Source organism: Yersinia aldovae ATCC 35236 (assembly GCF_000173735.1).
GTDB lineage: Bacteria > Pseudomonadota > Gammaproteobacteria > Enterobacterales > Enterobacteriaceae > Yersinia > Yersinia aldovae.
Genome location: NZ_ACCB01000004.1, coordinates 57,672 through 115,342, shown reverse-complemented (window position 1 = coordinate 115,342; position 57,671 = coordinate 57,672). Strand labels below are relative to the sequence as shown.

The window sequence follows — 57,671 nt, the reverse complement described above, 5'->3', positions numbered from 1 at the left end:
AACTGGAATAGCTCACTGCTGCCTGGCAAAGTGCGAGTGATTCAACATATCGCTGGCCGCACCTTAGCAAAAGAGCTGAATGCGCCGCTGATTGAAGCCATCAAACATGCCAATCTGCCACACGAACGTTACCAAACAACGACAATCGTCAATACTGACGACGCCATCATCGGGACAGCGGTGTTCGTGCGAAACAGTATTGAAAGCAGCAAACGTGAATTCCCGTGGTCGCAGTTTGTGGTCGACAGCGACGGTAACGTGAAAAAAGCGTGGGGTTTAGCCGAGAAAGGCTCTGCCATTGTGGTTCTGGACCCACAGGGAAAGGTTAAATTTGTCAAAGAGGGTGCGCTGACGGCCACAGAGGTGCAGCAGGTCATCGACCAACTGCACCAACTTGTAACACCGTAGGGCCGCTAGAATAAGGAAACTCTAAAACCGGGGTTCAGGAAAGATTCACGCGGGGTATAATCCAGCGGCTTTCCCTGCCAGTCGTGAACATGAGCCCCGGCAGCAATGGCGACGGCATGTCCTGCCGCAGTATCCCAGACATTTGTCGGTCCGAAACGGGGATATAATTGTGCCTTCCCCTCGGCTACCAGACAAAACTTAAGTGATGACCCCACCGACACCGTCTGATGCTCACCCAGTTGCGACAGATAATCTTCCAGTTCAGCATCGCTGTGGGAGCGGCTCACCACCACCAGCGGCGGGAGTGCATCGCGTACCTGAATCTGCATCCGCCGGCCACACTCTTCTTTCCACGCCTGGCCACCTTGCGCGCTATACATCACTTCAGTCACTGGGGTATACACTACCCCCAGCACCGGAACACCTTGCTCGATCAGCGCAATGTTAACGGTAAACTCACCGTTGCGGTTGAGAAACTCTTTCGTACCATCAAGCGGATCAACCAACCAGTAACGCTGCCAGTGCTGACGTACCGCCCATACTGGCGGATCTTCTTCAGATAACAGCGGAATATCAGGTGTTAATGCCGCTAATCCGGCTTTGATAATATGATGCGCGGCAAGATCAGCCGCCGTCACCGGTGAGTCATCCTTTTTATGCGCTATATCAAGAGGTTGCTCCCCCTGATAGACCGCCATAATCGCCACGCCTGCCTCGCGGGCGAGTTGGCAAATTTGCTCTAACATTATCCACCCCTTGGTATTATGTGCCATGTCGACTATTGATCGTGGTTGTTTAACTCGCTAATGATTGTATTACTCGTTCTATATACAGTTTAGAACGCAAACCAAAATAAAATTTAATCATCTCGACGTTAAACCCTGTTTGGCAGACTAATAAGTTTCATCATGAATAGCCACCGCAGTATCATAACTTTCAATTAAATCAGCGAGATTGACCGGTGCTAACTGTGAGCCTCTGCGCGTTATCACATTGGATTTTCTGCCACACTTCACACTTTGTTGCAGCAACTAATTAATATTACATATTCTTTTGCGATACATCTCGAATCGCTTTTATCAGATGGAGAAAGCCATGATCACGCGTCCGCTAACGTTATCCCTTCTTGCCAGCCTGATTGCTGCCGCGACCTCAACCGCGCAGGCCGCGACTGTTGATTTGCGCGTACTGGAAACCACCGACCTGCACAGCAATATGATGGACTTTGATTACTACAAGGATAAGCCCACCGAGAAGTTCGGCTTAGTCCGCACCGCAAGTCTGATTGACGCGGCTCGCCAGCAAGCCACTAACAGCGTGTTGGTGGATAATGGCGACCTGATTCAAGGCAGTCCGTTGGGTGACTATATGGCCGCCAAAGGGCTAAAAGCCGGTGAGATTCACCCAGTCTATAAGGCGATGAATACACTAGATTATACGGTCGGAAACATCGGTAATCATGAGTTTAACTATGGTTTGGATTATCTGAAGACATCACTGGCCGGTGCAAAGTTCCCCTATGTGAACGCCAACGTGATCGATGTCAAAACCGGTAAACCGTTGTTTCAGCCCTATTTGATTGTCGATACACCGGTGAAAGATCGCGACGGAAAACCCCATAACCTGCGCATTGGTTACATCGGTTTTGTCCCGCCACAAGTGATGATATGGGATAAAGCCAACTTGAGCGGCAAAGTGACGGTTAACGATATCACCGAAACCGCCAAAAAGTGGGTACCGGAGATGCGCAAACAAGGGGCTGACCTGGTTGTCGCCATTCCGCACTCCGGCCTTTCCAGTGACCCTTATAAAACGATGGCGGAAAACTCGGTTTATTACCTCAGCCAAGTGCCAGGTATTGATGCCATCATGTTCGGCCACGCTCACGCCGTCTTTCCCAGCAAAGATTTTGCCACCATTAAAGGTGCAGATATCGCTCAGGGCACATTAAACGGCATTCCGGCCGTGATGCCAGGCCAGTGGGGTGACCATTTGGGTGTGGTGGATTTTGTGCTGAATAATGATAAAGGCGCATGGCAGGTGACTCAGGCTAAAGCCGAGGCGCGCCCAATCTTTGATAAAATCACCCAAAAGTCACTGGCAGCCGAGAATGCAGATTTAGTAAAAGTGCTGGCGGCAGATCACCAAGGTACTCGTGATTTTGTCAGCCAACCGATCGGCAAAGCATCGGATAATATGTACAGTTATCTGGCGCTGATCCAAGATGATCCCACCGTGCAGATCGTCAATAACGCACAGCGCTCCTATACCGAACACTTTATTCAGGGCGATCCTGACTTGGCCGATTTACCGGTACTTTCTGCCGCTGCACCATTTAAAGCTGGTGGTCGTAAAAATGATCCTGCCAGTTTTGTCGAAGTGGAAAAAGGTGAACTGACCTTCCGTAACGCCGCTGATCTGTACCTTTACCCCAATACCTTGGTGGTGGTGAAAGCCAGTGGCGCGGATGTTAAACAGTGGCTGGAATGCTCCGCCGCACAATTTAATCAAATTGATGTGAACAGCAGCAAACCGCAATCGCTGATTAACTGGGACGGTTTCCGCACTTATAATTTTGATGTCATTGATGGTGTGAAATATGAAATTGATGTCAGCCAACCGGCCCGTTATGACGGCGAGTGCGCGCTGATTAATGATAAAGCCGAACGTATTAAAAACCTGACCTTCAACGGCAAACCAATTGATCCGAAAGCCACCTTCCTGATTGCCACCAATAACTACCGCGCTTATAGCGGTAAATTCGCTGGCACCGGTGATAGCCATATCGCCTTCGCTTCACCGGATGAAAACCGAGCGGTGCTGTCTGCTTATATCAGTGCTGAAACCAAGAAACACGGGCAGGTCACTCCGCAGGCTGACAATAATTGGCGTCTGGCGGCTGTCAGCAGCAAACACCCGTTGGATATCCGTTTTGAAACCTCACCAAGTGCCAAAGCCACTGAATTTATTCAGCAAAAAGCACAATATCCGATGAAGGCAATGGGTACTGATGAGATAGGTTTCAAAGTGTATCAAATTGATTTACAGAAGAAATAACCTCTGGCAACAGCGCTACGCTGTTGCTGCTGACAAAGTTAAATGAAGGGGAATCGTGCCGTTGGGGTCGTAGTGGCGTGAGCCACCGGAGTGCCCCAGGTGCGGTAAACCCTTCACTCACTGAGCTATCAGCAGCTTTGTTATTAACCTCTGGCAACAGCGCTTCAACGAGCGCTGTCATCATTCACCTACCTCTTTAGAGCTATATCGCAAACCATAACATGCATTTAATATGCATCTTATTGGAATTTCAATTACTCAATGAGGTGTCAGCATGGATTACCGCAATCAGTCTCTGGGGGCTTTGGCTATCGCTATTCCACGGGCAACAAAATTATTTCGCCATCACCAGTTGGATTTCTGCTGTGGTGGCAAGCAAACGCTGTTACGGGCAGCCACTAAGCTGAATCTGGATATTGATACGCTGGAGGCACAACTGAGTGCATTACAAACCGAGCCGCTACCCTCTGAAGATTGGCAACAACAACCGCTGGCAAATATCATCGATTTTATTATCAGCCGCTATCACAACCGCCACCGTGAACAGCTACCAGAATTGATTCTAATGGCGGAAAAGGTTGAACGCGTTCATGGCGAGAAAGCCGCATGTCCCCGTGGATTGGCAGCCGAACTGACGGCAATTTTAGAAGAACTAACCCAGCATATGTACAAAGAAGAGCAGATTCTGTTCCCGATGATCAAACGCGGTATGGGGTCACAGGCCAGTGGGCCAATATTTGTGATGGAAGCTGAGCACGATGCGGTCGGGCAACAATTGGAAGTGGTTAAACACCTAACACAAAATATGACGCCGCCAGAGGGTGCCTGTAATACCTGGCGAGCACTTTACACCGGTATCAATGAATTCATCACTGACCTGATGGAACATATTCATCTAGAGAATAACTTGCTGTTTCCCCGCGCACTGGATGGTGAATAACTTAATCGTGGATTATTTACCAGCTCAATAAAGACCAAAGGGCGACATGATATCGCCCTTTTTTATGTCATTGCGCTCAGAAATTACAGAATTTCCAGCAGTTCCACTTCAAACATCAATGCACTGAATGGTGGGATAGTTGCACCCGCACCACGCTCGCCGTAGGCCAGGTTGTGCGGGATGCACAACTTCCATTTAGAACCCACTGGCATCATAGCCAGCGCTTCAATCCAGCCCGGAATAACACCGCTGACCGGGAATTCAGCCGGCTGACCACGTTCAACCGAGCTATCAAACACCGTGCCATCAACCAGACGACCAGTGTAATGCACGCGCACACGATCCTGACGGGACGGGATCGGGCCATCACCCGCCTGCAATACAGAGAACTGCAAGCCAGACTCAGTGGTCGTCACGTCATCGCGCTTGGCATTCTCTTCCAGGAAGGTTTTCCCTTCTTCTACCAACGCCTGCTGGCGCTCAACACGGACTTTATCTGCCTTTTCGTGGACTTCTTGCAGCGCACGATGTATCACATCAACAGGGACAGTCGGTGTATTCCCTTCCATCGCGTCACGCAAACCTGCCAACAGTGCTTCTGGCAATAAACCTTCCAGACCGGATTCTTGTAATTGCTGCCCGATCTGTAAACCAATCCCGTAGCTCGCTTGCGCTTCAACGCTATCAAAAGAAGGGGTTGTCATGGATTTTCCTTTAGTCATTCATCAAATCGAAGTTGCAAGCATAACAGCAGCAGGGGAGCGTGGTAAAATCTTGCATCGTGAATGATGACTTTTGTCGAAGAAAAAGAAACAATGGCAGCAAGCGAACAGTAAATTGGCCAAAAGCAGATTGGAACGCGGCCAACACAACGACCGTTTGAAAGATGACGGCGATAAAGGTATATACTTAGAAGCCTATAGGGTTCACCACCCATCTTATTGTTTATGTTGTTTTACGTAGTTGAAGAGAGGTCATCATGGGCAGAATCGCGCCCAGGAGAAGAAAGAACAACCGGATTTATCAGCCATTGCTCCATACCTGGCTGACTATCAGGCAGAAGGTCTTGCCAGATGCGAAAAACAGTGATGATCAAAATCTGATATCCGACGTCAGCGCCTCTGAACATCTTGCAGCCCCTGACGATGTAGCAGAAACTGTCGCCACACCGGTGCAGGAAAAAGCAATCAACAAGTTGCTGCTGAAAATCTGGCATCTGCCGGACAGTTTTCAGTGGATGGAGCCATTGCCCCTCTTCCATCGCCGCTGGGTGATTATCGCCACGACAGTCTTGTTGCTGGCACTGCTGTGGCCCGCTTCCCGCGATAACACCGACCTTTCCTTCCCGGTTAACGCACAACCTACCAGCGTACCGTTACAGGCCCAATTACAGGGTAATACTGATGCTCCGCCACCGCCAACGGTGGTAAGGCCAGTAATACCCGAGACACCGCCTTCATCTGCACAAAGCAACTGGCAGAGCTATCAAGTTCAGTCTGGGAAGACATTGGCACAACTGTTCCGTGACAACAACCTGCCAGTTAATGAAGTCTTTGCGATGGCTCAGGTTGAAGGCAGCGATAAACCACTGAGTAATCTGCAAGCTGGGCAAGAAGTTAAAATCATGCTGGATGCTCAAGGCGGGGTTGCCGCATTAGCGATTGAAACGACCAGCCGTGCAGAAGTGCTGTTTACCCGGCAGAGTGATGGCAGCTACCGTCGAGAGCACTAACCACAGTCCGTTGTCGCCATTCCTATCTACCTCCTTATTTTCTTTGATATTGTCGCGTTCTCTCTGCCGCACTAGGTTGGTTTCGGGGATTAACACCGTCCCCCTATAGCCACATACATAAACAGAGGGAATAGTTATGACGTATAAATTACCTTTCTTGCTGCTCTTCACGTCATTTGGCACTGTAGCTCAGTTGCACTGCCCGGCGGTTAATACCATTAAACAGGTTGGTGGTGTCTATACCGCACCCGCGGCGGGCAATGAAGAGTGGATTGGCACGCTGCAAGGAGTGGTTCCATCAAACGGTTCAATTAAAAATTTTAGTGAAGCGCTGATAATCATCGATAGTGAAAAAAATAACGTCGTTGGGCAAGGCATGTTTCAGAAGTGTACCTATAACTTGCAGGCGCAAGGTAAGCAGATAGATATGTTCTACGGTAATAAGACCTGGCGGGTATCAATCAGCGAACAACCACTTTGGGTCTACCAACAAAATCCCTTTCTTGAAATCTATCAGTGTTCTGGCGTAGCTGCCGAGGAATGTAGATTTGATATTTTAGCACCAGATTAAACCGACAGATGGCCGCATTGCCAATCATTAAAAAGCAAAACGCCAGCACGAGGCTGGCGTTTTAGCAGGTTACAGCTACGTAACTTACGCTTCTGGAACCACTACTACGTTCAGTTGCGCAAACACGTCGCTGTGTACCTGGAAGTGAACTTCATGCTCACCTGTAGTACGCAGAACGCCATTCGGCAGACGAACTTCGCTCTTGGCCACGTCAACGCCAGCTGCAGTAACTGCATCAGCGATGTCGCGAGTACCGATAGAGCCGAACAGTTTGCCTTCATCGCCTGCTTTAGAAGCGATAGTGACACTGACCAGTTCGTTAATTTTGGTTGCACGAGCTTGTGCAGCAGCCAGAACGCCAACTAATTTGGCTTCTAATTCTGCACGGCGTGCTTCAAAGAACTCAACGTTTTTCTTTGTTGCCGGAACAGCTTTACCCTGTGGAACCAAGAAGTTACGAGCGTAGCCCGCTTTAACATTCACTTGGTCACCCAGGCTGCCCAGGTTTGCTACTTTATCAAGCAGAATAACTTGCATTACCTTATCCTCTCAAAGTCGTTAATGGACAGTGGCCGATTACTGATGACGATCAGTGTACGGCAACAAAGACAGGTAGCGTGCGCGCTTGATACAACGGGCGAGCTGACGCTGGTATTTTGCGCGAGTACCGGTAATACGGCTCGGGACAATTTTACCACTTTCGGTAACATAGTTTTTCAGCGTAGCGATATCTTTATAATCAATCTCTACAACGCCTTCCGCGGTAAAACGGCAGAACTTGCGACGACGGAAATAACGTGCCATTTGGCTAGTCTCCAGAATCTATAAATTCAATCTGCTCGGCATGCAGAACCAATTTGTTCAGCCCATTGCGGCCTTGATGGCAGCTAATGAAGCCTTCAACGGTTAACTGACTGCCGACCGTTATACTGTGAGTTAATGCTTGTGACTTTTGCCCGCTAACAACGATGGGCATTCTGCACCATGTTTGTCGGCTAAATCCGGCTTCCTGCTGTGTTGATCGGTGCTCAAGCACAAATTGACAATGCGGAATACCAGAAGGACTTACTTTTCGAACCGGTGTCTTGCACACTGTGCCAGAGAGTACCAGACGATTAGTGGTCACCACGGCAATTACTCTTCAGAATCCCCAGCTTCAGAATCATCATTGGCTTCTGACGCGAAGTCGTGACGCTCACGGCGTTCGTCTTTCGCTTTAACCATTGGTGATGCTTCAGTTACCGCGTGCTTAACGCGCATAACCATGCTACGGATAACGGCGTCGTTGAAGCGGAAGTTTGTTTCCAGCTCATCGATCGCTTCCTGCGGAGCTTCAACGTTCAACAGAACGTAGTGGGCTTTGTGCAGTTTGTTGATCGGGTAAGCCAGTTGACGGCGGCCCCAGTCTTCCAGACGGTGGATCGTACCAGCAGCATTAGTGATAGTTGCACTATAGCGCTCGATCATGCCCGGAACCTGTTCGCTTTGGTCAGGATGGACCATAAAAACGATTTCGTAATGACGCATCGATTATTGCTCCTTACGGATTATTCAGCCTCCTGATAGGGTCAACCGCGGCCCATGGAGGCAAGGAACGTGTTTGTGTGCGGCTGAAAAATGACGCGTAACTATACTTGCGGGCGCATTTAAACTCAAGGACTGCGGGGGATTTATTCTTGTTCTAACCATTACTTTGCTAAAACCGCACTTTTTGTTCATTAAATAACCAATGGATGTAGATCCATTAGTCCGATAAATCTTTCAATGAAATCATTAACTCCACTGTTATTTCGTTCATTTTTTTTGATAAAGTGAATCAATTATCACCTGTTTTTAAATTAACAAAATCGACTAGAATTATTTACATCCACCGCATATCACTAATAGATTTCAAGATGTAGCAAGGCAGCCAACACGGCACAGCGGCATTCCACATGACCCAGAGGCATGAGTCGGGTAATGACTCAATCCGAGTAAACGCAGAGAGTGACCGTTAGACCCAACAGTCAAAAACCAGCACCAGTGAATACGACGACCCAAAACTAAAAAAGCTATTTGATATACCCTTGCCCCCAGATAACTGGGGGCTTTTTTATTCTCAGTGGCTCATAAGTGTTTGGTGAAAAATGTCACTCCAGCCTTTAATGCGCTTGGCGTAATTTTATGACCAATCCCCGCTTCGGTAATATAAGTCAGGTGATTATCACGCTCGCTTGCCCTGAGTTCTTGTACCAACCGCGCACTCTCTGTCGCCGGAACGACGTCATCCGCTTCACCATGCCAGACCAATAATGGCCGCCCAGTAACAGCGCCTAACTGATGAGTGAGATCATAATCTGCCAACGGCGCTAAACGACGTGCAAACTCGGTTGCACTGATGCTAACCCCGGCCTCTAACGGTGGAAATAGTGAATGTGCCAACGAGGTAAAATAACCCGACCCCATAAAATCTGCGGCAGCACGCACCCACGGATAGCGGGCTAATGCCCCTAACGTGGTCATGCCGCCCATTGATGCGCCCGCCACACCAATGCGCTCATCATCAATCAATCCGGCCTGCTGATAATGCTGCTTCAGGGCGGGTAACTCATCAATATTCGATTTCAGGATTTCCCAGAAATGAGAGCGTCGCTCCGTTTCATTACCGTCAAAACGCGCACCATGTCTATCCGCATCTGGCGCTATAGTACGAAAACCAGCCTGAGCAAAGGCATAAGCAAAGTAGGAATAGACCTCTTTTGACGAAGTGTAGCCGTGGTAAAAGAAAATGGTCGGTAATGGCTGCTGGCGCTGACCCGCCGGGGCGGCATGGATAACCTCAATACCGTTAATATTTTCCAGCGACATCTCAATCATGATGAGAATCCTTTATTGAAAGGGCAATAAGCAGGCTTATAGCAGATAGATTCAGTTTGCCAAAACAAGGGGATAAAGTCTTAAATCAATTTCTTCCAAGATAGATCCCCTTTGCGCCTGAGGTAGCCGTGATACTGGCGGATTGCGCATATTGAGCGTTACACTTGTTAGATAACTGGCTTGCAGAGACAGATAAGCCACTGACAAAGAGGCAATTATGAATATAAGACGCACAATGGTGGTTTTATTGCTGGCTCTCGGGTTATCAGCTTGCAGTGTTTTTCAGGTGACTCCCGCGCCGCCCCCGCCAATAAAGCCCTACGCGCAGGAAATCAACCGCGCTCAGAGTCTCAACCTGCAAAAAGTAGGCACTGTTTCGGCTCAGGTATTTGGTAGCCCGACGGATGTTGAAGCTGAAATTCAGCGCAGAGCCAATGCCAGCGGCGCGCCCTATTATTTGATTATCATGCTGTCAGACAGCATCTACCCTGGCATCTGGTATGCCAATGCGTTGTTATATAAGTAAATTACCCATATGGCTAGCGTCTGCCGGATGCACGGTTCAGCAGTAATGAACAAACTGCCTCCGGCAACGTATATTGATCCCGGTGATCCAGCGTCATGCTGCACCAGGCATCAGCACATGCCAGGCCGGATGAAATCGCACCTGATCCAAGCGCTGTCCGGCAGTATCATAACGCAGTAACTCTGGTGGATTAGCGTTAGCCAGCCACCCTAATTCAAGTGACTCCATTGAGCCTAGCTGTAATCCTATCTGAGACAGCGTTTCCGCATCCCAACCCGCATGTTCCCGCGTGATAGCGTCCTGCAAAGCCATATCAGATAGAAATAAGTTGCTGTTTGATAATGGCTCAGGTTGATTGAAAACCAAGTGTGTCTGCCACTCCATACCGTCCTCCATTTCACGACGATACACTTGGTACGTGAAGCCGTAGGGGGTCAGCGACGTTCACTCACCTGAATCACTTGCCGCCGACCTGCACCTTCAATAACTTTGGGTATAAATGCGCAATCGGCATTCATAAATTATGGATTTGATAAATTAGCGTTAAGTATGGTGCAGGCGAGGATATTTGCTGACAAGCTCATCACAAACAGGGACTAAACCCCTATTTATCACCAATGACTGATACCATCTCATGATAATAAGAACAAAAAAGCCAACATATGCGAATGTTGGCTTTTGGAATTCAATGATTAATGAAACAAATATCAGGCTTTTAATGCACGCTGGCGTACAACTTCAAATAGACACACACCGGTGGCCACTGACACGTTCAGGGAAGACACACTGCCCGCCATCGGGATGCTGATCAACTCATCGCAATGCTCGCGCGTCAGACGACGCATCCCCTCACCTTCAGCGCCCATTACCAGCGCCATCGGGCCGGTCATTTTGCTCTGATACAACGTATGGTCAGCTTCACCGGCAGTACCCACAATCCACACATTATGTTCTTGCAACACCCGCAGCGTGCGCGCCAGATTAGTCACTTTAATCAATGGCACGTTTTCAGCCGCACCGCTGGCGACTTTCTTGGCAATGGCATTAAGCTGCGCCGAGCGATCCCGTGGCACGATAACTGCGTGGACACCCGCCGCATCCGCACTGCGCAAGCACGCACCCAAATTGTGGGGATCGGTTACGCCATCAAGCACCAACAGGAAAGGGGTTTCCACACTTTCCAGCAATGCGGGTAAGTCATTTTCCTGATACTGACGCCCTTCCCGTACCCGCGCCACGATACCCTGATGGGCACCGTCTTCAACCTGCGAATCCAGCCACTTCCGGCTGGCCACTTGAATCACCAAACCGGTAGCTTCCAGTTCTACAATCAAGGATTGTAGACGACGATCGTCACGACCTTTCAGAATAAAAACTTCCAGAAAACGTTGTGGATCATTGTCTAACAAGGCTTTGATGGAGTGAATACCGTAAATAATTTCGCTCATGATGCTCTTTTACATGTGTCAGCAGATAAAAAATTTGCCTGCCAATAATTAAATTAATGCGGGCGACCAAAGCCGCCCGACAAACTACAGCGATGACTCGTCGCTGCCAGGTTTCTTCTTCGCACGCTTGGCTTTAGTGGCAGCGGCAATTTTCTTGGTTTTCGCTGACACTCTTTTCGCCTTCGCCTTGGCTTTCTTCTCAGCCAGCGCTTTGTCATCTAACTTCGCGGCAGCATCTGCTGGGCGGAAAGCACTGTCCGGCTCAAAATTCACCGGTTTTTTAGCGCGACGTGGCCGCTTCTGTCCCCCTGCTGCTGGCGCGCTATCACGGCGCGGAGCGCCCGATGAAGCACCACGCCCACCACGGCTAGAGGTATCACGCATCGTACGCTGCCCATCGGTTTTTTTCGCCTTATCACGGGCGGTTTTACCTTCACCGCGCGGCTTGCGGGTACTGGAAACTAATGCAAAATCAATTTTTCGCTCATCCATATGTACCGCTTCGACCCGGATTTCCACGGTATCGCCCAAGCGATAAACCTGACCCGAAGATTCACCAATCAGACGCTGACCGATGTTGTCGTAACGGTAATAATCATTATCCAGGCTGGAAACATGCACCAAACCATCAATAAACAGATCATCCAGACGCACGAAGAAGCCAAAACCGGTAACACTGGCAATGATCCCGGTGAAGACTTTACCGACCTGATCCTGCATAAAGTCACACTTAAGCCAATCCGCGACGTTACGGGTCGCTTCATCAGCGCGGCGCTCGGTCATTGAGCAGTGTTCGCCCAATTGCAGCATCTCGTCGTATTCGCTGTGCCAGCCACCGGTTGGTGTCCAGCGCTCTTTCACATTGCCCTGCTCTTTGGCGAGCTGATACTTGATGGCTCGGTGCATCGCAAGATCGGGATAACGGCGAATGGGTGAGGTGAAATGGCCATAAGAAGCCAGTGCCAAACCAAAGTGACCACGGTTTTCCGGATCGTAAATCGCCTGTTTCATCGAACGCAGCAACATAGTTTGCAGCATTTCATGATCCGGACGATCGGCAACTTCATCCATCAGCACCGCATAATCTTTAGGTTCCGGTTTCAAACCACCGCCGAGTGTCAGACTCAGCTCACCAAGCACACTACGCAGTGCGGAGATATGGTCGTCACTTGGGCGGTCGTGCACACGGAACAGCGCTGGCTCATTGTGTTTTTCGACAAAGCGCGCGGCGGCAATGTTGGCCAAAATCATGCATTCTTCAATCAACTTATGCGCATCATTACGCACGGTCGATTCAATGCGTTCAATGCGCCGTTCAGCATTAAAGATAAACTTGGCTTCTTCGGTTTCAAACGCGATACCACCACGTTCAGCCCGCGCCTGATCCAGCACTTTGTACATGGAGTGTAGTTCTAACAGGTGCGGAACCAGTGGCTTATACTGTTCACGCAGCGACTCTTCGCCATCAATGATTCGCCACACTTTAGTATACGTCAGGCGTGCATGAGAACTCATCACCGCTTCGTAGAACTTATAAGACGACAGCTTGCCTTGTGAGGAGATAGTCATCTCACACACCATACACAGGCGGTCTACCTGCGGATTGAGCGAACAAAGGCCGTTTGACAGCACTTCTGGCAGCATCGGAACCACCTGCGATGGGAAGTAGACCGAGTTACCCCGGCTACGAGCCTCATCATCCAACGCGGTACGCGGGCGCACATAATAGCTAACATCAGCAATGGCAACCCACAAACGCCAACCGCCGCCACGTTTTTTCTCACAATGCACCGCATCATCAAAGTCACGGGCATCTTCACCATCGATGGTGACCAGCGGCAGATTGCGTAAATCGACGCGCCCTTTTTTCGCCTCTTCCGGTACTTGTTCTTTTAAGTCAGCGACTTGCTTTTCAACTTGCGGCGGCCAGGTATGCGGAATCTCATGAGTGCGCAGCGCGATATCTACCGCCATGCTGGTCCCCATGTTTTCGCCGAGCACTTCAACAATCTTACCGACCGCTTTACTCCGACGGGTTGGGCGCTGAGTCAACTCGACCACCACCACAAAGCCCATGCGCGCACCGTTGATAGCATCCGGTGGGATCAAGATATCAAAACTCAAACGACCATCATCCGGCACCACAAAGCCGGTACCGGCGTCAGTGAAATAACGACCGACGATCTGGCTGGTTTTCGGCACCAATACGCGCACAATACGCGCTTCACGGCGACCTTTGCGGTCTGCGCCAACTGCTTGGGCCAATACCACATCACCATGAATGGCGGTTTTCATCTGTTCGGCAGAGAGATACAGATCGTCTTTACTGCCCTCAACGCGTAAAAAGCCAAAACCATCACGGTGACCAATAACAGTACCGCGCAGTAGGTCCAGACGCTCCGGTAAGGCGTAGCACTGGCGACGGGTGAAGACCAGTTGCCCGTCACGCTCCATCGCGCGCAAGCGGCGGCGCAGCGCCTCTAAAGGCTCTTCACCGCTTAAATTGAGTTCATTAGCCAGCTCTTCACGGCTGGCAGGTGTTTCGCGCTTCGCGAGATGAGCCAAAATGAATTCCCGGCTAGGGATGGGTGACTCATACTTCTCTGCTTCTCGTTCCAAGAATGGATCTTGTGACATTGCGGTTCCTCCGTTGCCATCAGCAGGTCTTATACCCTGCGTACTTGAAGCCGCAGGGGTGTTAGCTGCGCGCTCTCACCCGAATCACTTACCAGTGTAAGCTCATCGGGATTCGTTTACTGGCTGCCTACCTGCGACTCCAAGTTCTTTGGGTATATATATCTTTGATTAAGCAAAAACCTACTCAACAAGTAATAATTTGTAGAGCGGGGAATTATCTTTGACCATGTCAGCCAAAGTATAGTTATCCAGCTCGTTAAGGAAACTCTGTACTGCCTGATTGAGCACTTGCTTCAAACGGCAAGCGGGCGTGATGTGGCAAAAATCACTGCTGCAATTGACCAGGGAAAGTGGCTCCAATTCGCGCACAACGTCACCGATACGAATCTGCGCAGCGGGTTTACCCAGCCGTATGCCCCCATTTTTGCCCCGCACAGCAGTAACCAAACCGACGCGGCTCAACTGATTGATTATTTTAACCATATGATTGCGAGACACGCCATAGACATCAGTCACCTGAGAAATGCTGGTCATTTGGCCTTCAGGCAGTGAGGCCATATAAGTAAGCGCTCGCAAACCATAATCAGTAAAACTTGTTAACTGCACATATACCCCTGAGTATCAATTTACCCGGCTTAAACCCATCTAAGATGACACATGTTGGATAAGTTATAAGTGCGATTCTAAATGCTATTTAGAAATTTATATCCTAAATAACTCGAGTTACAGGAAGACGGCAACTCAGCGCCCCCCAAGAGCTTACATCAGTAAGTGATTGGTGTGAACGAAGGCAGCCAACACACATGCAACCTGTAGTATGACGGATATATACTTCAAATGATAAACCAGCCATAAAGCTTGCGACTAATCATTTAGATAAAGGACGGGTGTTTTGATGTAAAACGGCTTATCCGAGGTCACTTCTGCATACAGTTATAGCCAAAAGTAATAGATTGCGGCTAATAAAGCAGCAACATCAAGTTAGAAAGGGATATACCCTAAATAATTCAAGTTGCCGGAAAACGGCAAGTGCTCACCTGCGGGCTTATATCAGTAAGTGATTCGGGTGACAAATCTGCCAGGAGCAGATTTGAACGCTGCTCGCAGCGGCCTCAACGAGGCGAGGCACATAAATGGGCCGAATAACAAACATAGCCAACGCACATGCAGCTTAAAGTATGACGAGTATAACAATGAACCGGGCATAAGCCCGGTTCATTGGAATCTGAATTCTGATTATTTGGCTATCAGCCGCTTAATCATGCATCAAATGGGTCGCGCAGGATCATGGTTTCTTCACGATCCGGGCCGGTCGAGATGATATCAACCGGAACACCGGTCAGCTCTTCTACACGTTGGATGTAGTTCAGGGCTGCCTGTGGCAACTTGCTGTGTTCTTTCACGCCAAAGGTCACTTCTGACCAGCCTGGCATGGTTTCGTAGATTGGCTCGATACCTTCCCAGCCCTCAGCAGCCAGTGGGGTGGTATCCACTTCGCGGCCATCTGGCATACGGTAGCCCACACACAGTTTCACTTCTTTCAGGCCGTCTAACACGTCCAATTTGGTCATGCAGAAGCCAGACAGGGAGTTGATCTGCACTGCGCGACGCACAGCAACAATATCCAACCAACCGGTACGACGGCTACGGCCTGTCGTTGCGCCATATTCGTTACCTTGCTTACGCAGGAACTCGCCGGTTTCATCGTTCAGTTCAGTCGGGAATGGACCGGCACCAACACGAGTAGAATACGCTTTCACGATACCCAGCACGTAATCGACATAACGTGGGCCAAGACCAGAACCTGTCGCTACGCCACCTGCGGTAGTGTTAGATGACGTGACATACGGATAAGTACCGTGGTCGATGTCCAGTAAGGTGCCTTGTGCGCCTTCGAACATCATGAAATCGCCACGCTTACGCGCGCTGTCCAGCAGTTCGGACACATCAACCACCATTGCGGTCAGAATATCGGCGATAGCCAACACATCATCCAGCACTTTCTGGTAGTCAACAGCATCGACTTTGTAGTAATGCACCAACTGGAAGTTGTGATAATCCACAATTTCTTTCAGCTTGGTAGCAAAGGTTTCTTTGTTGAACAAATCACCCACACGCAGACCGCGGCGAGCAACTTTATCTTCATAGGCAGGGCCGATACCACGACCGGTAGTACCAATCGCTTTTGCACCACGTGCTTTTTCACGCGCATTATCCAAAGCCACATGATACGGCAAGATTAATGGACATGCTTCGGAGAGTAACAGTCGCTCACGAACAGGGATACCGCGCGCTTCAAGTTCTGTCATCTCTTTCATTAAAGCGTCAGGTGCCAGTACAACACCGTTGCCGATGATGCTGGTTACGTTTTCACGCAGAATACCTGAGGGAATTAAATGAAGAACGGTTTTCTCACCGTTGATAACCAAAGTGTGGCCAGCGTTGTGACCACCTTGATAGCGCACAACATATTTAGCCCGTTCAGTCAGCAGGTCAACGACCTTGCCCTTACCTTCGTCACCCCATTGGGTGCCCAGTACGACGACGTTCTTACCCATCTCAAAAATCACCAGGTTGCTTAAAAAAGGATTCTAACATCTCACTCGGCTGCTTTCAGTACTTTTTAACACATAACTGAACAATTTTTGTGCTTACATTTAGCCACCCATGCGGCTACGCAACATGTAGTAGATAACGCAGCCTGCAACCACTAATCCGCCACCAAAACGACGTAAAGTGGCATCCGGTAGTTGGGTCATTGCCAGAATCATTTTGCGCCAGGCTTTGGGATAAAGCATCGGGCCAAGCCCTTCCAACACCAAAACCAAACCCAATGCTAATAAGATGGTTGAATTCATTATCTGTCTCAATCAAATGGAAGCGGCGGCTTCAAATAGAAAAGGCCCGCGTGAACGGGCCTTGCTGTTACAGTCAAAAACGGGCTGTTATGGACGTTTGCTGGAGTTATCCGGCGATTTCATATAGCGGAAGAAATCACTCTCCGGGCTAAGTACCATCACATCATTACCGCTACTGAAGCTGTTTTCATACGCGCGCAAGCTACGAATGAAGGCATAGAAGTCAGGGTCTTTACTGAATGCATCGGCAAACAGACGGGCCGCTTCGGCATCACCGCCACCACGCGTAATACGCGCCTGACGCTCGGCTTCAGCCAGAGTACGTGTCACTTCATAGTCGGCGGTTGCACGCAACTTCTCGGCTTCTTCCTGACCTTGTGAACGGTGACGACGGGCAACCGCCTCACGTTCAGCACGCATACGCTGGAAGATAGCGTCAGAGACTTCAGCCGGTAAGTTGATTTGCTTGATTCGCACGTCAACCACTTCGATACCCAGTGCCGCCATACTGTTCGGGTTAACCGCAGGCTGTTTGCCGCGAGTCTCCTGTTCAACACGGGCTGCCACAGAGGCAATCGCATCATCGGCTTCCGTGGTAACGGCTTCGTCACCCACACTACCGGTATTCAGCGCATCACGAACATCAGACGTCAGACGACCGCGTGAGTCGGTTACGATGTCGCGCACATTCAAACGACCAATTTCAGAACGCAAACGGTCACTGAACTTACGTTTCAACAGCACTTCAGCCTGAGACACATCACCACCACCGGTAGCAAGATAGTAACGGCTGAAATCACTGATACGCCATTTCAAGTATGAGTCAACAATCAGGTCTTTCTTCTCGTTGGTCACGAAACGGTCGGCCTGGTTGTCCATTGTTTGAATACGGGCATCCAACCTCTTCACTGTTTCGATAAACGGTATCTTGAAGTGCAGGCCCGGTGCGTACACCAGCGGCTTGTTATCACTATCACGTAATACCTTACCAAAGCGCAGTACGATCCCGCGTTGGCCTTCTTGTACCACAAACAGCGAAGCGTAGAGTGCGACTAACACCACAACGACGATAAGTAAAAAAGACTTACGCATTGGTTATTCTCTCCCTACGCGAGTGGAAGTATCACGCTGAGCATTTGCCCGGCGCTGATCCATGATAGAACCACTGGTTGAACTGGTGCTTGTGTTGCTGGCACCAGCCCCTTGGCTGCTATTAGCAGAGGAAGGCGGATTCAAACGAATCAGACTTGTGTCTTTGTTGCCATCCGCTTTATCTGCACCTTGACCGCGCAGCAGTTGATCCAGTGGCAGCACCATCAAGCTATTACCTTTGTCACTTGCCAGCACTTTGCGGGTATGACCGAGGACTTTTTCCATGGTTTCGATATACAGACGCTCGCGGGTAATTTCCGGTGCTGCCTTATACTCAGGCAACAACTTGGCAAACCCGGCGACTTCACCTTGCGCTTCCAATACTTTACGTGCGGCATAAGCACGCGCATCTTCTAACAGACGCTGCGCCTGACCGTTTGCACGCGGCTGGACTTCGTTGGTGTAAGCTTCTGCTTCACGAATATACTGTTGTTCGTTTTCACGAGCAGCAATCGCATCATCAAATGCCGCTTTAACTTCTTCCGGCGGACGCGCTGCCTGGAAGTTAACGTCCAGCAGCGTGATACCCATGTTGTATGGACGAATAGTTTCTTCCAGTACACGCTGAGTATCGCTACGAACGATGGTGCGGCCTTCGGTGAGGATTTTATCCATGGTGTATTTACCGATAACACCACGCACTGCGCTGTCAGTTGCCTGACGCAGGCTGTCATCCGGATTGGTCACGCTAAACAGATAAGCGGCCGGATCGGTTACGCGGTATTGCACGTTCATTTCGATGCGAACCACGTTTTCATCGGAGGTCAACATGACACCAGATGCCGCCAATTCACGTACAGATTCGACGTTAACCGGGGTTACTTCGTCAATAAAGGTCGGTTTCCAGTTCAAACCAGGCTGCACAATGTGGCTTAATTTACCCAAGCGCGTAACAACACCACGCTCAGCTTCTTTAATTGTATAGAAACCACTTGCCGCCCAGATAACCACAACCGCAACCACAGCGATACCGGCAATTCGACCACTGAAACCAGGGCCTTTTGACGCACCGTTGTTGTCACTACCGCTGCCGCCACCTTTACCACCGAGGCTACTCAGTTTTTTGCTCAGTTTCCGGAAGATATCATCCAGATCGGGCGGCCCTTGATCACGGCCACCTTTATTATTGTTATTTCCGCCAGAGTTGCCGCCATTATTATTGCTGCTCCCCCACGGATCGCGGTCCTGTCCGTTATTACCGGGCTGATTCCACGCCATGTTTTAGCTCCATTCTTCTATGATTGGTTTTCTTCAGGCCAAGAGCACACGCCAAACAAGCTGGCTCTTAATCTCACAAAATCAATCAGCATAATCAATTAATTAGCCGTGCTTGGCTCATTAATAATATAGCTGACCAGATCTTGCTCTTGTTTACAGAGACGACGCCAATCAACGATAGGCACTCTTACCACCATACCGACGTTCCCGTCCTCGTCTATCCACTCTTTTTCAATTGCCTGAAGCTGGTAAAAACGGCTACGCAGACGGCCGGCCTGAGGCGGTAAACGCAATTCAAAGTGTGCGATCTCACCTGAAAGACGCTCCGTCAACGCTTGAAAGAGCAACGGGATCCCTGCGCCGGTTTGGGCTGAAAGCCAAACTCTGACTGGCAGATTGTCTTCGTTGCGATCGATTCGCGGGACAAAATCATCCAACAAATCAATTTTATTCATTACTAATAATGTAGGAATTTCATCTGCTTCAATTTCCGCCAATACAGAATCGACTGCGGCCATATTCTCGGCTACCCGAGGATCTGCTGCATCAATAATGTGTAACAGTAATGAGGCCTGCCGCGTCTCCTGTAGCGTTGCTTTAAAAGCAGCCACCAAGTCATGCGGCAAGTGCCGGATAAAGCCTACGGTATCCGCCAATACTGTATCGCCCACATCCGCCACATTGATACGGCGTAAGGTAGGGTCCAGCGTGGCAAATAATTGGTCAGCCGCATAAACATCAGCTGCCGTAATTTTGTTAAACAGGCTGGATTTACCGGCGTTGGTATATCCCACCAAAGATACGGTCGGAATATCAGCACGGGTGCGCGAACGTCGCCCTTGCTCACGCTGCTTTGCTACCCGATCCAAACGGCTCAAAATCAAGCTGATGCGGTCGCGTAACAAACGGCGGTCAGTCTCCAACTGAGTCTCACCCGGCCCTCTCAGGCCAATCCCACCTTTTTGACGTTCAAGATGCGTCCAGCCGCGTACCAAACGGGTCGCAATATGGCGCAATTGCGCTAATTCGACCTGTAATTTACCTTCGTGAGTACGGGCCCGTTGGGCAAAAATATCTAAAATCAGTCCAGTTCGATCAATAACCCGGCACTCACACAAACGCTCAAGATTTCGCTCTTGCGCTGCGGAAAGGGCATGATCAAACAAGACAACAGACGCGCCACTGGCTTTCACGGCATCAGCAATTTCTTCTGCCTTTCCTTCACCAACAAAGTATTTAGGGTGTGGGGCTTTGCGACTACCCGTTACAATTTGCAAAGCTTCTACGCCCGCAGAAGACACCAGCGCTTCGAACTCACGCAGATCCTCTGAGTTTTTGTCTTGCGAGAAATAAATATGAACCAGTACGGCCTGCTCACCGCCTTCATAACGGTCAAACAAACGTGCAACCTCTCAAACGGATCAAAACCGCTAGTGCGGAGAACATAAGCCCGAATCCGTTGCTTATGTTCTCCGTCATGGTCGACCAGCAATGCGCTTTATTCAGCGTCATCGCTATCCTGCTGCGGCTGTTGCGGCGCAGACGGATTACTACCATGATAATTATTGGTGCTACCACTCGGATTATTGCTGTGATGCGAAACCGGGCGAGAAGGCACAACAGTAGAGATGGCGTGCTTATAAACCATCTGGCTAACTGTGTTTTTTAACAGAATGACAAACTGATCAAAAGACTCAACTTGGCCCTGCAGTTTAATGCCATTCACTAAATAAATAGAAACCGGAACCCGTTCACGACGCAATGCGTTCAGGAACGGATCTTGCAAAGATTGCCCCTTAGCCATTCTATATTTTCCTTATTTGCTTGTTGTTTTTAACTAAGAACCTATCGGCTCGAAAATAAACTGCGTAAAAAAAATCTGCGCGTTGAGTACTAATCAATTGTACACAATCATTCAACCTATGCACTAACAACCTGTATTACAGAGTCTAAAGCCTCTCCCGGCTTATCACTGTCGAGCCATTGTACTGAACTCCAGCCTCGCAACCAGGTCATTTGGCGCTTTGCCAGTTGACGTGTCGCACAAACTCCGCGGTAAACCATTTCGTTGTAATCAATCTCACCCGACAGATAAGACCACATTTGTCGGTATCCCACACAACGAACAGCTGGCAAATCCGTATGCAAATCACCACGGTCAAAAAGCGCCCTAGCCTCTTGTTCAAACCCAGCATCCAGCATCTGATGAAAACGTAATTCAATCCGCCGGTGCAAGAGTTCCCGGCTAACAGGCGCAATCGCAAATTGGTGAACCCGATAAGGTAAGGTTTCACCCGAAATTTTAGTCAGTTCCGTTAAAGTTTTACCTGAAATATAAAAAACTTCCAGTGCTCTGGAGAGCCTTTGGGGATCATTAGGGTGAATTCGCGCCGCAGCAACCGGGTCTATCTCGGCCAACTGCTGATGCAACGCCTCCCAACCCTGCTCTGCTGCCTGCTGTTCTATACGCTGGCGCACTGGCAAGTCTGCGGAGGGTAACGGAGATAACCCCTCCAACAAGGCTTTAAAGTACAACATGGTCCCCCCCACCAACAGCGGAATTCGCCCGGCTGCGGTGATGTCGGCCATCTCTTTTAATGCATCTTTACGGAAATCGGCGGCAGAGTATGATTCTGCTGGATCGCGGATATCAATCAACCGGTGTGGTGCCAACGCTAACTCTGCTGCGCCAGGCTTGGCTGTGCCGATATCCATACCACGATAGATCAAAGCAGAGTCAACGCTGATTAACTCTACAGGGAGCCGCTGCCGCAGCGCGATGGAAAGCGCTGTTTTACCCGACGCGGTTGGCCCCATGATAAAAATTGCCGGTGGCCGAGTTAGATTTTCCATATTATTCATGTGTCAGGGTTGCCAATGCAGCCTTTATATCAATAGGTTGTAATAGCCCAGCAGGAGGGGACTGCACCAACTGCGGGCAAAGACGCTCAACATCCGTCAATAACTGTATCGCTTGAGACACATTCCAAACCTCATGTTCACTGCCAAGATGGCGAGCAATCCATGTGGCGAGAGCATCTGGCGATATCTCTTCATGCTGCGACAGATAGCCTAACAGTTCCGGTATCAGTTTTTGTAAATTTTGTTGGCGTAATGGTAAAGATACCGCACGCAAGGTCGCTCTTGAGTGTTCAACTGCCAGTTCTATTCCCATAGTAACCAATAAGTTCTGATGACGCAGACCTGCCGCCGCCTCGTGCTTATCTAATGTCAGTTTCAACGGAATTAATAAGGGTTGCGGGCGTAGCCCCTGCGGGGGCGGAGTCAGTTGTGCCTGTTTTAAGCCACGCTCGGCCACCGGCAGGGCCAATAATGCCACACTTTGCTGATATTCGATCAGCGCATAGCAAGAGGCGATGATGGTTAATACCCGACCAAAGCTGTAGCTATCGCCCTGAAGCGGTTCGTCTGCGGGTAAGCGGTGTCTGGGTGCGGTGATAACATCAATCGGTGTATCCACTGCCGCGGGCTGCACCAGTTGGCGATATAATTCGCCTTGTTGCTTCTGATACGGCTGCCCTGCGTGATAGGCAGGAGTGACGTGCTCACGGGCTGCCCGTGGTGAGCCAGTTGTTCGCTCTGATGACTCCGCTCGCGCGGCTGGCACGACATATTCTGCCGGATTAGCTTTAACGGGTTCTGGTTGGGCATATTTATTCACCCCAGCCGCGATGCGGTTTTCCGGCTGCCAGCGTGGAGCCTCGATCTCTTCGCCATCGTCATTAATGCTCAGCACCGGCGTGGCGGTTTGTTGTAAAACCGTGGTCACCGCCTGATAAATAAAATCATGCACCAGCCGCGCCTGATGGAAACGCACTTCATGCTTCGCCGGATGGACGTTGACATCCACCTGATGCGGGTCAATATCCAGATACAGCACATACGCTGGCTGCTGATCGTCTTTGAGCAGATCCTGATAAGCCTGACGAATGGCGTGATTGATCAACCGGTCGCGCATCATGCGGTTATTGACGTAGCAATATTGCATTTCAGTGAGTGTACGGCTTGCGGCAGGGTCTGCCACCCAGCCACGAATAGTCAAATCACCGTGTTGCCAGGAAATGGCCAGTGCATGCTGCAAAAACGCCGGGCCACAGATGCTGGCCAAACGCCGTTCATGCTGAGAAGGGTCTGGTGCTGCGCGGTATTGGCGCACTAACTTACCGTTATGGCTCAAATTAATTGCTACATCAAAACGCGCCAGCGCAATGCGCCGCACCACTTCATCAATATGACCAAATTCGGTTTTTTCAGTGCGCATAAATTTGCGCCGCGCGGGTGTGTTATAAAATAGATCCAACACTTCAAGCGTACTGCCCACCGGATGCGCCGCCGGTTTGATGGTCACCGCCATGTCACGCCCTTCAGCATACGCTTGCCAGGCTTCATTCTGATCGGCGGTACGTGAAGTCAGGATCAAGCGGGAGACTGAGCTGATACTGGCTAATGCCTCGCCGCGAAACCCCATACTGAGGATGGCTTCCAAATCTTCCAGCGAACTTATCTTACTGGTGGCATGACGCGCCAGTGCCAGGGATAAATCCGCTTTACTGATCCCACAACCGTTATCACGGATACGAATCAGCTTCGCGCCACCCCGTTCGATATCGATATCAATCCGTGTCGCCCCAGCATCCAGGCTGTTTTCCACCAACTCTTTCACTACCGATGCAGGCCGCTCTACCACTTCACCGGCGGCAATTTGGTTGGCAAGCTGTGGTGGTAGAATCTGAATCGGCATAGCAGTTCCTTTCGCTTACGATTGTGGGATAGTGAGCGTTTGACCGAGCTGTACGTTACCTGACTTTATCTTGTTCGCTCGCTCAATCTCACTCATCGACACGCCGTATCTGGCCGCAATGGCAGAGAGTGTATCGCCGCGCTTCACCTGATGTCTTATTGTTTTATTTTTGGCTATTACTTTAGCTTTCGGTGCAACCGCCGCCGCACTGCTGCCCGTGGCAGGCACTTTCAAACGCTGCCCTACCCACACCACATCATTTTTCAGCGTATTGTTTTGCCGCAACACCGCCATGCTGACGCCGTACTGACTGGCAATACCGGATAAAGTTTCGCCACGTTGTACTTTATGAATCTGGCTTCTATTTTTCGTAACGGTATCTGTCGCTACAGGCTTGGCGGCAGATAACCTGCCGCTGCTCGCGATGCTGCTGACCACCGGCTCTGGCTGGCTAACACCTGAACGTTGTGAAGATGAATCAACCGCCGCCGTTTCAATTAGCGGGCGGTTTTCGACCTTTGGGTCGGCTTGTAGCGGATGCGCGAGGAAATAACTGCGCAGGCCTTTATAAATGGCTCGAGCAATTTTCTCCTGATACGCGCTACTGCCAAGCAGCCGCTCCTCCGTACTATTACTGATAAAACCGGTTTCCACGAGTAACGACGGAATATCCGGTGAACGTAATACACCAAGGCTGGCATGTTCAGGCCGGCGCTTATGGATATTACCCACAGTTTGCAGTTCGTTCAGTACCTTGGTGGCAACGTCGTAACCCACACGCTGCGAGTGACCAAATTGCAAATCCAGTACCGCCTGACTTAAATAGGGATCAGAGGCGGTATTGGCCAGCACATCACCTGCCCCACCCAGCAGCTCAGATTGCTTCTCATGCTGCTCCAGCCAGTTACCCATTTCACTGTTGGCGCGGCGGTTCGACAATACCCAAACCGAGGCTCCGGTCGCGCTGCGATTAGGTGCCGCATCCGCATGGATGGACACCAGCACGTTGGCACTCTGTTTACGTGCCACATCAGAGCGGCCCATCACCGAAATAAAATAGTCGCCATTTCGAGTTAGCACCGGTTTAAACATCGGGTCACTGTCAAGCATGGCTTCAAGCCGGCGGGCAATGGCAATAGTGACATTCTTCTCTTTCAGGCCATTTTGCCCAATCGCACCAGGGTCTTGACCACCATGTCCGGCATCAATCGCCACCACAACACGGGAGCTGTTGGTAACACTGGCTTTTTTAATCGGACGAGCGGTATTGGTCGTGATTTCACTGCTGCTCATCACGATGGTTGGCTGATTGTTAAATGGATTTTTCGCCGGCGTTGTCGGCGTCGTCACCCGTGGCGCGGTGGTGCTCGAACTCGCCGTCAAACGACCGGCATTGGGGCTAGGTGTATTGGTTTGACTTAGCGGAGGATTATTCGGGCTTAACGTGGTTTGCGCCTGACGTGCGGGTGCGGCGGCCGTCATAGTAATGACGACGGTGTAATTGCTGCCCGACTGCTGTGTTACCGCGCGCGTTTTCACTTTCTGCGTCAATTCCAGCACCAAACGGGTACTTTGCGCATCTTTCGGGGTGCTGGAGCGAATTCTTTTCAGTAGATTCTGCCCGCTAAATTCCAGCGGTAAACCGGATAAGTTGCCACTTTGGCGCACATCCAACACCACCCGCTCTGGCGAGCTTAATGAGAAAAAGGCGTAAATCGGCTTGCCGTCAAAGCTGAGCGTAACCTTACTTTCACTCGCCCCATTGGTTACTTTGATGTCAGTTAGCTTCATGGCGAATGCCGATGGCAGAGTTAAAAAACTCAAAACGACCAGCATTATGGCAGTGAAATAGCGTTTCCAGCGTGCTATTTTCTTTAAACAATTCAGTGGCATCGCGCTATGCATCATCGTCACATTATCCTTGCACAGCAGCTAAACGGCGCAACACAGCGGCACCAGCATCAGAGATAGCGACCAAGCGGGCTTCACGCCCTTCATCCTGATACGCCAAATGCAGTTCTACATCGGCTTGAGGCAGGAACCCAGCCCCTTGTTGTGGCCACTCCACCAGGCAGATAGCCTGCTTATCGAAATAATCGCGAATCCCCATAAACTCCAGCTCCTCGGGGTCAGCCAGACGATACAGGTCAAAATGGTAAACCGGCCTCGGATTCAGGGCATAAGGTTCGACCAACGTATAAGTGGGACTTTTTACATGCCCATTGTGGCCCAGTGACTGAAGAAAGCCACGGCTGAATGTCGTTTTGCCGGCACCTAAATCGCCGAACAGGTATATAACGCTGGCTCCATTGAAGGCGTGGGCCAAAGCGGCCCCCAATGCAACGGTCGCTGCCTCATCAGGCAAAGGTAAAACGAGTTCTTTCATTCTGTGATATCTATCTTGCTAACTCAGGATTAACGTACTTCGGAATAACCGGCAATAGATCTGTGGCCAGTAAACCCCGAGTGCCTTGAACTTCAGCCAGTGTATCTGCGGCAGCGCCGTGCACAACACACCCCGCGCAGGCAGCATCATACAACACCAGCTTTTGTGCTATCAAACTCCCAATAATACCGGACAGAATATCCCCCATACCCCCGGAGGCCATACCAGCATTACCCACATCAGCAATCGCCATCTCGCCTTGTTCACTGGCAATAAGCGTACCAGCCCCTTTCAAGATCACCACCCCACCATATTGTTTAACGATGTTACGGGCGGAAAGTAAGCGGTCACTTTCAATATCAGCGACGCGGCAACCAAGCAGACGAGCGGCTTCGCCAGGGTGCGGTGTCAATACCCGATTCTGACGCCTCTGCGGATTTAATGCCAGCAAGTTGAGAGCATCTGCGTCCCATAATGCTGGTTTATCACTCTGTTGCAATATATTCAGAGCATTCCGGCTCCAATCAGATTGCCCTAACCCCGGCCCGACTACCAATACATCAGCCCAGCGTATACCTTGTTCAAGCGTTTCATCACTTAATTCCTGCACCATCAACTCTGGGCGCGCGGCCAGAATCGGTGCCACATGCTCAATGTGAGTAAGTACTCGCACTAGCCCGGCACCACTCCGCAGCGCGGCTTCCCCTGCCATGCGAATCGCCCCTCCCAACCCTTTATCCCCACCCACCAGCAGTAACCGCCCATGCTCACCTTTATGAGCACAAGGGCGACGGGGTTTCAGCCATTGCAACAGATTGTCAGCCGTCATTCGTTCAATGTGTACCGGTTGAGCCGCTAGCCATTGCGTCAATCCCAGATCATGACAGTGCAAATGCCCCACCCAGTCGCGGGCTTGGCCGGTAAGCAAGCCGGGCTTCAATGCAACAAACGTCAGGGTGTGGTCGGCACGCATGACTGAACCGGGTGCCGCACCACTATCGGCGCTCAGCCCAGAGGGAATATCCAGAGCAACTTTTGCCGCCCGATGGCGGTTTGCGGTGTCAATTAGCGTAGCATAAGCCCCTTGCGGTGCGGCCCGCAGACCAATGCCGAGTAAACCATCAATAATCAGATCCACATGTTGCGGCCAGGGGATGTCAGGTTGATTAATGGAACCGCCGTCGGCCAACCAGAGTGATTGCGCTTGATGCGCCTCTGCTGGCAGTGGACGGTTACCCGGACAAGCAATCAGTGTGACATTAAAACCCGCCGCCATTGCACGATGAGCAACGATGTAACCATCACCACCGTTATTGCCGTGCCCACATAAAATGAGCCAATGGCGCGCCGCCGGGTACTGCTTGCGGGCCAATTCAAAAGCAGCATCCCCGGCTCGGGTCATCAGGTCAAACAAGCTCAGGGAGAAGTGTGCCGCTGCGATAGCTTCATTCTGGCGCACCCAGTCCGCAGAAAAAACAGAGTGTGGTAAACTAACACTGATTTGTTTCTTACTATGGTCCGTCATGGCACACCCCCTCGATTTGAATCAATTAGCCCAACATATCAAGCAATGGGGCCAATCGCTAGGTTTCCAGCAAGTGGGTATCTGCGACACAGATTTGTCTGCGGAAGAACCACGCCTACAGGCCTGGCTTGATAAGCAATACCATGGCGAAATGGACTGGATGGCCCGCCACGGTATGCTGCGCGCACGCCCTCATGAATTGCTGCCCGGAACCTTGCGGGTGATTAGCGTGCGGATGAATTATCTGCCCGCCAAGGCCGCATTTGCCAGCACCTTGAATAATCCTGCACTGGGCTATGTCAGCCGTTATGCCCTGGGTCGTGATTATCATAAATTGCTGCGCCAGCGCCTGAAGAAATTGGGCGATATGATTCAGAACTACTGTCTGGAGCAGGCTGGCGGTGATGTTAATTTCCGCCCGTTTGTGGATTCTGCGCCAATTATGGAGCGCTCGCTGGCAGCCAAAGCCGGTATTGGCTGGGTTGGTAAGCACTCACTGATTTTAAATCGTGATGCGGGTTCGTGGTTCTTTCTCGGCGAGTTGCTGATTGACCTGCCACTACCGGTCGATAAAGTGCAGGAAGAACAATGCGGGCGCTGTGTTGCCTGCATCACCACCTGCCCGACTGGGGCCATTGTCGCCCCTTATACCGTGGATGCACGCCGTTGTATCTCTTATCTGACCATCGAGCTGGAAGGGGCTATTCCGGAAGAGTTTCGCCCACTGATGGGCAATCGCATTTATGGCTGTGATGATTGCCAGTTGATCTGCCCGTGGAACCGCTTCTCGCAACTCACCGATGAAGCCGATTTCAGCCCGCGCACCGTACTGCACACACCACAACTGCTGGATTTATTCGCCTGGAATGAAGAGAAGTTCCTGCGGGTCACCGAGGGGTCAGCGATTCGTCGTATCGGCCATCTACGCTGGCTGCGCAACATCTCAGTAGCACTTGGCAACGCCCCTTATCTCGATAGCATCGTACTGGCACTGGAAGCACGCCTTGGACTTAATCCAATGCTAGATGAACATATTCTTTGGTCAATTTCACAACAATTAGAAAGACGGTCTACACTGATTGGGGACGTACAATCGCCACAGAAAAAACGACTGATTAGAGCTATAGAAAAGGGTCTGCCACGAGATGCTTGATAGCTCCCCCTAATCTATTTCTTTAATGAATGAGATCGGAGTTTTCCTGTGCATAAAAATAAAAATGCCTTGGCAATCAAGTGCAAAAAAAAGCACAAGTGATCGGCATAACGTTTTCACATAAAAATATATGTCTTTAAATCAGATAGATACAAAAGAGGAAATAAAATCGATTAAAATATCCACTGAATAGAAAAAGAACAGAATCTGTGGATAACTCTGTTGAAGAAGTTAATACATTGTATGTATGTTGTGGCGTAGCGCAGCACGCAGCTGTGGATAAATAGAATGAATTTGATTGGAAAGATTGGAGCGGGAAACGAGACTCGAACTCGCGACCCCGACCTTGGCAAGGTCGTGCTCTACCAACTGAGCTATTCCCGCATTGAGATGCTGATGCACCCTGCTGTATGTGACAGCATTTGGTATTGACTGCTTATTCAGAAATAAAAATTTGGAGCGGGAAACGAGACTCGAACTCGCGACCCCGACCTTGGCAAGGTCGTGCTCTACCAACTGAGCTATTCCCGCGTCGTAGAGATGACAACAACGCTTCACTTTTACTTTTTACGCCTGAAAAATTTTTTGATACTGCCGGTCACTTATCTTTATTGCTAAAGATTGGAGCGGGAAACGAGACTCGAACTCGCGACCCCGACCTTGGCAAGGTCGTGCTCTACCAACTGAGCTATTCCCGCTTGGTGCCGTTTTTCATTCTAAACTCGTACTAAATCTGTCTTCGCTTGTTAGCAAAATCTTCATCGGTACGGGGTGCGCATTATACGAGAAATCCGTTTTGCCGCAACCCCCTGAAAGCAAAAAAATCATTTTTCGATTCAAGTGCCGATTAAATCAGCAATGTGGCGTTTTAATCGGCACAGGGCTGAGTATATACCCAAAATCATTGGAGTTGCACAGCTAACACCCCCGCAACGTCAAGCTCGAAGGGAAACCCCAAAGTCATTGGGGCTGCGGGTAGGCTGCCAGCAAACGCACCCCGATGAGCTTACATAAGTAAGTGATTCGGGTAAGTGAGCACAGCTAACACCCCCGCAACTTCAAGCTCGAAGGGAAACCCCAAAGTCATTGGGGCTGCGGGTAGGCTGCCAGCAAACGCACCCCGATGAGCTTACATAAGTAAGTGATTCGGGTAAGTGAGCGCAGCTAACACCCCCGCAGCGTCAAGGACGAAGGGGGGGTTAAGATTGAATAAAATGCTCGCGGTAATAGGCAAGCTCGGCCACTGACTCACGGATATCATCCAGTGCCTGATGGGTATTTTGCTTTTTAAAGCCTGGCAGGATTTCAGGTTTCCAGCGGCGTGCCAGCTCTTTTAAGGTGCTGACATCCAAATAACGGTAGTGGAAATAGGCTTCAAGTTCTGGCATATAACGGAACAGGAAACGGCGGTCCTGGCCCACACTGTTACCACAAATAGGCGATATCCCTGCGGGCACCCATTGTTTCAAAAATTCAATGGTTTGCAGTTCAGCATCGTGGTCACTAAATGGGCTGGCTTTAACCCGCTCGACCAAACCACTGCCGGTATGAGTGCGCACATTCCACTCATCCATTAGCCCAAGCTGTTCATCAGACTGGTGAACCGCCAGAACCGGGCCTTCTGCCAGGATATTAAGGTTAGCATCGGTGACCAAAGTGGCAATCTCGATGATCCGATCCCTTTCAGGATCGAGACCCGTCATTTCCAGATCGATCCAGATCAGATTATTTTGGTTTTCTGCCATGATTTTTCCTGCCTGTTAGCGGAGGGGAACAACCGAACAAACGGTTAATTGATAAAATAATGTGTATCATAGCCCTTTTGGTCGCAACCAGCGATATATGCGAATTCAAGTGAGGCACAGTGAGCAAAAATAAACTGTCCAAAGGTCAACAACGCCGTGTACAGGCTAATCATCAGCGTCGGCTACGCACTGATAGAAAACCTGAGTTAGATGACTCTCAGCTTGGCGATGCGCAAGAAGGTATCGTAATCAGTCGTTTCGGTCAGCACGCCGATGTTGAAGCCGTCGATGGTGTTCAGCACCGTTGTAATATCCGCCGTACCATCAAATCACTGGTTACCGGTGATCGCGTGGTCTGGCGTCCTGGCCTGCAAGCGCAGGAAGGTGTGCGGGTTAAAGGGATTGTCGAAGCAGTGCATGAGCGGACATCCGTACTGACGCGCCCTGATCTTTATGATGGCGTGAAACCGATCGCCGCAAATATCGATCAGATCGTGATCGTTTCGGCGATCTTACCCGAACTTTCACTCAATATTATCGATCGTTATCTGGTGGCTTGTGAAACACTGGAAGTCGAACCATTAATTGTACTGAATAAAGTCGATTTACTGGATGCCGATGGCCGTAAATTCGTTGATGGCATGATGGATATCTATCGTCGTATTGGCTACAACGTACTGGAAGTCTCCAGCCAGACCCGTGAAGGGATGGAAGCCTTTGAACAGGCGCTGGCCGGGCGTATCAGTATCTTCGCCGGTCAATCCGGTGTGGGCAAATCCAGCTTGCTGAATGCCCTGTTACCGCCAACGGATAACGAAATTCTGGTGAATACTGTTTCGGGTAACTCAGGTTTGGGTCAGCACACCACAACAGCCGCCCGTTTGTACCATTTCCAACAAGGCGGTGATGTGATTGACTCACCGGGGGTACGTGAGTTCGGTCTCTGGCATCTGGCTGCGGAACAAATCACTCAGGGATTTGTCGAATTCCGTGATTATCTCGGTCATTGCAAATTCCGCGATTGCAGCCATACCACCGATCCCGGTTGCGCGCTGCGCGAAGCGGTAGAACAAGGCAAAATCGCTGAAGAACGCTTTGATAATTACCATCGGATTCTGGAAAGTATGGAACAGGCGAAACCCCGTAAAACGTCAGATAGCGACGAAAAATGATGTTTAAATAGCGGTTATCAAATTCCATAGATAACATTCGATTAACGAAATTGTGGGTGCAGCACTGTCATGATGTGCCCCTTAATTTTACCGTTTATCCAAGAGGTCTACGTGCTGGATAGTCTCAAGATCAGATTGCAGTATTTACTGCCAAAACACGGCCTGACCCGTCTGGCAGGCTGGGGGGCCGATAAGCAAGGCGGCTGGCTAACCCAACTGGTTATCAAAGCCTTCGCCCGTTTTTACAACGTTGATATGAAAGAAGCGCAGGACTCAGAGTTCTCTGCTTATCGTTCTTTCAATGAATTCTTCGTGCGCCCGCTACGGGCTGGCGTGCGCCCGGTTGCGGCGGAAGAAAACCTGTTGGTACAACCGGCTGACGGTGCAATCAGCCAGTTAGGTGCTATTCATAACGATCAAATATTGCAGGCTAAAGGCCACAATTACACGCTGGAAGCCCTGTTGGCCGGCAACTATATGCTGGCAGCCGAATTCCAGAATGGTCTGTTTGTTACCACTTATCTGGCACCGCGTGACTATCACCGCGTGCATATGCCCTGTGCTGGCGTATTGCGTGAAATGATTTATGTGCCAGGTGATTTGTTCTCAGTCAATCCATTGACCGCAGCTAATGTCCCCAATCTTTTTGCCCGTAACGAGCGCGTAATTTGTATCTTCGATACCGCCTTTGGCCCGATGGCACAAATCCTGGTCGGTGCCACTATTGTCGGTAGCATAGAAACCGTGTGGGCAGGCACGATTACCCCGCCACGGGAAGGGGTTATCCGCCGCTGGACCTATCCACAGGCAGGCTGCGAAGGTGCAATAGCGCTGGAGAAAGGGCAAGAAATGGGCCGCTTCAAGTTAGGCTCCACCGTAATTAACCTGTTCGCTGAAGGCAAAGTGTATCTGGCCCCTCAGCTAAACAGTGGTTCGGTTACCCGTATGGGCGAAGTATTAGCCGAAGCCGTCCCTGAATAAGCTTGCACTGTTATACCCTAAATAATTCGAGTTGCAGGAAGGCGGTAATTGAGTGACAAATTGGTTGTAAACCATTTTGAACAGCATTTATGCTAGCTCGCAGCGGCCTCGTAGAAGCGAGGACGATGGACGGGCCGAGTAACAAACATAGCCAACGCACATGCAGCTTGAAGTATGACGGGTATAGATGTAATTGATGTTAAGGAACCTTTACGTGCGCCTAATAATTTCATGGTTTTCTGCGATGTTACTGTCGTGGGTAATGTTGTTTTCCCTGCCACTACAGGCGGCAGCTCAGCCGAGCGAAGATCAGCTCAGGCAAGAGCTAAAGCAAGCTGAAGCCAATAAGGGAATGACAAATCAGGCCGAAATTATTCAGGCGCTGCAAGCGGCTCTAAGCTGGCTGGCGGATGCGAAAGAATCCGATATCCGCGCCCAGCAATATCAAAAAGCCATTGATGATTTTCCTAAACTGACGCGTGAGCTACGTCAGCAATTGGCGCAGGAAGGCGATAAACCGCTGCCGGTGCCGGGTAACATGTCCACCTCTGAACTTGAGCAGCAAGTGTTGCAAATCAGCAGCCAGTTGCTGGAGTTATCCCGCCTGTCGCAACAAGAACAGGACCGTGCGCGGGAAATCAGTGATTCACTCGGTCAATTACCGCAACAACAATCAGAAGCTCGACGAATTCTGGCAGAAATCGGCCCGCGCGTTCAGGCGCAAAGCAATGCGACCACTCCCGCAGCGCAGGCCCAGCTTGCGCTATTGCAGGCGGAAGCCATTGCACGTAAAGCTAAAGTCAATGAGCTGGAGCTTTCCCAGCTCTCAGCCAACAACCGGCAGGAGTTGTCTCGGCTACGAGCTGAGTTATACAAAAAACGTCAGGAGCGGGTTGATACCCAGCTCCAGACCTTACGCAATAATCTGAATAATCAACGGCAACAGGCAGCAGAGCAAGCCCTTGAACGTACCGAATTGCTGGCTGAGCAAGGCGGTGATTTACCTGAATCGATTATCCAGCAGTTGCAAATTAACCGCGACCTGTCTCAGGCTTTGAATCAACAGGCGCAGCGCATTGATCTTATCTCCTCACAACAACGTCAGGCCGCAGCGCAAACTCAGCAGGTACGTCAGGCACTCAGTACTATTCGTGAGCAAGCGCAATGGCTGGGCGTTTCCACGGTATTGGGGGAAACACTGCGGGCGCAAGTCGCTCGGTTACCTGACGTGCCAAAATCTCAGCAACTGGATCGTGACATGGCCCAGTTGCGGGTACAACGCTTGCAATATGAAGATATGCTGGAGAAGTTACAACAGCAAAATATCAAATTAAAACAGAATGATGGCTCGCCTCTGACCACTGAACAGCAGCGAATTCTGGATGCCCAGTGGCGCACCCAACGAGAATTGCTAAACTCTCTGCTTTCCGGTTATGACACACAAATTCTTGAATTGACCAAACTAAAAGTCGCCAATAGCCAGTTGGTTGATGCACTGAGCGAAGTGCGTGAAGCGACTCACCGCTACCTGTTCTGGGTAGCGGATGTCAGCCCGATTTCACTTTCTTATCCGATTAATGTCGCCCATGACCTGACCCGCCTGCTGTCGCTGGATACCTTCGCACAGCTGAGTGGCGCGTTCGTGATGATGATGACCAGCCAGGATACGCTGCTGCCTATCATCGGTGCGCTACTATTTGTTGGTTTCAGCTTCAGCTCACGCCGCCACTATCATGCCTTCCTTGAGCGAGCCAATAGCCGGATAGGTAAGGTTAACCAAGACCATTTCTCACTGACCTTACGCACCGTGTTCTGGTCTATTCTCGTGGCATTGCCATTACCGGTATTATGGGCTGCACTGGGATATGGCTTGCAAAATGCCTGGTCCTATCCGATGGCTATCGCCATTGGCAATGCGGTCACTGCCACCGTGCCGGTGCTGTGGGTGTTTATGATCAGTGCCTCATTTGCTCACCCTCATGGCCTGTTTATCGCTCACTTCCGTTGGTCACCGACACAAGTCGCGCGCGCAATGCGTTTCTACCGCATGTCGGTGTGGTTGATTATCCCATTGATGATGGCGCTAATTACCTTCGAGAATTATAACGACCGTGAATTCGCCGGTACGCTGGGCCGGTTGTGCTTTATTTTGCTGTGTATCGCATTGAGTTTGGTCACCAACAGCCTGAAACGCGCCGGTATCCCGCTGTATCTGGATAAAAAGGGGTCGGGTGAAAATATTGTCAACGTGGCGCTATGGGGGCTACTGCTGTCAGCACCATTAATAGCTGCACTGGCCTCAGTGTTGGGCTATCTCACCACGTCACAAGCTCTGTTGGCACGCCTGGAAACCTCGGTCGCCATCTGGTTCTTCCTGTTGGTGATTTATCATATTATCCGCCGCTGGATGCTAATTCAGCGCCGCCGCATTGCCTTTGACCGGGCCAAGCAACGTCGTGCCGATATTCTGGCGCAACGCGCCCGTGGTGAAGAAGACACGCCACACAATAATAGCAATGAAGGGTCGATCGATGTGGAAGAGCCGGTGATCGACCTGGACGTGATCAGCGCCCAGTCCCTGCGGCTGGTGCGATCAATCCTGACGATGATCGCGCTGGTTTCAGTGATCGCGCTGTGGTCTGAAATTCATTCCGCTTTTGGTTTCCTGGAAAATATTCGTTTATGGGATGTATCGTCCACCATTAACGGCATTGAGTCAGTACAGGCGATCACGATGGGATCACTGTTGATCGCCATTCTGGTGATGATCGTCACCACTCAGTTGGTACGTAATCTGCCAGCCCTGCTGGAGCTGGCTATTTTGCAGCATTTAGACCTGACACCAGGTACCGGTTATGCCATTTCGACTATCACCAAATACCTGTTGATTCTGTTCGGCAGCTTGCTCGGTTTCTCTATGCTTGGGATCGAATGGGCAAAATTCCAATGGCTGGTGGCCGCTCTCGGTTTGGGGTTAGGCTTTGGTTTGCAGGAGATTTTCGCCAACTTCGTATCCGGTTTGATCATTTTGTTCGAAAAACCGGTTCGTATTGGCGATACCGTGACTATCCGTGATCTCACCGGGAGCGTGACCAAAATCAATACGCGCGCCACCACAATCTCCGACTGGGACCGCAAAGAAATTATCGTGCCAAATAAGGCTTTTATCACCGAGCAGTTTATTAACTGGTCGCTATCAGATGCAATTACCCGTGTGGTTCTGACCGTGCCTGCGCCGGCTGAAACTAACAGTGAAGAAGTCACTGAAGTGCTGCTGACTGCCGCTCGCCGCTGTACTCTGGTATTGGACACGCCACCGCCAGAGGTCTATCTGGTTGATCTTCAACAAGGTATTCAGATCTTCGAATTGCGTATTTACGCCGCTGAAATGGGCCACCGGATGCCACTGCGCCACGAAATCCACCAACTGATTCTGGCCGGTTACCGTGAACACGGCATCACCCTGCCATTCCCACCGTTCCAGGCCCGTTTGGAGACGCTGGGGCGTGGTGCTGGCCGCACGGTTACCTCTGGTCGCGGCCGCACACCGGGCAGCTTGTAAGATCAGTGAGTGAGTAAGAAACAAAAATGCCCTGAACCTTCACAGATCAGGGCATTTCTTTTAACACCGCAGCGGCACCAAGGGCACCAGATATTCACCAAAGTCATTGGTGTTACAGTAAAGTAACGCATCCCGGTAATGCTTACTGTAGTAAGTGATTCGGGTGAGCGAGTGCAGCGAACACCGCTGCGACGCCAAGGACGAAGAGGAATTAGGCAATATTGACAGGGAAGGCAATCACATCACTCAGCCTTTCCGCGCCCAATGCCAGCATCACCAAGCGGTCAATGCCTAGTGCGACGCCAGAACAATCAGGTAATCCTTGCTTAAGGGCAGCAATCAGATTCATATCAATTGGGTTCTGTGGCAACCCGCGTTTAGCACGGATACGATTATCTTGTTCAAAACGCTTCATTTGTTCATCAGCATCGGTCAGTTCATGGAAACCATTCGCTAGCTCAATACCTTTGAAGTAAACCTCAAAACGCTCCGCCACGCGGTGATCTTCGGTGCTTATCTCCGCCAAAGATGCCTGTGACGCGGGGAAATGATAAACAAACGCCGGTTTTTCGCGGCCAATATGTGGCTCGACACCAACGGTAAACAGCAATTGCAGCAAGGTATCGCGGTCTTCTTCCGTATCGGCAATGTTACTCAAATCCAGTTTAGCCGCCGCTTCACGTAACTGCGCTTTGTCTGCCGATAAAGGGTCAATATCCAAATGGCGCAGGAACGCCTGCTGATAAGACAACGTTTCCGCACTGTTGCAATCCAGAATTTGCTGTAGCAGGTCATCGACTTCATTCATCAGGCGGTACATATCATAATGCGGGCGATACCATTCCAGCATGGTGAATTCAGGATTGTGATGACGGCCGGCTTCTTCATTGCGGAAGCTGCGCCCCAATTGATAGATAGAACCACTGCCCGCCGCCAGAAGGCGCTTCATGTGATATTCCGGACTGGTCATCATGTACAGCGTCAAACCATCGGCAGCGCCCGGGCCAACAAACCGGGTTTCGAATGGGACTAAATGAACGTCCGTCACTGTCGCTTGGCTCATGGTCGGCGTTTCAACTTCTAATACACCACGATCGGCAAAAAAACGCCGGATCTCTGCCATTATTGCTGCGCGCTTCAACAAATTGGCGATGGGTGCACTTGGCTGCCAGCTTGCCGTTTCGCTCATGGTGGTTAACTCCGAAATCAAACAGGGGGTGCAGTCTACCCGCATCTACTCACTCAAACAAATCTGTCGCTCTCTACCGCAATCTCTGGCCCTAATTCAGCATTTCACTCTGTGAAAAATGCTTTACCCCAGCAGATCCTGTTTGGGATCACGTTTTTGTTAGTAATGCCTTTAACAGGGTTCAAATAAAACAAAACAATCGATCACATCAAATTTATGCCACTTAGCATTAGGTATAATTATCTCCATACAAAAAGTAAGAAATAGCTATTCTTAATATCATCATGCTGATGGCTCACTAATTAGTTAGCGGGATAACAATTTTAAAAATACATATAGATTTTAATTTTATATACCAAGAATAATTCGAGTTGCAGGAAGGCGGCAATCGAGCGACAAATGGGTGGTAAACCATTTTGAACAGCGCCTGCGCTGGCCCGTTGGGTGAGCCTCAGCCACTAACTCAAGTAAGTGGCTGAGGTGAATGAAAACAGCCAACGCACATGCAGCTTGGAGTATGACGGGTATTTCACTTGAACAATGGAGAAGCGCAGTGCAAACCTTTAACGCCGATCTTGCCATTATCGGGGCCGGGGGAGCTGGTTTACGTGCAGCAATAGCCGCAGCGGAAGCCAACCCTCAGCTGAAGATTGCTCTGATCTCGAAAGTATACCCAATGCGTAGCCATACTGTGGCTGCCGAAGGGGGATCAGCTGCTGTCACACAGGACCACGATACCTTTGACTACCATTTCCACGATACCGTAGCCGGTGGCGACTGGTTATGCGAACAAGATGTTGTTGACCATTTCGTCCACAGTTGCCCACAAGAGATGGCGCAGTTAGAAATCTGGGGCTGCCCGTGGAGCCGCAAACCAGATGGTTCTGTTAACGTTCGCCGTTTTGGTGGGATGAAAATTGAGCGCACCTGGTTTGCCGCGGATAAAACCGGCTTCCATATGCTGCACACCTTGTTCCAAACTTCTCTAAAATACCCGCAAATTCAACGTTTTGATGAGCATTTTGTACTGGATATTCTGGTCGATGAAGGTCAGGCGCGCGGCGTGGTTGCCATGAATATGATGGAAGGCACCCGTGTACAAATTCGTGCTAACGCGGTGATCATGGCGACTGGCGGTGCTGGCCGAGTTTATCGTTATAACACCAACGGCGGTATTGTTACCGGTGATGGTATGGGGATGGCATTCCACCACGGCGTGCCGCTGCGGGATATGGAATTTGTGCAATATCACCCAACCGGTCTGCCAGGTTCTGGCATCCTGATGACCGAAGGCTGCCGTGGTGAAGGCGGTATTCTGGTCAATAAAGACGGCTATCGTTATTTGCAGGATTACGGTATGGGGCCAGAAACCCCGCTCGGCGAGCCAAAAAACAAATACATGGAATTAGGCCCACGCGATAAAGTGTCGCAAGCCTTCTGGCATGAATGGCGTGCTGGCCGCACTATTGCTACCCCGCGTGGCGATGTGGTTTATCTGGACTTGCGTCATCTGGGTGAGAAAAAACTGCTCGAACGCCTGCCGTTCATTTGCGAACTGGCAAAAGCTTATGTCGGCGTTGATCCAGTCAAAGAGCCTATTCCGGTACGCCCAACGGCGCATTACACTATGGGCGGCATCGAAACTAACCAGCAGTGCGAAACCCGTATTAAAGGGCTATTCGCGGTGGGTGAATGTTCTTCTGTTGGCTTGCACGGTGCGAACCGCCTGGGTTCAAACTCACTGGCAGAGCTGGTGGTGTTTGGCCGTGTTGCCGGTGAACAAGCGGCCATTCGGGCGATGGAAAGCGGCCCGGCCAATGGTAGCGCACTGGACGCCCAGGCCCGTGATGTAGAAACCCGTCTGAGCAACCTGATGAAGCAGGAAGGGACTGAAAACTGGTCTAAAATCCGCGATGAGATGGGTCTGTCAATGGAAGAAGGTTGTGGTATTTACCGCACACCAGAACTGATGCAGAAAACGGTGGATAAACTGGCTGAGCTGAAAGAGCGCTTCAAACGGGTGAAAATCACCGATAACTCCAGTGTTTTCAATACCGACCTGCTGTATACCATCGAGCTGGGTTATGGTTTGGATGTCGCAGAATGTATGGCCCACTCAGCACTGAATCGTAGAGAATCCCGTGGCGCGCATCAGCGTCTTGATGAGGGCTGTACCGAGCGTGATGACGTCAACTTCCTCAAACACACGTTAGCCTTCCATACGCCGGGTGGCGCACCACGCCTTGAATACAGCGACGTCAAAATCACCAAGCTGGCACCGGCAAAACGTGTTTATGGTGGTGAAGCTACCGCCCAAGATGCAAAAGATGCAAAAGACGCCAAAGATTTAAAAGATAAGGAGCAGGCGAATGACTGATATGAAACTCCTGAAAATGGAGGTCATGCGCTATAACCCGGAACGTGATAGCGAACCCCACTTCGAAACCTTTGAAGTGCCTTACGATGAGCAGACCTCTTTGCTGGATGCTCTGGGTTATATCAAAGATAACCTGGCACCGGATCTCTCTTATCGCTGGTCTTGCCGGATGGCCATTTGTGGCTCGTGCGGCATGATGGTTAACAAAGTGCCAAAACTCGCCTGTAAGACCTTCCTGCGCGAGTATACCGGCGGCATGAAGGTTGAAGCGCTGGGTAACTTCCCGATTGAACGTGATTTAGTGGTTGATATGACTCACTTTATCGAAAGTCTGGAAGCTATCAAACCTTACATTATTGGTAACGAGCGCAAACCGCAAGACGGCCCGAACAAGCAGACTCCAGCTCAGATGGCGAAATACCATCAGTTCTCCGGCTGCATTAACTGTGGCCTGTGTTATGCCGCTTGCCCGCAGTTTGGTTTGAATCCGGAGTTTATCGGCCCAGCGGCGATCACTTTGGCTCACCGTTACAATCTGGATAACCGTGACCACGGTAAGAAAGAGCGCATGCCTCAGCTTAACGGTAAAAATGGTGTCTGGAGCTGTACCTTCGTCGGCTACTGTTCTGAAGTTTGTCCGAAACACGTAGATCCCGCGGCTGCTATCCAGCAAGGCAAGGTCGAGAGTGCGAAAGACTTCATGATCGCCATGCTAAAACCACAATAAGGGAGGGGAGACAGTAATGACAACTAAACGTAAAGCTTATGTCCGCACTATGGTCCCAAACTGGTGGCAACAGCTCGGTTTCTATCGCTTTTATATGCTGCGTGAAGGGACATCCGTTCCGGCAGTCTGGTTCAGTGTTTTGCTGATTTACGGCGTATTTGCGTTGAAAAGTGGCCCAGCCGGGTGGGAAGGCTTTATCGGATTCCTGCAAAACCCACTGGTATTACTGATTAATATCATTACGTTATTTGCCGCAGTGCTACATACCAAGACCTGGTTTGAGCTGGCACCGAAAGCCGCCAATATTATCGTTAATAGCGAAAAAATGGGTCCAGGGCCAGTTATCAAGGCGCTGTGGGTTGTGACTGTCGTGGTTACCGTGATTATTCTGGCCGTTGCTTTACTCTAAGACGGAGGAGAAAGAAATGAATCAAGTCCCTAAACGCTCCGACGAACCTATCTTCTGGGGTCTGTTTGGTGCCGGTGGTATGTGGAGTGCGATTGTTGCACCAGCAATTATTCTGCTGGTCGCTATTTTGCTGCCATTAGGCGCTTTCCCCAGTGATGCGTTGAGCTATGAACGTATTTTGGCATTCTGTCAGAGCTTTATTGGCCGGATCTTCTTGCTGCTGATGATTATTCTGCCACTGTGGTGCGGCTTACACCGTATCCATCACGCCATGCATGATTTGAAAATCCATGTTCCTGCGGGGAAATGGGTGTTCTACGGCTTGGCGGCTATTCTGAGTGTGGTCACCATCATTGGCGTGCTGACACTGTAGTTATCAGAACATCGTTATCAACGGCCTGCTATTTTAGTCGGCCGTTTTTTCTCCCTCTCAAATGATCCAGACTCAGCCATTTGCTTCCTTGATCGATGATAGCTATTCTCAATGAAAGGCTTATTATCAGAAAACTAAGGAATGTGAATGCGTTTATGGTCAAAAATCTCCGTATTGGTAGCAACTCTGCTCTCTGTCGCCTGTAGCGTGACGCCCCCTAAAGACGTGAAAGTGGTTGATAACTTCCAACTCCCCCGCTATCTCGGCACCTGGTATGAAATCGCCCGCCTCGATCACTCTTTTGAGCGCGGATTGGAGAGTGTCAGCGCTAACTACACGCCGCGAGATGATGGCGGGGTAAAAGTCATTAACCGGGGTTATAACCAGAAGAAACAACAATGGCAGGAGAGTATCGGTAAAGCCTATTTTATTGGTTCACCGCAGCAGGCCTCGCTTAAAGTGTCGTTCTTCGGCCCCTTCTATGGCGGCTATAATGTCATTGATTTAGATGATGAATATCAGCACGCTTTGATTGCCGGGCCAAATCGGGATTATTTGTGGATTTTATCCCGCACACCAACTATTGATATCCAGACTCGCGACCGACTGGTTGCCGTGGCGAAAAATTATGGTTTCCCGGTGGATAAGTTGATTTGGGTTAAGCAGAGAGAGGTGAGTTCGGATCAATAATAATAGCGTATAGAGGTCGATCCGGGTGGTTTTAACTCACCGGATCGACGAAAGGAAGCATTCTCTATGATGCTAATTTTAACCCAATAATTCCGGCCAAAATCAACCCCAAGCTAAACACCCGTGCCAAGCTGGCAGATTCTCCAAGTAGTGCGATACCTAAAATAGCCGTACCCACGGCACCAATGCCCGTCCAGACTGCATAGGCTGTACCCGCCGGTAGAGTCTTCATGGCATAAGCCAACAGAAAAACGCTCGCTGCCATCGCCACAAGGGTGATAACACTGGGTGTCAGCCGCGTAAAACCATGAGAATACTTCAGGCCGATGGCCCAAATCACTTCTAATAAACCCGCAATGACCAGAATAATCCAAGCCACAGTAACCCCCTAGCTCAGGTGGGGTCGTCCCCGAATAACAGATGCGTGACTGGGTCGTCCCAGGCAGCCGATAAGCAGGGCCATACATTATCATGCTAAATAATAAGCAGCAATATCATGATTCACAGCAAACAAATCCGGCGGCAATGCCGCCGATAACAATACAAATAGCGATTTATTGAGCGCTACGTTCAATTGCGCTACCGGCGCTTTGAACATCTTTGCCCACACCTTTTGTTGTGTTACAGGCACTTAGGAAAGAGATAACCAATAAAGAGAAAATAACAGCGATGCTTTTTTTCAACATTATAGAAGATCCTTATGGTATGAAATTACCTATACACCCTATAAGGATAGTCAAAAAAACAGCATTGCACTTTTTCTGACTTAAATCGCGCTAATCGATGGGCTAACGCCAGAGAGCAAAAAACCGCCGATTAAGCGGTTTTCTTTCGTTCTCAGCGCAGCTTTTTATCGCGACTTACATATTGCGACTTACTTAACGCGGGAAACGTATTCGCCAGAACGAGTATCAACTTTGATGACTTCGCCAACCTGTACGAATAATGGCACTTTGACCACCGCGCCAGTGCTCAGCGTTGCAGGTTTACCACCAGTACCGGCAGTATCACCTTTCAAACCGGGGTCAGTGTCTGTGATTTCGAGTTCAACAAAGTTAGGTGGTGTGACTGTGATAGGCTGACCATTCCACAGAGTTACGATACATTCAGCCTGATCAATCAGCCATTTGTCGTTGTCGCCAACCGCTTTTGCATCAGCTTGCAGTTGTTCGTAAGTCTCGTTATTCATGAAGTGCCAGAACTCACCATCGTTATACAGGTAAGTCAGGTTCAGGTCGTTAACGTCAGCGCCTTCCAGAGAATCTGTTGATTTGAAGGTCTTTTCAACGCGCCCACCAGTCAGTAGGCGGCGCATCTTAACACGAGCAAAAGCCTGGCCTTTACCGGGTTTTACGAACTCGCTGGACTCAACCGCATAAGGCTCGCCCTCGAACATGATTTTAAGACCGGGACGAAAATCGTTGCTATAATAACTGGCCATAATGGTCCTCAAGAAACTGGTAGTAAGCCTAGAAAATGGCAAGTATTGTAACCCAAAACATATCGACTAGAGAAGAATGGTTGCACCAACTCCGCGATGTAATTACTGAACCGGACGAATTGCTAAGAATTCTGTTGTTAAATAGCCACCCTGACCTGCCCAAAGGTCGTGATGCGCGTCTTTTATTTCCCTTAAGAGTGCCCCGTGCATTCGTTGCGCGTATGCAGCCGGGAAACCCATCAGACCCTTTATTGCTTCAAGTGCTCACCGCGCAGGAAGAGTTTATCACCGCTCCCGGTTTTACCACCGACCCACTTGATGAACAGCGCAGTGTGGTGCCCGGCCTGTTGCACAAGTACCGCAACCGCGCGCTATTGCTGGTCAAGAGCGGCTGTGCCGTTAATTGCCGTTATTGCTTTCGCCGCCACTTCCCTTATCAGGATAATCAAGGCAACAAGGCCAATTGGCGTCAGGCATTAGACTATATTCGCCAACATCCTGAGTTGGATGAGATCATTTTCTCGGGCGGTGACCCGCTAATGGCAAATGATAGCGAACTTAGCTGGTTATTGGATGAGATTGAAAGTATCTCTCACATCAAACGGCTACGTATCCATACTCGCTTACCTGTTGTTATCCCAGCACGTATTACGGCTAATCTATGTCAGCGCCTGAGTAATTCACGATTACAGGTATTGATGGTTACACATATCAACCATGCCAATGAAATCGATCAATCACTGCGAAACAGTATGGCACAGCTAAAGCGGGCTGGCGTGACACTGCTGAACCAGAGTGTGTTGCTACGTGGGGTCAATAACGACGCGGATGTATTAGCAGCATTAAGTAATGCGCTGTTCGATGCCGGAATTCTGCCTTATTACATTCATGTGCTGGATAAAGTACAAGGTGCGGCCCACTTTATGGTCGACGATGATGAAGCGCGGCAATTAATGAAAGGGTTGTTGAGTCGTGTTTCCGGTTATCTGGTTCCGCGATTGACACGGGAAATCGGTGGCGAACCAAGCAAGACGCCGCTCGACCTAAGATTAATACAGAGCGAGTCACAGGTATAAGAACCAGGGGATGCAGTTCAAACCGCTCCCCTGATTGATTTAAATTATTGCTTCAACTATCACGGGCACTTATAGACCTGACCGACCATTTTGCTGTCCAGCGGTGCAAAGCTCGATAAGAAAGTCTCGCTCGGGCTGGTTGCACCATAGATGACGTTGCCACCCATCGCTGCTGCCTTGTTGCGCAGGTCATTTGCGGCACCGCGCATAGAGCTACCTTCCCCGCCACTACCAGAGAACCAGTTACTTTGAGTACCGGTAAGCTGGCCCACCAACTGACATTCAGCACCAGGCTTAGTATCAGAGAACTTCACTTGCTCACCCGCCGAACTTAATTGGTTAGTGGAGCTACAACCCGCCAGCAACAGCGCTGCTGAAAGGCCAAGTAACGCTTTAATCCGCATTTTTTTCCCCATTTGAAGTTGAGAATCACGCTAAAGATTACCAGAAAGCACCGCTGCCGATTAGGCATCCGTTGCCGAAATTATCCAGGTACCCGATGTCGAGACTGATGACTAATAATGAACAGTTTACACATTAAATCAGTAACGGAGATAATAAAAACTCCTGCAATCATCACACTGAATGAAATAAAACCGCATTTAGGGCCTGAGGTTACGAAAATTGAATCAGAAAAGACTGAGTATAAGGCTAAATAGAGGCAGGGTTATGACAGATTTCAATTGTTAGATAAAAGAAAAGCGAGCAGGTTTCCCCACTCGCTTTAGGTTTATAGCTTAATAAGAAGCTATAGGGTTGGGGGCATTACATCATGCCGCCCATGCCGCCCATACCACCCATGCCGCCAGCGCCCATATCACCGCCTTTGTCATCGCGTGGCAGGTCAGTGATCATGCACTCGGTAGTGATCATCAGGCCAGCAATAGAGGCTGCGTACTGCAAAGCAGAACGAGTCACTTTAGTTGGATCCAAGATGCCCATCGCGATCATATCACCATATTCTTCAGTATAAGCGTTGTAACCGAAGCTACCTTCGCCTGCTTTAACGTTGTTCGCGATAACAGAGGCTTCTTCACCAGCGTTAACCACGATCTGACGCAGTGGAGATTCCATCGCACGCAGAGCAACTTTGATACCGACATTCTGGTCTTCGTTGTCGCCTTTCAGACCAGAGATAGCATGAGCTGCACGAATCAGTGCGACACCACCACCAGCGACTACGCCTTCTTCTACCGCAGCACGGGTTGCGTGCAGAGCATCTTCAACGCGCGCTTTCTTCTCTTTCATTTCAACTTCAGTTGCGGCGCCCACTTTGATAACGGCAACGCCGCCAGCCAGTTTAGCAACACGCTCTTGCAGTTTTTCTTTGTCGTAGTCAGAAGTTGCGTCTTCGATTTGCTGACGGATCTGAGTCACGCGACCAGAAATCGCAGCTTCGTCACCGATACCATCGATGATGATAGTAGTGTCTTTGTTGATAACAACACGTTTTGCCTGACCCAGATCTTCCAGAGTGGTTTTTTCCAGTTCCAGACCGATCTCTTCAGAAATAACGGTACCGCCAGTCAGGGTTGCGATGTCTTGCAGCATAGCTTTGCGACGGTCGCCGAAGCCAGGTGCTTTAACCGCTGCAACTTTAACAATGCCGCGCATGGTATTAACCACCAGAGTCGCCAGAGCTTCGCCCTCAACGTCTTCTGCGATGATCAGCAGTGGTTTACCGGCTTTCGCTACCGCTTCCAACACTGGCAGCATTTCGCGGATGTTAGAGATTTTCTTGTCAGCCAACAGGATGAATGGGCTTTCAAGTTCAATAGAACCGGTTTCTGGTTTATTGATGAAGTAAGGAGACAGGTAACCACGGTCGAACTGCATACCTTCGACTACGTCCAGCTCGTCTTGCAGACCTGAACCTTCTTCAACGGTGATAACGCCTTCTTTGCCCACTTTTTCCATCGCTTGTGCGATAAGCTCACCGACGGTTGAGTCGGAGTTGGCAGAGATAGTCCCTACCTGCGCGATAGCTTTAGAGTCAGAGCAAGGTACAGACAGTTTTTTCAGTTCTTCAACCGCCGCGATAACGGCTTTGTCGATACCGCGTTTCAGGTCCATTGGGTTCATGCCGGCCGCAACTGCTTTCAGGCCTTCAGTGATAATGGATTGAGCCAATACAGTTGCAGTAGTGGTACCGTCACCCGCAGCATCGTTCGCTTTAGAGGCAACTTCTTTAACCATCTGTGCGCCCATGTTCTCAAACTTGTCTTCCAGTTCGATCTCACGCGCAACTGAAACACCGTCTTTGGTGATAGTTGGAGAGCCAAAAGACTTGTCCAGAACTACGTTACGGCCTTTCGGGCCCAGGGTCACTTTTACTGCATCAGCAAGAATGTTTACGCCGCGTAGCATTTTGATGCGTGCGTCGTTACCGAATTTTACGTCTTTAGCTGCCATTGGTATGATTTCCCTTAACTCGTTCAGTTCAGAAGATTAGAGAGCGTGAATTACGCTTCAACAATTGCCAGAATGTCGCTTTCGGACATGATCAACACTTCTTCATGGTCGATCTTCTCTGACTTCACGCCATAACCATCGTTGAAAATAACGATGTCGCCAACTTTCACATCCAGCGGCTTGATCTCACCGTTATCCAGGATGCGACCATTGCCGACGGCTAAGACCTCACCACGCGTAGATTTACCCGCTGCGGTGCCAGTCAGAACGATGCCGCCAGCAGATTTGGATTCAACTTCTTTGCGCTTGACGATAACGCGGTCATGCAATGGACGAATTTTCATTGATAGCTCTCCTATGAGAAGTTCCGTATCAGAATTTAGGATTAATATCGGTATATCTCAAATAACCGATACCGTGACATTCTAAGTGGGGGCATCCTCTCATCCCTTCAAGGGAGGCGACAAAAAAAATTTCATTTTTTTTCGCCTTGAGCAGGAAGATTATCATCCTCCCTATAGCTGCCCCACCAAAGCAGGCACTGTGATTTACTTTGGGAATTTATAATTAATAAACAGGCTATTAGAAAGACCTGGCGCCTTACTTGTCATCTTTAAAACGATCATTTGTCGATTTATCATCCTCATCCGGACGATGCTCAACCGTGAAGCGGTCATCAGGCTTACGCTGAAACTCGCCATCAAAGGTATTTCCGCCAGCGCCTTGGTTATTAGAGCTACCCGCGCTAAAACCACCGCTGCGATAAATATTCAGATGCGGCATTAACTTCAGCGTTAACGATTTTTGAATCGGCGGCAACAACAGCAACAAACCAAGGAAATCAGTGAAAAAGCCGGGGATGAGCAGTAAGAAACCGGCCAATACCAGCGACACACTTTTGACCATTTCTGCCGCCGGGCTTTCACCCGCCGCCAGTTTCTGCTGCATCTGCATAAAGGTTTTTATCCCCTGGTTACGCACCAGCGAGATCCCCACACAAGAGCTGAAGATCACCAGCAACAGGGTAACCAGCACACCCAGCACGGCTGCGACCTTGATAAATATCGATATTTCTATATATGCCAATAAAAATATCAGCGCTAACGGTAACCAACGCACCGTATTCTCCTTATTCAACTCATTCAGTACCCCTCACCGGGTGAAACCCGCCTGACAGATACCATGAAAACCTTAACCCCTCGACGCTGACATCGTTTGCCCCTAATTGGCGGATTTTAGCCTCAGCGCCCCTCTTCAACTTGGGTCGACTACAGTGAAGTGGTGGTGGCAGGTGCGTTTTTCAAGCAGGGGCACTACTTTTATTACTAATTAATCTAACTGTGAGAGGAATCACAGATATCAGATCATCTTAATTAAATCCGACCATATAGTGATCTTAGTTCAAGGCTTTTTATCGCCAAGCAGCATATGATCCTGTTAGCGATATGATGAATGGTTAATCTTTCCGCACTATGGGTTCATCACGGCATCAACATATCGCCCACGGCGGCATAATTTAGTTAACAAATACAAAACAAGACAGCACACTAGAGAAGGTTCTCATGTCAAATAACATTCGTATTGAAGAAGACCTGTTAGGTACACGAGAAGTCCCCGCAGAGGCTTACTACGGTGTTCATACCCTGCGTGCGATTGAAAACTTCTATATTAGTAACAGTAAGATCAGTGATGTTCCAGAATTTGTACGCGGCATGGTAATGGTTAAAAAAGCAGCGGCAATGGCGAACAAAGAATTGCACACTATCCCACGCAAGATCGCGGATATCATTATTCAGGCATGTGATGAAGTCCTGGATAAAGGGAAGTGTATGGATCAGTTCCCGGTTGATGTGTTCCAAGGCGGTGCCGGTACTTCTTTAAACATGAATACCAACGAAGTTCTGGCCAATATCGGTCTGGAGCTGATGGGTCACCAGAAGGGAGAGTATCAATACCTCAATCCTAACGACCATCTGAACAAATGCCAGTCCACCAACGATGCCTACCCAACCGGTTTCCGCATTGCGGTTTATGCTTCCATCATGAAGCTTATCGATGCCATCAATCAGTTAAAAGAAGGCTTCGAAAGAAAATCCAAAGAATTCGAGAAAATCCTGAAAATGGGCCGTACCCAGTTACAGGATGCAGTACCCATGACGCTGGGCCAGGAATTCAAAGCCTTCGCGGTGTTATTAAAAGAAGAAACCAAAAACCTACAACGTACCGCAGAGTTGCTGCTGGAAGTTAACCTGGGTGCAACCGCGATTGGTACTGCGCTAAATACACCTGAAGGTTACTCACAACTGGCAATACAAAAACTGTCTGAAATCAGTGGATTGGCTTGCGTCCCAGCGGAAGACCTGATCGAAGCAACCTCTGACTGTGGCGCTTACGTCATGGTACACAGTGCGCTGAAACGTCTGGCCGTTAAGATGTCAAAAATCTGTAATGACCTGCGCTTGCTCTCTTCCGGCCCTCGCACCGGCCTGAATGAAATTAACTTGCCAGAATTACAGGCGGGTTCTTCTATTATGCCCGCTAAAGTTAACCCGGTTATTCCTGAAGTGGTTAACCAGGTTTGTTTTAAGGTGATTGGTAACGACACTTGCATTACTATGGCGGCCGAAGCAGGCCAGCTCCAGTTGAACGTTATGGAGCCGGTGATTGGTCAGGCAATGTTTGAGTCCATCCATATTCTGACAAACGCCTGTTATAACCTGTTGGAAAAATGCATTAACGGCATCACTGCCAACAAAGAGGTCTGCGAACGTTACGTCTTTAACTCCATCGGTATCGTCACCTATCTGAACCCATTCATTGGCCACCATAATGGTGACATCGTGGGTAAAATCTGTGCAGAAACCGGTAAAAATGTGCGAGAAGTGGTTCTGGAACGCGGCTTATTGACTGAAGTCGAGCTGGACGACATTTTCTCTGTTGAGAACCTGATGCACCCGGCGTATAAAGCGAAACGTTATACCGATGAAAATGAACAATAATATAGTCATCCGGTAGCCCTGAAAGGCACGCAGCTCCTCTGGACAGCGTGCCTTTTTACTTTCTGGCAAACACAATTCATTAACTTTTAATCAATAATTAAAACAAGTAGTTTCCAATAAAAAACAAGGAGTAAACACTATGATAGCCGTAGAATTAGTCATCGTTCTGCTGGCCATTTTTTTAGGGGCCAGGTTGGGTGGTATCGGTATCGGTTTTGCAGGCGGGATTGGTGTTCTGGTTTTAGCCATTATTGGCGTCAAACCCGGTAGCATTCCGTTCGATGTAATTTCAATTATTATGGCCGTTATAGCTGCCATTGCGGCAATGCAGGTTGCGGGCGGCATGGATTATCTGGTGCAGCAAACTGAAAAATTGCTGCGTAAGAATCCAAAACACATCACCATTCTTGCTCCACTGGTTACTTATTTTCTGACTATCTTTGCCGGAACAGGCAACATCTCTCTTTCTGCTTTGCCGGTTATTGCTGAAGTGGCGAAAGAACAAGGCATCAAACCCTGCCGCCCTCTTTCCACGGCGGTGGTTTCCGCACAGATAGCCATTACTGCATCACCAATTTCGGCGGCGGTAGTTTACATGTCTTCTGTGATGGAAGGTCACAGCGTTAGCTACTTACATCTGCTGATGATCGTTATCCCATCGACCCTGTGTGCGGTGTTGTTGATGTCGCTGATCGTCTCCTTGTGCTTTAACTCTAAGCTGTCTGATGATCCTGTTTACATCAAACGTTTGGAAGAAGGCTTGGTGACACTGCGTGGCGACACAGTAAAAGTGATTAAGCCACGGGCTAAAACTTCAGTACTGCTGTTCCTGGCGGGCGTTCTTTGTGTGGTTGCCTACGCGATTATCAACAGCCCAAGTGTGGGTCTGGTTGCAACTCCGCTGATGAACACCACTAACGCTATCCTGATCATCATGCTGAGTGTAGCGACCATCACCACGCTGGTATGTTCGGTTGATACCGATGCCGTGCTGAACTCCAGTACGTTTAAAGCCGGTATGAGTGCTTGTATCTGTATCCTCGGTGTGGCCTGGTTGGGCGATACCTTTGTACAACACAACCTGGAGTGGATTAAAGAAACTGCGGGTAGCCTGATTCAGGCCCACTCATGGTTGCTGGCGGTTATCTTCTTCTTCTGTTCTGCTCTGTTGTACTCCCAAGCTGCAACAGCCAAGGCATTGATGCCAATGGCAATGGCCCTGAACGTGTCGCCACTGGCAGCCATTGCTTCTTTCGCAGCAGTTTCTGGTCTGTTTATTCTGCCGACCTACCCAACACTGGTAGCAGCAGTACAAATGGATGACACTGGTACTACGCGCATTGGCCGTTTCGTGTTTAACCATCCGTTCTTTATCCCTGGCACCATCGGGGTAGCACTGGCCGTTTGCTTCGGCTTTGTGATGGGCAGCCTGGTTCTGTAATTTATCATCTGTAAATGGGGCGTGCGATGCGCCCCACTCTCATTTGCGATATCCATCGCATCTATCTCACCGTGACATAAATCCTCTTCTGGCCGGCCCCACTTCGCGTTATAGTTTGTAAAATCCGTGCAACCGCCGAGGTTAAGATGTCTGATTGTGATGCAATTATTTGTGATGCAATTGTGGTATTGTGCACCGCCCCCGATGAAGCCAGTGCACAGAATTTAGCCGCACAGGTATTGGGGGAGAAACTGGCCGCCTGCGCGACACTATTACCGGGTGCGACCTCGATTTACTACTGGGAAGGCAAGCTGCAACAAGAGTATGAAGTCCAACTTTTGTTCAAGAGCAATACAGGCCATCAACAGGCACTTCTCAGTTATATCAAACAACATCACCCCTACCAGACACCGGAATTACTGGTGCTGCCGGTACGGGACGGAGACAAAGATTACCTGTCATGGCTCAACGCTTCATTACTCTGATTCTGCTGCTGTGCAGCGTATTACTCGCCCCGTACAGTGCGCAGGCTTCGCTGTTTGGTGATAACTCATCTTTTGGCCAAAAAAGTAGCCAGAGCCGGTTTATTCCGGTTGATCAGGCGTTTGCCTTTGATTTTCGCCAACAAGGTGACCAACTCACCCTAAACTGGCAAATTCACCCCGATTATTACCTGTATCGCCAGCAAATAAAGATTGTGCCGCAAAATGCCACTCTTGCGGCTTTTACTCTGCCGGAGGGCATTGCGCATCATGATGAATTCTACGGTGAAGTGGCGATTTTCAAGCAACCGCTAACACTGAAAATCCCTATTACGCAGGCACAGCAAGGAGCCAGCCTCCGTGTGACCTATCAAGGCTGTGCCGCTGCCGGTTTCTGTTATCCACCGGAAACGCGGATAGTGCCACTCAGTGCTATCCCGGCCAGTTCTGAACCAGCGCAAAAATCGCAAGTTATCGGTTCACAACCCATTGATTCGCCATCCATTGATGCAAAAAAAAACACACAACCGTTCAACGATAACGCGCCAGTACCCACTGAACTACCCTTCTCACCGCTCTGGGCGCTGCTGATTGGTATCGGTATCGCCTTTACACCGTGCGTACTGCCAATGTACCCACTGATTTCCGCCATTATTCTTGGCCGCGAGAAGCCACATAGCCAGCGGAGGATCTTGATACTCGCGGTGGTGTATGTGCAGGGAATGGCGCTGACCTACACCCTGCTCGGCTTGGTGGTGGCGGCGGCGGGGTTACAATTTCAGGCGGCACTACAACATCCATATGTATTGATTGGGCTGTCGGTGCTGTTCGTGTTATTGGCATTATCGATGTTTGGCCTGTATTCATTGCAACTGCCATCGTCACTGCAAACCCGCCTGGTACAGTGGAGCAGTAGCCAGCGCGGTGGCTCACTGGCCGGTGTTTTTGCGATGGGCGCACTGGCAGGGCTGATTTGCTCACCGTGCACCACCGCGCCACTCAGCGCCATTCTGCTGTATATCGCCCAAAGCGGAAATATGCTGGCCGGTGGCGGCACGCTCTATTTGTATGCATTAGGTATGGGTATTCCGCTGGTGATTGTAACGCTGTTCGGCAATAAGCTGATCCCACGCAGCGGCCCGTGGATGCAATACGTTAAAGAAGCTTTCGGTTTTGTCATTCTGGCGCTGCCGGTGTTCCTGCTGGAAAGGGTGCTGGGTGATGTCTGGGGCTTACGTTTATGGAGCCTGCTAGCAGTGGCCTTCTTCGGCTGGGCATTCGTGCTCAGTCTCAAGGCACACTCGGGCTGGGCACGAGCCTTCCAGTTATTGCTGTTAGCCGCACTCTTGGTCGCCGCCCGCCCGTTACAAGACTGGGCCTTTAATGGCAACACACCGCAGAGTGAAGTCAAACATTTAGCCTTCCGGCCAGTAGCTGATTTGCCGCAATTACACGCAGCATTAGCCCAAGCGCGGGGTAAACCGGTGATGCTGGATCTCTACGCAGACTGGTGCGTAGCTTGTAAAGAGTTTGAGAAATATACCTTTAGCGATGGCAATGTTCAGCGCCAGTTAGCAGATACCGTGCTCATTCAGGCGGATGTCACGGCTAACAGTACCGAACATGCGGCGATGTTGAAGGAACTGAACGTGTTGGGCCTTCCAACTATCCTGTTCTTTGATGCGCAGGGCAAAGAAGTGTCTACTGCCAGAGTGACCGGCTTTATGAATGCATCAGCATTTTTGCAGCACTTACAAAGCAATCAGAAATTATAAGGCACGTTTTAATGCAACTTCACCCTGCTTACCAAAATAAGGCAGGGTGGAAAATCATATAATCAATGCATTACATCGAACTGAATGATATCAGTCACCATGCTATCAATAACTTGTTTCACATCCGCTTCGGTTATCCTGTGCGAGCCGGGGATCAAGGCTATATACGCTCATAGGGCCTCCATCTGGGCTAATACATCAGCATATGCGCTATTCATGGCTGGAACATTGGACAAATACCCAAGTTAGAGTTCGGTAAGAGAGTTGCAGTCGATATCACAGAAAAATCAGCAGCGGCTCTGTTTTGCAGCGCAATAGTGAGTGGCGGTAGGAAGAGTCAGGGCCAATCAGTGATCAGCCCAAATGGAACAACAGTTATGTTTTACTGGCCGCCATACCTATCGCCAATGTTGCTGCGATATTGCGGGCGGTCATAAACACATTTGCCGCCGCGTTATCCAGCGCCTGTTCCAGAGTACAAATACTGTAAATCACGCTAAATACCGCATCCAGACCATGTTCATAAACTACATCAACATCATCCGTCAGGCTGCCAGCAATACCAATCACCGGTTTATTATAACGTTTAGCCACGCGGGCAACCCCTATTGGTACTTTGCCGTGAATAGTTTGGCTATCAATACGCCCTTCGCCGGTGATAACAAAAGTCGCATCCCTGACTAATGCATCCAACCCTAGAGCATCGGTCACAATATCGATACCGGGGCTTAAGGTCGCGCCGCAAAACGCCAGTAACGCCGCACCCAGGCCACCGGCTGCGCCTGCCCCCTCCACCTGATCGACGTCAGTATCAAGACAACGCTTAATCACGCCAGCGTAATGCAGCAACCCCTGATCCAACCGGGTCACCATCTCTGGTGTCGCCCCTTTCTGTTGCCCAAAAATAGCAGAAGCACCTTCACTGCCGGTCAGCGGATTGGTGACATCACAGGCAACATCAATCTGACACTGCTTAATTCGCGGGTCCAGCCCTGACATATCAATTGCATCCAGATCCATCAGCTTACCGCCACCAAAACCAATCTGAATCCCCTGCTTATCCAGCAGTTTGACACCCAACGCTTGCAACATTCCAGCGCCACCGTCGTTGGTAGCACTGCCACCGATGCCGATAATGATATGTTTAACGCCCTGACCCAACGCATGGCCGATTAATTCACCGGTGCCATATGAAGTGGTTTTCAATGGATTGCGTAGTTCGGGTGGAACTAACGCCAGCCCGCTGGCCGCCGCCATTTCAATGAATGCGCACTTCTCATCACCGGATACGCCGTAAAAGGCATCAACCTTGTCACCTAACGGACCGGTGACCATCACCTTAATCACTCTGCCAGCCGTCGCCGCGACCATGACGTCCACAGTACCTTCGCCGCCATCGGCAACCGGCAACTTAATGTAGTGCGCATCAGGAAATTGGGTACGAAAACCCGCTTCAATCTGCACCGCCACTTCCAGCGCGGATAAACTTTCTTTATAAGAGTCCGGGGCAATGACTATTTTCATAAATGATTCAATTTCATGAATGATCCGCATTGAGCGTTGGGATAGTTACCAGTATAGCCATTTAACCCAGCACGCCGGCCATCGTAAACACTAATTACTGATTAACGTGTGACTTCAACCTTGGCCAGCGCGCGGTGATCGGCACTTTCCAATCCATCAACTTTAAGTGCCTGCATCATTTTCATCACCGCAGCGGTCAAGAGCAGTTGCGCGCCGATACCGAGTGAGGTGTCTAATGCATTCGCCAATTCTTTGATATGTAAATCGATACGGAAGCCTGGATTGACATTACAATCCATGACCATCGGTGCTTTGGCCTCCAACACGGTGCTGCCTGCGCTATGCGAGTACCTGCAGCAATTAATTCATCCAGTACCACAGCGTTACGATCAAAGACAGTTAATGAGTAACCCACTTTCAGCAGATTTTTACTTATTGGTTTTCCCATAATACCCAGACCAATGAAACCAATTTTCATTTGTTATTCCTTAATTAAGTCGGATAGCCGTCAACACGGCAGCACTAAACTCTCATCATTACTTTTTAAACTTGTCGCACAACGCTTGGGTAGCGCTGCGAAACACCCCCAAATCACTGCCTACGGCCACGAAGGTTGCCCCCATTCCAGATAACGGCGGGCATCCGCTTCAGCCGGAGCCAGAATGCCACTCGGTTTACCCTAGGCTTTGGCGCGGTAAAAATATGGCGAATCACTTTTGCACTTCCGGATGATTTGGCTGCCCGAGATATTATTTGCCAAGGCACTCCAGCAGCCAATAAGGGTTTGCCCTTGTTGTAGGTTGCGGCGGAACTGATTAGGATAATTTTGCATACTCATTTTCGCTCCTTCAGATAGAACGCCCGGTTGGAACGCAAGCTGGATGCAAGACGTTGTGTCATTCACGGTAAACATTATAGAAATACCGTTCCGAGAAGCCATCGGGCCGCAGAACAGAAATAATCAATTATTGGCGCATTTTTATAGGCGGAAGCACAATAAAAAGCGCCCTGCTTCACAAACTACTGGATGGCAAAAGTCATGCTGTAATGCTGCCGTTATAAATTAGTAAACAGCGAAAGGACAAAGAGTTAGAAAAATCTCGCCACAGTAGTGATAAGGTAGAGGGTCAGCTGGCGGAAAACGCCAATGCATTTATTTGCGCAATAGGTGGTGGTAAATCACACTTGCCAGTTAGAGGTTGGAGGAGAGCAACGTGCAACGTGAACAAGTTTTAAGCAATGCGCTCAATTTGTTAGAGCAGCAAGGGTTGGCAAATACCACGCTGGAAATGCTGGCAAAAGAAGTGTCAGTCGAGGTCAGTGACCTGGCCCGCCTCTGGCCCGATCGCGAGGCACTGCTATATGACTGCCTGCGCTATCACGGTCAGCAGATAGACACCTGGCGGCGTCAATTGCAACTGGACGAGACTTTATCACCCAAACAGAAATTACTCGCTCGCTACCAAACACTCAGTGAGCAAGTGCAAAACCAGCGCTATCCAGGCTGCTTATTTATTGCTGCATGTAGTTTTTATCCAGCGAATGATCACCCTATCCACCAATTGGCGGAGCAACAAAAAGAAGCCTCACTAAGCTATACGCTGGAGTTGCTGCATGAGATGGAGGCTGATGACGCAGAGATGGTCGCCCAACAGATGGAGCTGATTCTGGAAGGCTGTTTGAGTAAGTTGCTGGTGAAGCGCCAACTCGTCGATGTTGAAGTCGCCAAACGTCTGGCTGAAGATGTGTTGGAAGTCGCTCAATGCCGTAAAAATGGCGCTCTGGGCTAAGTTATAAATGACAGGATTTCATCGCTATTGTGAGATGATTTTCTCTTATTTTGTCTGAAAAGAGAGCGTTCAACACAGTTTTAGTGGTTTTAAGCTATAAATTCGTTGACGATCAGCGGCCAATACGGTTTAATGCGCCCCGTTGCCCGGATAGCTCAGTCGGTAGAGCAGGGGATTGAAAATCCCCGTGTCCTTGGTTCGATTCCGAGTCCGGGCACCACTATTTAAAGAAACCAGCTTAACGGCTGGTTTTTTGCTTTTTGTCCGTTGGAATCAT

53 protein-coding genes, 4 tRNA genes and 3 pseudogenes (1 of these 60 only partly in view) are annotated in these 57,671 nt (G+C 49.8%); 22 read left to right on the top strand and 38 right to left on the bottom strand.

What is annotated here, in order from left to right; genetic code table 11:
- On the top strand, window positions 1-408 hold the 3' portion of the coding sequence (locus YALDO0001_RS03335) for a YtfJ family protein (RefSeq protein ID WP_004699861.1). The gene continues 156 nt to the left of window position 1, outside the view; 408 of the gene's 564 nt are visible here — the last part of the coding sequence; its start codon lies beyond the left edge, outside the window; it ends in the stop codon at window positions 406-408.
- Between the two features lie 5 nt (window positions 409-413).
- Here YALDO0001_RS03335 and cysQ read toward each other — a convergent pair whose 3' ends face one another.
- Window positions 414-1,154 carry a 3'(2'),5'-bisphosphate nucleotidase CysQ gene (gene cysQ, locus YALDO0001_RS03330; protein WP_004699859.1) on the bottom strand — a complete coding sequence of 247 codons (741 nt, stop codon included), beginning with the start codon at window positions 1,152-1,154 and terminating at the stop codon, window positions 414-416.
- A gap of 337 nt (window positions 1,155-1,491) precedes the next feature.
- Here cysQ and YALDO0001_RS03325 point away from each other — a divergent pair, with 337 nt between their 5' ends.
- Window positions 1,492-3,465, top strand: a complete 1,974-nt coding sequence (locus tag YALDO0001_RS03325; RefSeq protein ID WP_004699855.1) for a bifunctional 2',3'-cyclic-nucleotide 2'-phosphodiesterase/3'-nucleotidase — start codon at window positions 1,492-1,494, stop codon at window positions 3,463-3,465.
- Between the two features lie 274 nt (window positions 3,466-3,739).
- Window positions 3,740-4,405 carry an iron-sulfur cluster repair protein YtfE gene (gene ytfE / locus YALDO0001_RS03315; RefSeq protein ID WP_004699854.1) on the top strand — a complete coding sequence of 222 codons (666 nt, stop codon included), beginning with the start codon at window positions 3,740-3,742 and terminating at the stop codon, window positions 4,403-4,405.
- An 83-nt stretch (window positions 4,406-4,488) separates the two neighbouring features.
- Here the strand turns inward: ytfE and bamJ are convergent, their stop codons facing one another.
- Window positions 4,489-5,109, bottom strand: a complete 621-nt coding sequence (gene bamJ, locus YALDO0001_RS03310; RefSeq protein ID WP_042547614.1) for a BamJ family beta-barrel-assembly machinery protein — start codon at window positions 5,107-5,109, stop codon at window positions 4,489-4,491.
- 275 nt (window positions 5,110-5,384) lie between these two features.
- On the opposite strand from bamJ, the gene YALDO0001_RS03305 reads away from it, so the two are divergent.
- The gene (locus YALDO0001_RS03305) at window positions 5,385-6,137 is read left to right on the top strand and encodes a LysM-like peptidoglycan-binding domain-containing protein (protein ID WP_042547613.1); all 753 of its coding nucleotides are present in this window, start codon (window positions 5,385-5,387) and stop codon (window positions 6,135-6,137) included.
- 136 nt (window positions 6,138-6,273) lie between these two features.
- Window positions 6,274-6,708: a DUF3757 domain-containing protein gene (locus tag YALDO0001_RS03300; protein ID WP_004699847.1), complete on the top strand. Its 435-nt coding sequence runs from the start codon at window positions 6,274-6,276 to the stop codon at window positions 6,706-6,708.
- Window positions 6,709-6,792: 84 nt separating this feature from the next.
- Here the strand turns inward: YALDO0001_RS03300 and rplI are convergent, their stop codons facing one another.
- The 5 genes from rplI to yjfP all read right to left on the bottom strand — a co-directional run bounded on the left by rplI (window position 6,793) and on the right by yjfP (window position 9,564).
- Entirely contained in the window at window positions 6,793-7,245 is a 453-nt protein-coding gene (gene rplI / locus YALDO0001_RS03295) for a 50S ribosomal protein L9 (protein ID WP_004699845.1), read from the bottom strand.
- A 39-nt stretch (window positions 7,246-7,284) separates the two neighbouring features.
- The gene (gene rpsR / locus YALDO0001_RS03290) at window positions 7,285-7,512 is read right to left on the bottom strand and encodes a 30S ribosomal protein S18 (protein ID WP_004392491.1); all 228 of its coding nucleotides are present in this window, start codon (window positions 7,510-7,512) and stop codon (window positions 7,285-7,287) included.
- A 4-nt stretch (window positions 7,513-7,516) separates the two neighbouring features.
- Window positions 7,517-7,837 carry a primosomal replication protein N gene (priB, locus tag YALDO0001_RS03285; RefSeq protein ID WP_082039620.1) on the bottom strand — a complete coding sequence of 107 codons (321 nt, stop codon included), beginning with the start codon at window positions 7,835-7,837 and terminating at the stop codon, window positions 7,517-7,519.
- A 5-nt stretch (window positions 7,838-7,842) separates the two neighbouring features.
- On the bottom strand, window positions 7,843-8,235 hold the full coding sequence (rpsF, locus tag YALDO0001_RS03280; protein ID WP_002210153.1) for a 30S ribosomal protein S6: 393 nt from the start codon (window positions 8,233-8,235) through the stop codon (window positions 7,843-7,845).
- A 579-nt stretch (window positions 8,236-8,814) separates the two neighbouring features.
- On the bottom strand, window positions 8,815-9,564 hold the full coding sequence (yjfP, locus tag YALDO0001_RS03275; protein ID WP_004699841.1) for an esterase: 750 nt from the start codon (window positions 9,562-9,564) through the stop codon (window positions 8,815-8,817).
- A 214-nt stretch (window positions 9,565-9,778) separates the two neighbouring features.
- On the opposite strand from yjfP, the gene bsmA reads away from it, so the two are divergent.
- Complete coding sequence (gene bsmA / locus YALDO0001_RS03270) at window positions 9,779-10,090, top strand: biofilm peroxide resistance protein BsmA (protein ID WP_186367043.1); 312 nt, start codon at window positions 9,779-9,781, stop codon at window positions 10,088-10,090.
- A 102-nt stretch (window positions 10,091-10,192) separates the two neighbouring features.
- On the opposite strand, the pseudogene YALDO0001_RS03265 reads toward bsmA, so the two are convergent.
- The 15 genes and pseudogenes from YALDO0001_RS03265 to nnr form a co-directional block, all read right to left on the bottom strand.
- Window positions 10,193-10,474: pseudogene (locus YALDO0001_RS03265) on the bottom strand (isovaleryl-CoA dehydrogenase); the annotation flags it as partial.
- Between the two features lie 323 nt (window positions 10,475-10,797).
- A complete protein-coding gene (rlmB, locus tag YALDO0001_RS03260; RefSeq protein ID WP_004699835.1) occupies window positions 10,798-11,538 on the bottom strand; it encodes a 23S rRNA (guanosine(2251)-2'-O)-methyltransferase RlmB in 741 nt (246 codons plus the stop codon).
- A gap of 84 nt (window positions 11,539-11,622) precedes the next feature.
- Window positions 11,623-14,175, bottom strand: a complete 2,553-nt coding sequence (gene rnr / locus YALDO0001_RS03255; RefSeq protein ID WP_004699834.1) for a ribonuclease R — start codon at window positions 14,173-14,175, stop codon at window positions 11,623-11,625.
- A 180-nt stretch (window positions 14,176-14,355) separates the two neighbouring features.
- Window positions 14,356-14,781, bottom strand: coding sequence for a nitric oxide-sensing transcriptional repressor NsrR (nsrR, locus tag YALDO0001_RS03250; RefSeq protein ID WP_042839342.1), 426 nt, complete (start codon window positions 14,779-14,781; stop codon window positions 14,356-14,358).
- A 653-nt stretch (window positions 14,782-15,434) separates the two neighbouring features.
- Window positions 15,435-16,733 (bottom strand): adenylosuccinate synthase, encoded by a 1,299-nt coding sequence (locus YALDO0001_RS03245; RefSeq protein ID WP_042547605.1) that lies wholly within the window; start codon window positions 16,731-16,733, stop codon window positions 15,435-15,437.
- Between the two features lie 99 nt (window positions 16,734-16,832).
- Window positions 16,833-17,033: a DUF2065 domain-containing protein gene (locus YALDO0001_RS03240; protein ID WP_004699828.1), complete on the bottom strand. Its 201-nt coding sequence runs from the start codon at window positions 17,031-17,033 to the stop codon at window positions 16,833-16,835.
- A gap of 87 nt (window positions 17,034-17,120) precedes the next feature.
- Window positions 17,121-18,125 (bottom strand): protease modulator HflC, encoded by a 1,005-nt coding sequence (gene hflC, locus YALDO0001_RS03235; protein WP_004699826.1) that lies wholly within the window; start codon window positions 18,123-18,125, stop codon window positions 17,121-17,123.
- A gap of 3 nt (window positions 18,126-18,128) precedes the next feature.
- Window positions 18,129-19,403 carry an FtsH protease activity modulator HflK gene (gene hflK, locus YALDO0001_RS03230; protein WP_004699824.1) on the bottom strand — a complete coding sequence of 425 codons (1,275 nt, stop codon included), beginning with the start codon at window positions 19,401-19,403 and terminating at the stop codon, window positions 18,129-18,131.
- Between the two features lie 98 nt (window positions 19,404-19,501).
- Window positions 19,502-20,803, bottom strand: coding sequence for a ribosome rescue GTPase HflX (gene hflX, locus YALDO0001_RS03225; protein WP_004699822.1), 1,302 nt, complete (start codon window positions 20,801-20,803; stop codon window positions 19,502-19,504).
- Window positions 20,804-20,901: 98 nt separating this feature from the next.
- Window positions 20,902-21,207, bottom strand: coding sequence for an RNA chaperone Hfq (gene hfq, locus YALDO0001_RS03220; RefSeq protein WP_004392473.1), 306 nt, complete (start codon window positions 21,205-21,207; stop codon window positions 20,902-20,904).
- A gap of 116 nt (window positions 21,208-21,323) precedes the next feature.
- Window positions 21,324-22,265: a tRNA (adenosine(37)-N6)-dimethylallyltransferase MiaA gene (gene miaA, locus YALDO0001_RS03215; protein ID WP_042839341.1), complete on the bottom strand. Its 942-nt coding sequence runs from the start codon at window positions 22,263-22,265 to the stop codon at window positions 21,324-21,326.
- Window positions 22,258-24,165 carry a DNA mismatch repair endonuclease MutL gene (mutL, locus tag YALDO0001_RS03210; protein ID WP_004699818.1) on the bottom strand — a complete coding sequence of 636 codons (1,908 nt, stop codon included), beginning with the start codon at window positions 24,163-24,165 and terminating at the stop codon, window positions 22,258-22,260. Before mutL ends, miaA begins: the two co-directional genes overlap by 8 nt.
- A 15-nt stretch (window positions 24,166-24,180) precedes the next feature.
- Entirely contained in the window at window positions 24,181-26,001 is a 1,821-nt protein-coding gene (amiB, locus tag YALDO0001_RS03205) for an N-acetylmuramoyl-L-alanine amidase AmiB (protein WP_042839357.1), read from the bottom strand.
- Between the two features lie 79 nt (window positions 26,002-26,080).
- The gene (gene tsaE / locus YALDO0001_RS03200; protein ID WP_004699814.1) at window positions 26,081-26,551 is read right to left on the bottom strand and encodes a tRNA (adenosine(37)-N6)-threonylcarbamoyltransferase complex ATPase subunit type 1 TsaE; all 471 of its coding nucleotides are present in this window, start codon (window positions 26,549-26,551) and stop codon (window positions 26,081-26,083) included.
- A 10-nt stretch (window positions 26,552-26,561) separates the two neighbouring features.
- A complete protein-coding gene (nnr, locus tag YALDO0001_RS03195) occupies window positions 26,562-28,076 on the bottom strand; it encodes a bifunctional ADP-dependent NAD(P)H-hydrate dehydratase/NAD(P)H-hydrate epimerase (RefSeq protein WP_042839340.1) in 1,515 nt (504 codons plus the stop codon).
- Here nnr and queG point away from each other — a divergent pair.
- Window positions 28,075-29,229, top strand: a complete 1,155-nt coding sequence (gene queG, locus YALDO0001_RS03190; protein ID WP_004699810.1) for a tRNA epoxyqueuosine(34) reductase QueG — start codon at window positions 28,075-28,077, stop codon at window positions 29,227-29,229. The two genes, nnr and queG, sit on opposite strands and share 2 nt — an antisense overlap.
- A 308-nt stretch (window positions 29,230-29,537) precedes the next feature.
- Here the strand turns inward: queG and YALDO0001_RS03185 are convergent.
- The 4 genes from YALDO0001_RS03185 to orn all read right to left on the bottom strand — a co-directional run bounded on the left by YALDO0001_RS03185 (window position 29,538) and on the right by orn (window position 30,974).
- Window positions 29,538-29,613: transfer RNA gene (locus YALDO0001_RS03185), tRNA-Gly, on the bottom strand.
- Between the two features lie 71 nt (window positions 29,614-29,684).
- Window positions 29,685-29,760 (bottom strand) — tRNA-Gly (locus tag YALDO0001_RS03180).
- A 91-nt stretch (window positions 29,761-29,851) separates the two neighbouring features.
- A tRNA-Gly gene (locus tag YALDO0001_RS03175) sits at window positions 29,852-29,927 on the bottom strand.
- Between the two features lie 501 nt (window positions 29,928-30,428).
- Complete coding sequence (gene orn, locus YALDO0001_RS03170) at window positions 30,429-30,974, bottom strand: oligoribonuclease (protein ID WP_004699809.1); 546 nt, start codon at window positions 30,972-30,974, stop codon at window positions 30,429-30,431.
- Window positions 30,975-31,093: 119 nt separating this feature from the next.
- Between orn and rsgA the strand changes: the two genes are divergently transcribed.
- The 3 genes from rsgA (at window position 31,094) to mscM (ending at window position 36,689) form a co-directional block, all read left to right on the top strand.
- On the top strand, window positions 31,094-32,146 hold the full coding sequence (gene rsgA, locus YALDO0001_RS03165) for a small ribosomal subunit biogenesis GTPase RsgA (protein WP_004699807.1): 1,053 nt from the start codon (window positions 31,094-31,096) through the stop codon (window positions 32,144-32,146).
- Between the two features lie 111 nt (window positions 32,147-32,257).
- Window positions 32,258-33,127 carry an archaetidylserine decarboxylase gene (asd, locus tag YALDO0001_RS03160; protein WP_042839356.1) on the top strand — a complete coding sequence of 290 codons (870 nt, stop codon included), beginning with the start codon at window positions 32,258-32,260 and terminating at the stop codon, window positions 33,125-33,127.
- Between the two features lie 214 nt (window positions 33,128-33,341).
- Window positions 33,342-36,689 (top strand): miniconductance mechanosensitive channel MscM, encoded by a 3,348-nt coding sequence (gene mscM, locus YALDO0001_RS03155; RefSeq protein WP_042839339.1) that lies wholly within the window; start codon window positions 33,342-33,344, stop codon window positions 36,687-36,689.
- Between the two features lie 211 nt (window positions 36,690-36,900).
- On the opposite strand, the gene epmA is transcribed toward mscM, so the two are convergent.
- Window positions 36,901-37,878, bottom strand: coding sequence for an elongation factor P--(R)-beta-lysine ligase (gene epmA / locus YALDO0001_RS03150; RefSeq protein WP_042839338.1), 978 nt, complete (start codon window positions 37,876-37,878; stop codon window positions 36,901-36,903).
- Between the two features lie 553 nt (window positions 37,879-38,431).
- On the opposite strand from epmA, the gene frdA reads away from it, so the two are divergent.
- From frdA to blc, 5 genes are all read left to right on the top strand, one after another.
- Window positions 38,432-40,255 carry a fumarate reductase (quinol) flavoprotein subunit gene (gene frdA / locus YALDO0001_RS03145; RefSeq protein WP_042839355.1) on the top strand — a complete coding sequence of 608 codons (1,824 nt, stop codon included), beginning with the start codon at window positions 38,432-38,434 and terminating at the stop codon, window positions 40,253-40,255.
- Window positions 40,248-40,982, top strand: a complete 735-nt coding sequence (locus tag YALDO0001_RS03140) for a succinate dehydrogenase/fumarate reductase iron-sulfur subunit (RefSeq protein WP_032820816.1) — start codon at window positions 40,248-40,250, stop codon at window positions 40,980-40,982. The genes frdA and YALDO0001_RS03140 overlap by 8 nt, the downstream gene beginning before the upstream one ends.
- A gap of 16 nt (window positions 40,983-40,998) precedes the next feature.
- Window positions 40,999-41,391 carry a fumarate reductase subunit FrdC gene (frdC, locus tag YALDO0001_RS03135; RefSeq protein WP_042839337.1) on the top strand — a complete coding sequence of 131 codons (393 nt, stop codon included), beginning with the start codon at window positions 40,999-41,001 and terminating at the stop codon, window positions 41,389-41,391.
- Between the two features lie 16 nt (window positions 41,392-41,407).
- A complete protein-coding gene (gene frdD / locus YALDO0001_RS03130) occupies window positions 41,408-41,764 on the top strand; it encodes a fumarate reductase subunit FrdD (protein ID WP_004699795.1) in 357 nt (118 codons plus the stop codon).
- Window positions 41,765-41,911: 147 nt separating this feature from the next.
- Window positions 41,912-42,454 (top strand): outer membrane lipoprotein Blc, encoded by a 543-nt coding sequence (gene blc, locus YALDO0001_RS03125; protein WP_004699793.1) that lies wholly within the window; start codon window positions 41,912-41,914, stop codon window positions 42,452-42,454.
- Window positions 42,455-42,518: 64 nt separating this feature from the next.
- On the opposite strand, the gene sugE is transcribed toward blc, so the two are convergent.
- The 3 genes from sugE to efp all read right to left on the bottom strand — a co-directional run bounded on the left by sugE (window position 42,519) and on the right by efp (window position 43,895).
- Entirely contained in the window at window positions 42,519-42,833 is a 315-nt protein-coding gene (gene sugE / locus YALDO0001_RS03120; RefSeq protein WP_004699792.1) for a quaternary ammonium compound efflux SMR transporter SugE, read from the bottom strand.
- Window positions 42,834-43,008: 175 nt separating this feature from the next.
- Entirely contained in the window at window positions 43,009-43,140 is a 132-nt protein-coding gene (locus YALDO0001_RS03115) for an entericidin A/B family lipoprotein (protein ID WP_042547594.1), read from the bottom strand.
- Window positions 43,141-43,328: 188 nt separating this feature from the next.
- Window positions 43,329-43,895, bottom strand: a complete 567-nt coding sequence (gene efp / locus YALDO0001_RS03110) for an elongation factor P (protein WP_004699787.1) — start codon at window positions 43,893-43,895, stop codon at window positions 43,329-43,331.
- A 35-nt stretch (window positions 43,896-43,930) separates the two neighbouring features.
- Here efp and epmB point away from each other — a divergent pair, with 35 nt between their 5' ends.
- A complete protein-coding gene (gene epmB, locus YALDO0001_RS03105; RefSeq protein ID WP_042839336.1) occupies window positions 43,931-44,971 on the top strand; it encodes an EF-P beta-lysylation protein EpmB in 1,041 nt (346 codons plus the stop codon).
- 59 nt (window positions 44,972-45,030) lie between these two features.
- Here the strand turns inward: epmB and YALDO0001_RS03100 are convergent, their stop codons facing one another.
- From YALDO0001_RS03100 to YALDO0001_RS03085, 4 genes are all read right to left on the bottom strand, one after another.
- The gene (locus YALDO0001_RS03100) at window positions 45,031-45,375 is read right to left on the bottom strand and encodes a DUF4156 domain-containing protein (protein ID WP_042839335.1); all 345 of its coding nucleotides are present in this window, start codon (window positions 45,373-45,375) and stop codon (window positions 45,031-45,033) included.
- A gap of 361 nt (window positions 45,376-45,736) precedes the next feature.
- Window positions 45,737-47,383, bottom strand: a complete 1,647-nt coding sequence (gene groL / locus YALDO0001_RS03095) for a chaperonin GroEL (protein WP_004699780.1) — start codon at window positions 47,381-47,383, stop codon at window positions 45,737-45,739.
- Window positions 47,384-47,433: 50 nt separating this feature from the next.
- Window positions 47,434-47,727, bottom strand: a complete 294-nt coding sequence (locus tag YALDO0001_RS03090) for a co-chaperone GroES (RefSeq protein WP_004391824.1) — start codon at window positions 47,725-47,727, stop codon at window positions 47,434-47,436.
- A gap of 256 nt (window positions 47,728-47,983) precedes the next feature.
- A complete protein-coding gene (locus YALDO0001_RS03085) occupies window positions 47,984-48,502 on the bottom strand; it encodes an FxsA family protein (protein ID WP_004699778.1) in 519 nt (172 codons plus the stop codon).
- 443 nt (window positions 48,503-48,945) lie between these two features.
- Between YALDO0001_RS03085 and aspA the strand changes: the two genes are divergently transcribed.
- The 4 genes from aspA to YALDO0001_RS03065 all read left to right on the top strand — a co-directional run bounded on the left by aspA (window position 48,946) and on the right by YALDO0001_RS03065 (window position 54,080).
- Window positions 48,946-50,382, top strand: a complete 1,437-nt coding sequence (aspA, locus tag YALDO0001_RS03080; protein WP_004699776.1) for an aspartate ammonia-lyase — start codon at window positions 48,946-48,948, stop codon at window positions 50,380-50,382.
- Window positions 50,383-50,521: 139 nt separating this feature from the next.
- Window positions 50,522-51,823: an anaerobic C4-dicarboxylate transporter gene (locus YALDO0001_RS03075; RefSeq protein WP_004699774.1), complete on the top strand. Its 1,302-nt coding sequence runs from the start codon at window positions 50,522-50,524 to the stop codon at window positions 51,821-51,823.
- Window positions 51,824-51,969: 146 nt separating this feature from the next.
- Window positions 51,970-52,308 (top strand): divalent cation tolerance protein CutA, encoded by a 339-nt coding sequence (gene cutA, locus YALDO0001_RS03070; RefSeq protein WP_042547588.1) that lies wholly within the window; start codon window positions 51,970-51,972, stop codon window positions 52,306-52,308.
- On the top strand, window positions 52,284-54,080 hold the full coding sequence (locus YALDO0001_RS03065; protein ID WP_004699770.1) for a protein-disulfide reductase DsbD: 1,797 nt from the start codon (window positions 52,284-52,286) through the stop codon (window positions 54,078-54,080). The genes cutA and YALDO0001_RS03065 overlap by 25 nt, the downstream gene beginning before the upstream one ends.
- A gap of 375 nt (window positions 54,081-54,455) precedes the next feature.
- On the opposite strand, the gene YALDO0001_RS03060 is transcribed toward YALDO0001_RS03065, so the two are convergent.
- The 4 genes and pseudogenes from YALDO0001_RS03060 to YALDO0001_RS19880 all read right to left on the bottom strand — a co-directional run.
- Window positions 54,456-55,604, bottom strand: coding sequence for a glycerate kinase (locus YALDO0001_RS03060; protein ID WP_042839354.1), 1,149 nt, complete (start codon window positions 55,602-55,604; stop codon window positions 54,456-54,458).
- Window positions 55,605-55,705: 101 nt separating this feature from the next.
- Window positions 55,706-55,942 (bottom strand): annotated as a pseudogene (locus YALDO0001_RS21725) (NAD-binding protein); the annotation flags it as partial.
- Entirely contained in the window at window positions 55,837-56,082 is a 246-nt protein-coding gene (locus YALDO0001_RS22315; protein WP_315850402.1) for an NAD(P)-binding domain-containing protein, read from the bottom strand. The gene YALDO0001_RS22315 and the pseudogene YALDO0001_RS21725, both read right to left, overlap by 106 nt.
- Window positions 56,083-56,140: 58 nt before the next feature.
- Window positions 56,141-56,353, bottom strand: a pseudogene (locus YALDO0001_RS19880) (aldolase/citrate lyase family protein); the annotation flags it as partial.
- Window positions 56,354-56,818: 465 nt separating this feature from the next.
- Between YALDO0001_RS19880 and YALDO0001_RS03045 the strand changes: the two are divergent.
- On the top strand, window positions 56,819-57,394 hold the full coding sequence (locus tag YALDO0001_RS03045; RefSeq protein ID WP_004699761.1) for a transcriptional regulator: 576 nt from the start codon (window positions 56,819-56,821) through the stop codon (window positions 57,392-57,394).
- A gap of 144 nt (window positions 57,395-57,538) precedes the next feature.
- Window positions 57,539-57,614: transfer RNA gene (locus tag YALDO0001_RS03040), tRNA-Phe, on the top strand.
- Window positions 57,615-57,671 lie beyond the last annotated feature (57 nt).

What these genes read in the sequence shown, in the direction of transcription:
- cysQ (WP_004699859.1), bottom strand. Translation starts at nt 1,154, where the DNA reads ATGTTAGAGCAAATTTGCCAACTCGCCCGCGAGGCAGGCGTGGCGATT.
- YALDO0001_RS03325 (WP_004699855.1), top strand. Translation starts at nt 1,492, where the DNA reads ATGGAGAAAGCCATGATCACGCGTCCGCTAACGTTATCCCTTCTTGCC.
- ytfE (WP_004699854.1), top strand. Translation starts at nt 3,740, where the DNA reads ATGGATTACCGCAATCAGTCTCTGGGGGCTTTGGCTATCGCTATTCCA.
- bamJ (WP_042547614.1), bottom strand. Translation starts at nt 5,109, where the DNA reads ATGACAACCCCTTCTTTTGATAGCGTTGAAGCGCAAGCGAGCTACGGG.
- YALDO0001_RS03305 (WP_042547613.1), top strand. Translation starts at nt 5,385, where the DNA reads ATGGGCAGAATCGCGCCCAGGAGAAGAAAGAACAACCGGATTTATCAG.
- YALDO0001_RS03300 (WP_004699847.1), top strand. Translation starts at nt 6,274, where the DNA reads ATGACGTATAAATTACCTTTCTTGCTGCTCTTCACGTCATTTGGCACT.
- rplI (WP_004699845.1), bottom strand. Translation starts at nt 7,245, where the DNA reads ATGCAAGTTATTCTGCTTGATAAAGTAGCAAACCTGGGCAGCCTGGGT.
- rpsR (WP_004392491.1), bottom strand. Translation starts at nt 7,512, where the DNA reads ATGGCACGTTATTTCCGTCGTCGCAAGTTCTGCCGTTTTACCGCGGAA.
- rpsF (WP_002210153.1), bottom strand. Translation starts at nt 8,235, where the DNA reads ATGCGTCATTACGAAATCGTTTTTATGGTCCATCCTGACCAAAGCGAA.
- yjfP (WP_004699841.1), bottom strand. Translation starts at nt 9,564, where the DNA reads ATGATTGAGATGTCGCTGGAAAATATTAACGGTATTGAGGTTATCCAT.
- rlmB (WP_004699835.1), bottom strand. Translation starts at nt 11,538, where the DNA reads ATGAGCGAAATTATTTACGGTATTCACTCCATCAAAGCCTTGTTAGAC.
- rnr (WP_004699834.1), bottom strand. Translation starts at nt 14,175, where the DNA reads ATGTCACAAGATCCATTCTTGGAACGAGAAGCAGAGAAGTATGAGTCA.
- YALDO0001_RS03245 (WP_042547605.1), bottom strand. Translation starts at nt 16,733, where the DNA reads ATGGGTAAGAACGTCGTCGTACTGGGCACCCAATGGGGTGACGAAGGT.
- YALDO0001_RS03240 (WP_004699828.1), bottom strand. Translation starts at nt 17,033, where the DNA reads ATGAATTCAACCATCTTATTAGCATTGGGTTTGGTTTTGGTGTTGGAA.
- hflC (WP_004699826.1), bottom strand. Translation starts at nt 18,125, where the DNA reads ATGCGTAAGTCTTTTTTACTTATCGTCGTTGTGGTGTTAGTCGCACTC.
- hflK (WP_004699824.1), bottom strand. Translation starts at nt 19,403, where the DNA reads ATGGCGTGGAATCAGCCCGGTAATAACGGACAGGACCGCGATCCGTGG.
- hfq (WP_004392473.1), bottom strand. Translation starts at nt 21,207, where the DNA reads ATGGCTAAGGGGCAATCTTTGCAAGATCCGTTCCTGAACGCATTGCGT.
- miaA (WP_042839341.1), bottom strand. Translation starts at nt 22,265, where the DNA reads ATGAATAATATGGAAAATCTAACTCGGCCACCGGCAATTTTTATCATG.
- mutL (WP_004699818.1), bottom strand. Translation starts at nt 24,165, where the DNA reads ATGCCGATTCAGATTCTACCACCACAGCTTGCCAACCAAATTGCCGCC.
- amiB (WP_042839357.1), bottom strand. Translation starts at nt 26,001, where the DNA reads ATGCTGGTCGTTTTGAGTTTTTTAACTCTGCCATCGGCATTCGCCATG.
- tsaE (WP_004699814.1), bottom strand. Translation starts at nt 26,551, where the DNA reads ATGAAAGAACTCGTTTTACCTTTGCCTGATGAGGCAGCGACCGTTGCA.
- queG (WP_004699810.1), top strand. Translation starts at nt 28,075, where the DNA reads ATGGCACACCCCCTCGATTTGAATCAATTAGCCCAACATATCAAGCAA.
- nnr (WP_042839340.1), bottom strand. Translation starts at nt 28,076, where the DNA reads ATGACGGACCATAGTAAGAAACAAATCAGTGTTAGTTTACCACACTCT.
- orn (WP_004699809.1), bottom strand. Translation starts at nt 30,974, where the DNA reads ATGGCAGAAAACCAAAATAATCTGATCTGGATCGATCTGGAAATGACG.
- epmA (WP_042839338.1), bottom strand. Translation starts at nt 37,878, where the DNA reads ATGAGCGAAACGGCAAGCTGGCAGCCAAGTGCACCCATCGCCAATTTG.
- YALDO0001_RS03140 (WP_032820816.1), top strand. Translation starts at nt 40,248, where the DNA reads ATGACTGATATGAAACTCCTGAAAATGGAGGTCATGCGCTATAACCCG.
- frdC (WP_042839337.1), top strand. Translation starts at nt 40,999, where the DNA reads ATGACAACTAAACGTAAAGCTTATGTCCGCACTATGGTCCCAAACTGG.
- frdD (WP_004699795.1), top strand. Translation starts at nt 41,408, where the DNA reads ATGAATCAAGTCCCTAAACGCTCCGACGAACCTATCTTCTGGGGTCTG.
- blc (WP_004699793.1), top strand. Translation starts at nt 41,912, where the DNA reads ATGCGTTTATGGTCAAAAATCTCCGTATTGGTAGCAACTCTGCTCTCT.
- YALDO0001_RS03115 (WP_042547594.1), bottom strand. Translation starts at nt 43,140, where the DNA reads ATGTTGAAAAAAAGCATCGCTGTTATTTTCTCTTTATTGGTTATCTCT.
- efp (WP_004699787.1), bottom strand. Translation starts at nt 43,895, where the DNA reads ATGGCCAGTTATTATAGCAACGATTTTCGTCCCGGTCTTAAAATCATG.
- epmB (WP_042839336.1), top strand. Translation starts at nt 43,931, where the DNA reads ATGGCAAGTATTGTAACCCAAAACATATCGACTAGAGAAGAATGGTTG.
- YALDO0001_RS03100 (WP_042839335.1), bottom strand. Translation starts at nt 45,375, where the DNA reads ATGCGGATTAAAGCGTTACTTGGCCTTTCAGCAGCGCTGTTGCTGGCG.
- groL (WP_004699780.1), bottom strand. Translation starts at nt 47,383, where the DNA reads ATGGCAGCTAAAGACGTAAAATTCGGTAACGACGCACGCATCAAAATG.
- YALDO0001_RS03090 (WP_004391824.1), bottom strand. Translation starts at nt 47,727, where the DNA reads ATGAAAATTCGTCCATTGCATGACCGCGTTATCGTCAAGCGCAAAGAA.
- aspA (WP_004699776.1), top strand. Translation starts at nt 48,946, where the DNA reads ATGTCAAATAACATTCGTATTGAAGAAGACCTGTTAGGTACACGAGAA.
- YALDO0001_RS03075 (WP_004699774.1), top strand. Translation starts at nt 50,522, where the DNA reads ATGATAGCCGTAGAATTAGTCATCGTTCTGCTGGCCATTTTTTTAGGG.
- cutA (WP_042547588.1), top strand. Translation starts at nt 51,970, where the DNA reads ATGTCTGATTGTGATGCAATTATTTGTGATGCAATTGTGGTATTGTGC.
- YALDO0001_RS03065 (WP_004699770.1), top strand. Translation starts at nt 52,284, where the DNA reads ATGGCTCAACGCTTCATTACTCTGATTCTGCTGCTGTGCAGCGTATTA.
- YALDO0001_RS03060 (WP_042839354.1), bottom strand. Translation starts at nt 55,604, where the DNA reads ATGAAAATAGTCATTGCCCCGGACTCTTATAAAGAAAGTTTATCCGCG.
- YALDO0001_RS22315 (WP_315850402.1), bottom strand. Translation starts at nt 56,082, where the DNA reads ATGAAAATTGGTTTCATTGGTCTGGGTATTATGGGAAAACCAATAAGT.